Origin of the sequence: Phytopseudomonas argentinensis (assembly GCF_900113905.1) — a bacterium.
Taxonomy (GTDB): Bacteria; Pseudomonadota; Gammaproteobacteria; order Pseudomonadales; family Pseudomonadaceae; genus Aquipseudomonas; species Aquipseudomonas argentinensis.
In genome coordinates this window covers 1,298,042-1,355,712 of sequence record NZ_FORC01000001.1, presented here as the reverse complement: position 1 = coordinate 1,355,712, position 57,671 = coordinate 1,298,042, and the positions used below count along the sequence as shown (strand labels likewise).

Here is a 57,671-nt window from a genome sequence, read left to right as displayed (position 1 = left end):
GGCGTTGGCCGGGCGATGGTAGATCTCCGCCGGGGCGCCGATCTGCTGGATATGGCCGCCATTGAGCACGACGATACGGTCGCTCATAGTCAGCGCTTCTTCCTGGTCGTGGGTGACGAAGACGAAGGCGATACCCAGCTCGTGCTGCAGGTTCTTCAATTCGCGCTGCATGGCCTGGCGCAACTGACGGTCGAGGGCCGACAGCGGCTCGTCGAGCAGCAGCAGTGCCGGGCGGTCGACGATGGCGCGGGCCAGCGCCACACGTTGCTGCTGGCCACCGGAGAGCTGGCCGGGCTTGCGCCGCTCCATGCCGGCCAGGCCGACCATTTCCAGTGCCTCGCCGACGCGCTGGCGTTTATCGGCCTTGCCGACACCGCGCACGTCCAGCGCATAGCCGACGTTGTCACCGATGCTCATGTGCGGGAACAGCGCGTAGCTCTGGAACACCGTGTGCACCGGCCGGCGGTGCGGCGGCACGTGGTTCATCGGCTGGCCCTGGATCAGCAGCTCGCCGCCATCGAGTTGCTCGAAGCCGCTGATGGTGCGCAGCAACGTGGTCTTGCCGCAGCCGGACGGCCCCAGCAGGGTGACGAATTCATTGCTGCCGACAGCCAGGTCGAGGCCGTCGAGGGCACGCACCAGGTGCCCTTCCGGCGCACGGTAGTGCTTCACCGCGCCCCGGATCTCGACCACCGGTGCGGTTTGGGTGAAAGCGGTCATGGAGGGCTCCACTGATATCGGAGTAATCGCGGCTGAAGCCGCTCTTACAGGCACCGTAGGGTGCGCTGCGCGCACCGTTGGCAACATCGGCTACGCAGGGCCCGAACAGCCCTGCGCAACCCACCTTCAGTTGGCGGTACGCACTCGCGTCCACACCCGGTCGTACTGCTTCAGGCCCTTGCCCAGATCCTGGAAGATCTGCAGCTTGTCCATGACATCGGCCGGCGGGTTGACCTGCGGGTTGTCACGCAGCTCGGCCGGCAGCAGTTTCAGCGCTTCCTTGTTCGGCGTGCCGTTCATCTGCTGAGCGGTGTTCAGCGCGGCGATCTCCGGCTGCAGGAAGAAGCTCATGAAGCGCTTGGCGTTGGCCTTGTTCGGCGCGCTCTTGAGCACGCACATGTCCTCCTGGTACATGGTCGCGCCTTCCTTGGGGATGACATAGGCGAGGTTCTGCGGATCCTGCTTCACGTACATCATGGCGCCGACAAAATAGTGCGCGGCGGCGGCGTCGCCGGATTGCACCATCGGCACGCTGTCGTAGGTGAAGGCGGCGATCAGCGGCTTGCGCTCGATCAGCCAGTCGGCAGCCTGCTTGAGCTCGGCCGGATCGGTGCTGTTGACCGACTTGCCGTCCTTGATCAAACCGACGCCGAGGGTCTCGCGCATATCGTCGAGCATGATCACTTTCTTGCCGGCCTTGGCCTCGGCGAAGAAGTCATCCCAGCTCTCGATCGGCTTGGAGACCTTGTTCTTGTTGTAGAAGATGCCCACCGTGCCCCAGGCGTAGGGCATGCAGTATTCGCCCGTGGGGTCGGACTTGGAACGCAGGAAGGCGGGATCGATATTGGCGAAGGCGACATCCTGGTTGATGTCGGTCTTCTCCAGCAGGCCGAGGGCGGCCATGGTGTCGTGCATGTGCACCGAGGGGAAGACGATGTCGTAGCCCTTGGCCCCGGCTTGCAGCTTGGCCAGCATCTCTTCGTTGCTGCCGTAGGTGTCGAGCGACACCTTGATGCCGGTCTCGGCGGTGAAGCGGGTCAGCACCTCGGGGTTGATGTAGTCGCCCCAGTTGTACAGGCGCAGTTCTTCGGCGGCCTGGGCGGCGCCGGTGACGAGGCCGCTGCCGAGCGCGACGCACAGGGCGATATGACGCAGTACGGGCATGTTCCTGTTCTCCACTGTTGTGACCGCGCCAGGGCGCGACATTTGCTTGTTGCGGCAGGAAGCGCGAGCGTCGACGACGAGGTGGAAAGACTTCTGCTGGCTCTCTCACCCAAACAGCGGCCAATCGACAGCTCTTTGCGTTACGGCTGCAGAGTAGAATATATTTATTCCAAAGATCAATACTCTGACATTTAAATGTCAGAACGATTTGGCATGGCAGGGGAATCGAACATGCTCGATGGCAAGATGCAACACCTGGAAGGCAAGCTGACGCCTGCCGAGCGCACCCTGTGGGTCTACATCCAGGCCAACCTGGAAACCCTCGCCTTTGAGAACGGCGCCAGCCTGGCGGCGAAGAGCGGGGTCAGCCCCAATACGGTCAGCCGCTTCCTGCGTCGGCTCGGCTACAAGGGCCTGAAAAGCCTGAAGGACGAACTGCGCGACGAAGTGCGCGTGCAATCACTGCTCAACCCGGCGCTGATCGAGCGGGTCGAGCAGCCGGAAGACCTGGTGGCCCACCTCAACGAGGAAATCGAAGCGCTGCGCGCCTTCGCCGAGCTGCTCGGCAGCCAGCACTGGCGCGACATCGTGGCGCGCGTGGGGGATGCCGAACGGGTATTCGTCTGCGGCTTCCAGACCATTCGCGGGCTGGCCGAAGACTTCGCCAACCGCCTGGCCCTGGTGCGCTCCGGGGTAGAATTTCTCGATCTCTACAGCGGCGTGCTCGGCCAGTGGCTGGACAGCCACAACCAGCGCTGCTGCGTGATCCTCATCGACATCGCGCCCTACGCCGATGCCGGCATCGCCTTCGCCAACAACTGCCTGAAGCAGAACACCGACCTGGTGGTATTCACCGACGAATACGGCATCGCCAGACATATCGACACGCCGCATATCGTCACCATGAAGACCAAGACCGGGCTGATCCTCGAATCCACCGGCGGCCTGACCAGCGCCCTGAACGTGCTGCTGCACTGCGTCGCCAGCGCGCACAAGGATCAGCTCAAGGAACGCCTGGGTGCCTACCGGGCGCGGGTCGAGAGTCTCAAGCTGTACCGCAGCTGAGGCGCACGGCTGTTCAGCCATTGGAGGTAGCCCGGGTCGAGCGTAGCGACACCCGGGAAAATGCCCTGGGTATCGCATTGCTCGCCTCGGGCTACGGCTGGATCCCGGGGCCGGTTGAGATAGCTCTGATATCAGCGCCTACACCTGTAGAAGCGGGCGGGGACGCCTAGGCCATGCCCGCGATCTTTCGCGCGCATGGCGCGCTCCCACAGGGAACGTAGCCGGGGGCGAGCGCAGCGACACCCGGGAAAATCCTGGGTATCGCGTTGCTCAACCCAGGCTACGGGTGGCGTTCAGCTTGGCTCGCAGAGGTAATCCGCTAACCGCTGGAGCAGCACATCACAGCCCTGTAACTGCTCGATGGCGACGAACTCGTCGGGCTTGTGGCCCTGGTCCATGCTGCCGGGGCCGCAGACCACGGTGGGTATGCCGGCGCCGTCGAACAGGCCGCCTTCGGTGCCGAAGGCCACGGTGCCGAAGTCATTCGACCCGCAAAGCCTGGCCAGCAACCGGGCCGCTTCGCTGTCGGGTGGCGTGGCCAGGCCCGGATAAGCGCTTAACGGTTGCAGGCGGATATCGCTGGCGGCGCTCACCGCCTGCATCTTCGGCAGCAATTGCTCGGCGGCGTAGCGCTGCAGCTCGTCCGGCACGCGCTGCGCATCGAAGCCCGGCAAGGCGCGCACCTCGAAATCGAATTCGCATTCAGCCGGCACGATATTCAGGGCGCGGCCGCCCTTGATCAGGCCGGTCTGCACGGTGGAGAAGGGCGGGTCGAAGCGTGGGTCGTGGTGCTCGGGTTGGGCCAGGCGCGCGCCGATATCACCGAGGTGGCCGATCAGCCGCGCCGCGTATTCGATGGCGTTCACGCCGTAGGGCGCGTAGGCCGAGTGACAGGCCGCGCCGTGTACTTCGCAGCGCATCGCCAGCTTGCCCTTGTGGCCGAGCACGGGCTTGAGCTCGGTGGGTTCGCCGATCAGGCACAGGGTCGGTTTGTGCGGGCGTTTTTCCAGTTCGGCGAGCATCGAGCGCACGCCCAGGCAGCCGACTTCTTCGTCATAGGAAAACGCCAGGTGCACCGGCACCTGCAGCGGGCGTTGCACCAGGCTCGGTACCGCGGCCAGCACGCAGGCGATAAAGCCTTTCATGTCCGCCGTGCCGCGGCCGTACAGGCGCCCGTCGCGCTCGCTGAGCTGGAAGGGTTCGACCGTCCAGGCCTGGCCGTCGACCGGCACCACGTCGGTATGGCCGGACAGCACCACGCCGCCGCGATCCGTCGGGCCGATGGTGGCGAACAGGTTGGCCTTGGTGCCCTCGGCGTTGTGGAACAGCTCGCTGGCGACGTCGAACCCGGCCAGGTACTCGCGGATGAATTCGATCAGCTCGAGATTGGAGTCACGGCTGACCGTGGCAAAGCCGATCAGCCGCTCGAGCAGGGCGCGGCTGGTGGGCTCATTCATCACCCGGCACTCCGTAGCGTGGCGCCGCCGTGGGGTCGAGGGCGCGGGTCAGGTAATCCTGCATCTGCGGGCGGTAGGCTTGCCACAGGCCATCGAGCTGGCCGATGGGGTCGCTATCTGCCCAGTCGACGCGCAGATCGATGATCGGCCAGACCAGATCGCCCACCACCTTGAGCGCCGCCGAGTGCACCGGGCCGGCTTCGCCGCCAGCGGCCATCGCCCCGTGCATGGCGGCGAGCAGGCGGTCGGCCAGTTGCCCGCTGGCGCTCTCGAAGGCCTCGACCATGGCCTGGATCACCGCCTCGCCTGCCAGCAGATTACCCGCCGCCACGCACTGCTCGCCGGCCACGGCGTTGTACAGCCCCAGCGCCTCATTGCCGCTGAACAGCGCGGTGCGGCCCTGGCTGTCGATCACCGTAACCTGGCGATACTGGCTCCAGCCATTGGCGCTCAAGGCATGCTGCAGGGCATCGCTTGGCGCCAGCGCCTGCTGTTCCAGCAAATCGAGAATCTGCGGGCCGAGGGCAGGCAGGGTGACGTTCTGGGTGGCCACCGCGCCGACGCCGGCGCGCAGCCAGGGGCAGCGGGCGCCGACGGCGATGCTTGACGAGCTGATGGCGATGCCCAGCTGGCCGGTGTCCGGGCAGCGCCCGACGATGGAAAAGGTCATGCACGCCTCCTTATTGGGCTGGCCAGTCGTCCGGGATCACCGCGATCACGTCGATCTCCATCAGCCACTGCGGCTGGCCGAGGGCCGAGACCACCAGCCCGGTGGAAATCGGAAACACGCCCTTGAGCCATTTGCCGACCTCCTTGTACACCGGCTCGCGGTAGCGCGGGTCGATGATGTAGGTGGTGGTCTTGACGATATGCGACAGGTCGCTGCCGGCTTCCTCCAGCAGTTGCTTGAGGTTCTTCATGGCCTGCTCGGTCTGCGCCTGCGGGTCGCCGAGGCCCACCAGGTTGCCGTCGAAGTCGGTGCCGACCTGGCCGCGTACGTACACCGTGTTGCCGGCGCGCACGGCCTGGCAGAGGTCGTTGTCCAGGGCCTGGTTGGGGTAGGTGTCCTTGGTGTTGAACATGCGGATACGGGTATGGGTGGGCATCACTTGACTCCCTGCAGGCGGGTGACGGGGGCTGCCTGGCGCTGCTCGGCATCGCGGTAGGCGGTGTACTTGCGCTGCGTGGCGATGTGGTCGGCGACGTGCTTGGCGTCGTGCCACACGCCCCAGATGAACGACGAACCGCGGCGCGACAGCCACGGCAGGCCGAGGAAGTAGATGCCCGGCTCGCGGGACACGCCGCGCTGGTGCTGGGGCTTGCCGTTGGCATCGAAGGTGTCGGCTTCCAGCCAGCTGAAGCCGGTGGCGAAGCCGGTGGCCCAGATGATCGACGTCACGCCGGCAGCGATCAGGTCCAGTTCGCGCAGCGGCTCGCTCATGCACGCCGGGTCGGCCGGGATACGCCGCGCCTCGGGTTCTTCCGGCAGATCGAGGCCATTGCGTTCGATATAGGCGTCGGCGGCATCGAGCAGCGCCAGGTAGTTCTCGTCGCCACGGCGGATATTGTCGGCCAGGTCGTTGGCGAACTGCACCACGCCGTTGTCGAACGAGCGGGTCAGCCCGACCAGGGTCATGCCCTGGTGGGCCAGGCGGCGGAAATCGATGGTCTTGCCGCCGTAGGCGCCGCTGACCGCGATGGTCACGTGCTCGCGGCCGGCCTTGGGGGTTTCCTGGTCCCACTCGCCGAGCACGCCCAGCCACCAGCAGAAGTCCCGGTTGCGGTAGCTGCGTGGCGGCCGATCATGGGCGCCGACGGAGAGGTACACCTGGCGGCCGGATTGCATCAGCTCATCGGCGATCTGCGTGCCGGAGGAGCCGGCGCCCACCACCAGCACGGCCCCGGCGGGCAGCTGCTGCGGGTTGCGGTAGTCGGCGGAATGGATCTGCAGCAGGCGCTCGTCCTGCGGCGCGATGGCGGGAATCACCGGGCGCTGGAAGGGGCCGGTAGCGGCGACCACGCGATTGGCTTCGATCAGCCCCTCGGAGGTTTCCACGGTGAAACCGGGGCGATTGGCATTGCGGCGTACCTTGTGCACCTCCACGCCGGTGCGGATCGGTGCGTCGAAGCTGCGCGCATAGGCTTCGAAATAGGCGGCCACCTGTTCCTTGCCCGGAAAGGCGTCGTCATCGATGTCGAATTCCAGGCCGGGGAAGCGGTCATGCCAGGCCGGGCCGTTGGCCACCAGCGAGTCCCAGCGCATGCTGCGCCAGCGCTCGGCGATGCGTTCGCGTTCCAGCACCAGGTGCGGCACGCCGAGTTTGGTCAGGTGCTCGCTCATCGCCACGCCGGCCTGGCCGGCGCCCACCACCAGGGTGTCTATTTGGGTTGTTTCGACAGCCATCGTTGCGTCCCTCTGAAGGAGGCCGGGCGCCCATGCCCAGGGACGGCCCAGGCCGGGGCGCACGAGCCGTTCGTGCGTTGTGGCCATTGTGTTCAGAGGTGGGGGATAGCGAAATTAGCCTTTTTGTAGTCGTTACCCAGCAAAAAGCTGGGCACCGCCACGGCAGGGGTCAGCCGGGCTGTTCGCTCAGTATCACGCGGTTGCGGCCTTCGCTCTTGGCGGCGTACAGGGCAACATCCGCGGCGGCGACCAGCTCGGCAGGCGTGTGCATGGTCTGCCCGGGCACGCACGAGGCGACGCCGATGCTCAGGGTCAGGTTGGCGTAGGGCGAGCCCGGGTTGGCGATCGCCAGGGCTTCGACATCGGCGCGGATGCGCTCGGCCACAGCCATGGCCGCCGTACTTTCCGCGCTCGGTAGAATCAGCGCCAGCTCTTCGCCGCCGTAGCGTGCGGTGGTGTCTGCGCTGCGCCGGGCATGGCGTTTGAGTATCTCGGCGACTTGCTTGAGCGCCTCGTCGCCGGCCGGGTGGCCGTACTGGTCGTTGAAACGCTTGAAATGGTCCACATCCAGCAGCACGAAGGATAGCGGCTGGCCCTGGGCCGCTGCGGACTGAAAGGCGGCGCGCAGCGTTTCATCCAGGCGCCTGCGGTTGGCCAGGCCGGTCAGGGCATCCTCGCCGGCGATGATCTGCAGCGCGTGGTTGGCCAGCGCCAGGTCGCGGTGCATGCCTTGCAGGCGCGCCTCCATGCGCTCCTGGCGGCCCAGGGCGCGCCAGATCAGCCAGCCCATGGAGAGCAGAATCACCAGCACGCCGCCGCTCAGCGACCCGCTGCGCAACGCGCGGCTGCGCCAGCCTGCCATGGCCTGCTCCTCGCCTAGCGAGGCGCCCACCAGGATCGGGTATTCGTCGCTGGTATCGAAGCCATAGATGCGTTTCACACCGTCGATCATCGCCGTAAGCACCATGTTGCCGCGCTTCACGCCGTCTTCGTTGACCGTGCGCAGCACCGGGCTCCTGGACATATCCAGGCCGGCGTTCTCGGCGGATTCTCGCGACCTGACCAGCAGGGTGCCATCGCGCTTGACCATGCCGATCACGCCCTGGCTACCCACATCGATGCTGCGGTAGAAATCCACGAAGTGCCGGACCAGCAAGGTGGCCAGCACCACGCCACGAAACTCCCCGTTGGCATCGCTCAGGCGCAGGGTCAGGGCAATCACCCAGTCGCCACTCAGGCGGCTCTGGATGGGTGCGCCAATGTACAGGCCGGTCACCTGATGGGCGCTGTGTACCCTGAAGTACTCGCGGTCTTGCGCCGTAAAACGGAGGGTGGCGTTGGGCACCGTGGTGAGCAGCGGGCGGCCGTCGGCGTCGAGTACGGTGAAGCCTTCCACATCGGCCAGGATCGCCGACTGGGCACGGGCTACCTCGAGCACTTCGTGCAGGTTCTCGGCGCCATAACCGGAGACCTGCAGCTTGCGCTGGATGCCGATTAGCACCGTGTGGGCATCACGAATGGTCGACTCCGCCTGCCGGGTTAGCGCCGCCGCCAGGTTCTCCATATCGGCCACATGCTGGCGCAGCGCCTCGCGCCTGTCCCACTCCACCTGCAGGTAAGTGAGCAGCAGCACGGCCACACCCACCACACTGGTCATGATCACGACCAGGCGTCTTAAGTGAGCAATCTTGGAGGTCTGACTCGTCAAGGTGCGGGCCCGGCTAGGCTGGTTGGGCTCGTATCGGCAGCGTGAGCGGCACGGCAGGATAGGAACGTCGTGCAAATTATGAACAAAGCGGCGGGGGGATTGCACGTGGTTTTGCGGGGGGCGGAACACGCAATCGTTTGCCACCCGATGAAACCTTCCGGGCGTTCGCACACGCTGCGGCGCATCGGATTGGCACTCGGGGGAGTGCATCGGTATACTCCGCCAGCCTTCTGGGGGCCTATAGCTCAGTTGGTTAGAGCAGAGGACTCATAATCCTTTGGTCCACGGTTCGAGTCCGTGTGGGCCCACCACCTTCAAAGCCGCGCATTGCGCGGCTTTCGTGTTTCTGCGCTGGTCAGTTTCTAACCAGGCGCAACGCCTGGCGCCCCTCTATTGCCGCGTATTGGTTGATTCGGCTCACCGAATGAGCCGAATAACGCGCCTAATCGGCTCGCGCAGCGATAGAGCAGGAGCCATCGACCCTAGAACTATGGTCGCAACCCTCTTGAGTCCTTGAAAGCAATTAGCCATTATCCGCGCCAGTGCCAGGCTTTTGGATTTCGGCACACCTGCACGCCCTGCAACCGGGCGCTCTGCAAGTCGCGCTGCTCAAGGAAGAAAATGGATTACAGCCCGATAGTCGGTCAGGTCTGGGGCATGCTGGCCTGGTTCATTCCCGCAGCCCTGCTGATCGGCCTACTCAAATCGCCGTGGGCCAAGGGCCATATCGGCGAACTGCTGGTGCGCTTTTTCGCGCACAGACAACTCGATAAGCGCACCTACCGCCGCCTGCACAACGTCACCCTGAATACGCCCGACGGCACTACGCAGATCGATCACGTCTTCCTCTCGCCCTACGGCATCTTCGTGCTGGAAACGAAGAACATGAGCGGCTGGATCTTCGGCAGCGAGAGGCAGGCGCAGTGGACGCAGAAGCTCTACAAAAGCAGCTTTAAATTCCAGAACCCGCTGCGACAGAACTACAAGCACCTCAAAGCACTGGAAGCGACCCTTGGCGTTAACCCCGAGCACCTGCACTCGGTCATCACCTTTGTCGGCGGCAGCACCTTCAAAACCGACGTGCCGGCCAACGTGACCCAGGGCATTGGCTTTATTCGCTATATCCAGTCATTCCAGCAGGCGGTCTTCAGCGAGGCTAAAGTCGACGCCATGCTGCACGCTTTACAAACCGGTCGCCGTGCGCCGACCTTTGCTACACACCGCGAGCACGTGCAGAACGTCAAGCGCCGTAGTGATCCGACAGCCGACCGCAATGCCCGAAATGCGGTAGTGCGCTGCTGATTCGCACCGTGAAAACAGGGGCGAGAGCGGGGCAGCAGTTTTGGGGCTGCTCGGCTTTTCCGAAGTGCAGACTAATGCAAGGGTTATGATCCTAGAAAAGCGCTAACACTTCCAATCAATGAGCATCAAGATTAAAAGAAGAAATCAATAATGATAGAAGAAACTATAGAAGATACCGAATACGATATCGCAGATGAGGCAGAGCTGGAACGAATTATATTTCACGTAGTAAGTCCTAACTTAAATGCACCGAGAATTCTTATGGAGGTAGAAACGCCTGAGGATTATTCTAAGTTCTTTTTGGATAGACTGAGGGAGACGATCAAAGGGACCAAATATCAATTCCAAGGTGACTCTTGGGTAAAAGACCAAGTGAAAATGGCATTGACGAGTCAGCACGCTTTTGTTGATACGTCTGAACGGCTTGCAGAGAAATTTCAGGAGCTTTTTCAGTCAGACAAAAGACTTATACCTGGCGCACTGATGCTTTTGAAAATAAAAAACAAATCTAAAACGTACGGGGCGATGATAAAGTATGACGACATGAGTGTTATTTCATACACAACAGAGACACTAGAGGATGGGAAGTCAAAGCCTATTCTCAATCAGTTCCTAAACAATTTTGTACAAGACAAAAAAGCAATTCAAAAATCAGTGCTTTTTGATATAGATTGCCCTCGATTTAGTATGGTTTGTACTGACAGAAGTGGGAGTAAGGGTGATATTACAGAGAAACTGAAAATCTACTTGCAAGCCGATCGTTTATTTACGGGTACTCTATTGACAGAGAGGCTCATAGCGGCGCTTGAAGAAACAGCAAGGTCTCAATCAGCACTAATCCCTTCAGAAATAAGAAGAAGGCTTAAGAGCAAAATACGACAAGCTGTGAAAGATACCGTGGAATTTGATCCGGAAAATCACGAGCAAATCCTCACAGCAGCCTTTGGTGAGGCGCACAAAGAAGAAAAGGTAAGAAAAGCTTTTGCCGCATCCTTGAAGAAGAAAAAAATATCAAACGAGAAGTTTGAAATATCTCAGGAGGCGATCAAACAGGGCTCTAAGAAAATAAAACAGACCTATGAGGGGGTAAGAGTTATTTATACGAGCAATGACATAAATAAAAACATATTTTTTGAAGATGACGGTGCGAAGAAGATAATCCGAATAGTTACCGACCAGTATGTCTTGGAAGACGAAGCGGATGATTGATATTTTTTCAAGGCTATCGTTTGAAGGGGAGTCTTTAGATGCAGCATTCTATCGCCCTCAAAACGCTGCAGACAGCCTATTGGCTTCTGAACTGAACAAACTGGCTGCCCAAGGGGATTTTGACTTTTCACTTCAAATAAGCGATGAGTTTAGCGAGAGAATAAATCTCCCTACCCTTGACGATCTATCAAGCTTCAAAATTGAACTAGTTGTTTTTAATAAGGCTCGAACCGAAGAGGATAACTATTTCTTCACGATTCAAGGGTTTTTGAAAAACCTGGAGTCAAGTGAAATAGTGAGGTCAAAGAATATTTTCATATATGAAGATATTGTGAGTTTCAATACTTTAACCTGCAATTTCACCAAGTGGGATTTGCTCAAAGGCAGCATTCAAGATAAGAAAAATATTACCTTGGTTGACCCTAGGAAAATAATAAAAGACTATACGGGCTCGCAAATCAGCCACCACCACTTGTTTTGGGTGACTCCTTGTACACCTGAAAATCCTGATTATTTATTTTCGAAATGGCTAGAGATTGCCACGCCTAAAGCGTCCATGCTCTTAGCATCTGAAATATCAGTTATCGATGGAAATAAATATTGCTCAATTAAAGGGGGGAAGACCTTAGATGTTCAGCATGACAACCATGTTATGGCAATCACGCGAGATGAGCACCCCCATATTCACGACGCTCTCAATTGGATTTTTGAAACATCGAGAGAAGTCGAGATAAGGCATACGCTGCTATGTCAAAGACTTTCCCACAATGACCTAAAAAAATCCGAGGCCTGGATCGGATATATCTCGAGAACCATTAAGTCGTCTCTCTCAAACTCTCGAGAAGACTACAAAAATCACCTATTAGTTAAAACAGGCGAGCTATTAAAGGCAATAACTGATATTCGAAAAACGGTTTCCGACGAGACAAATAAAATAATTGAAAAAACAAGCGCTCTTACATCCGCTCTTCTCCGCGATGCAAGTATAGCATTCGTAGTTGCAACGTTAAGACAAACGCTGGTTGCAAAGAGCATTATTTCCAAAGAAAGTGCGTCTTTTTTGCTGGTGGCAACGGCTGTCTGGTTAGCAACTAGTATTCTTCTTACTGGCTACCAGAACAAAATATTCATTCGCACTCAGATAAGATTTCGCAGAAACTGGAGTAAAGGTCTTAGCTCCCTAATTCCAGAAAGAGAGCTTAAAAAGATATCAAGGCGCCCTATCAGAGAGGCTGTTGAGAACTATGGTCGAATAAAGAATGTCATTGATTTTATATATGCAGTTTTAATATTGGTAATATTGAGCATGCTAGTATTCGGGGGATAGGCCTACCTTACAGCTCTAAGCCTTATTCCGAAACCACGATGAAAGTACATTAGCGGTACAGTAACTAGCCTCATACACCTCCACTTAACTGCGCTCAACGCCAGTCACCCGCTACTTTCAGCTAGCTGTACCTACCCCAGCCTATACGAGGCTTCACTAGGCTTTCGGCATTTTCCAGGCAACTCATAATCTTCGGTTCCACGGTTCGAGTCCGTGTAGGCCCGCCATTTTTAAAGCCGCGCCTTTCCTCAATTCTCATTGTGGCCAACTACTCAACGGTGCCACCCAGCCACTTTCCCTGAACCTTTCCAACCCCCATCCAGTCGGCTCTAGAACCGTCGCGTTTCGCGGCGCCGGCACAGGATGCGTGTTATGCGAGACCGCACCAGCAGGATCGCCACTTCCCCACTGCACGTCGAACAGCTATGGCAGAGCTACCAGCGCGTCCGCGCTGCCAGTGAGCGGCTTTGCGAGCCGCTGGAGGCCGAGGATTATGTGATCCAGAGCATGCCGGACGTGAGCCCGCCGAAGTGGCATCTGGCCCATGTCACCTGGTTCTTCGAAGCCTTCGTGTTGCAGCCGTTCCTGCCGGGTTATCGCCCGCTGGATGAGCGCTACGACCATCTCTTCAACTCCTACTACAAGACCCACGGCACGCCTTTCGAACGGGCGCGGCGGGGGTTGTTGTCGCGGCCGACGGTGAGCGAGGTGTACGCCTATCGCAGCCACGTCGATCTGGCCATGGAGCAGCTGTTCAGCCAGCGAGGTGCTGAGTTGCCCGACGAGGTGCTGCAGCGCATCGAGTTGGGGCTGGAGCACGAGCAGCAGCATCAGGAGCTGCTGCTGATGGATATCAAGCACATCCTGGCGCAGAACCCGCTTCGTCCGGTTTACCGTCATGACCTCAAGCCGGGCGGTACGGCGGCGAGCGAGCTGCGCTGGATCGAGTTTCCCGCCGGGCTGCGCCAGGTCGGTTTTAGCGGGGAGGGCTTTGCCTTCGATTGCGAACGGCCGCAGCATCGGGTGTTCGCCGAAGCCTTCCAGCTGGCCAATCGGCCAGTGAGCAATGGCGAATATCTTGAGTTCATCCGCGATGGTGGTTACCGCAGCACGGCGCTGTGGCTGGCGGACGGTTGGGACCATATCCAGCGTGCCGGCTGGCAGGCGCCGCTGTATTGGCAGCGCGAGGGCGACGACTGGCTGGAGCTGACCCTGGGCGGGCCTCGCGAGCTGGATCTGGATGCGCCGGTCTGCCACCTGAGCTATTTCGAGGCCGAGGCCTTCGCCACCTGGGCCCAGGCTCGGTTGCCCCGCGAGGAAGAGTGGGAAATCGCCGCCCAGGACGAGCCCGTGTGGGGCAACTTCGTCGAGAACGATCACCTGCAGCCCGTGGCGGCGGGGCAGGGCGATGGCCTGCAGCAGCTGTATGGCGATGTCTGGGAATGGACCGCCAGCGCCTACCGGCCTTACCCCGGGTTTCGACCGCTGGGCGGTAGCCTGGGCGAGTACAACGGTAAGTTCATGTCCGGGCAGATGGTGTTGCGCGGCGGCTGTTGCGCCACGCCGGAAGACCATGTGCGGCCCACCTATCGCAACTTCTTCTACCCCACCATGCGCTGGCAGTTCTCCGGTCTGCGCCTGGCCAAGGAGCTCTGAGCATGGCACTGGCAATCCGTACCCAAGCACGATCCCTGAGCCCGGAAAAGCAGGCACTGCGCGAGGAGGCCCTGCGCGGCTTCGCCGCCAGCCCGAAGGCGATGTCGCCGAAGTTCTTCTATGATCACCGCGGCTCCCAGCTGTTCGAGCTGATCTCCCAGCAGCCGGAGTACTACCCGACGCGCACCGAGGAAACCATCCTGCGCCTGTCGGCAGGCGCTATCGCCGAGCTGGCCGGGCGCAATGCCAGCCTGGTGGAGTTGGGCAGTGGCGCCAGCCGCAAGATTCGCCTGCTGCTCGAAGCCCTGCGCCCGGCGCGCTACCTGGGTATCGATATCTCCCGTGAATTCCTGGATATCTGCACGCGCCGCCTGGCCGCCGATTACCGCTGGCTGGACGTGCACGCGCTGTGCGCCGACTTCAGCCAACCGCTGAAGCTGCCCGCCGAGGCGCTGGGGCAACGGCCGCTGGCGTTCTTCCCCGGCTCGAGCATCGGCAATTTCGATCCGAGCGAGGCCCGTGCCTTTCTGCGCAATCTGCATCAGGCGCTGCCGGCCGGTAGCGGCTTGCTGATCGGCGTGGATCTCGTCAAGGATCGCCAGGTGCTGGAGCGTGCCTATAACGATGCGGCCGGGGTGACCGCGCTGTTCAATCTCAACCTGCTCGAGCGTATCCGCACCGGGCTGGACAGCGATATCGACCCGCGACGCTTCGAGCACCGGGCTTTCTACAACGAGCAGGCCTCGCGTATCGAGATGCACCTGGTCAGCCGGCAGGCGCAGCAGGTGCGCATCGAGGATCAGGTGTTCGACTTCGCCGCCGGCGAAACCCTGCACACCGAGAACTCCTACAAGTACACGCCCGGTGCCTTTGTCGGCCTGGCTGGCGAATGTGGCTTCGTCTCCGTGGCTATGTGGCGCGACCCGGCGCAGCTGTTCAGCGTGCATTTCTTGCGGCGCGAGTGAGGGCGCAGCCGCCATCACGCCAATTGCACTGCACGAATCTCGGCAACCACTGCGCGGCGATGGTGTCTGTAAGCATCGGCATGGCGGGCCTGATCATCTTCAGGCGCTGCGCCTACTGCACACACCCTCGAAAAGGATGACCACTTTGCAACGCTTGCTAACCCTCATCACTCTGTCCGCCCTGATCACCGCCTGTGGGCAAAGCGCGCCGTCCGAGTCGGAAATTTCCAAAACGCTGGCCGACAGTGTTTCCGGCAAAGGCTGCGCCACCTCGACGCTGTTCAAGCGTTTCCCGATTCCGTCCGACATGGCCAGCAAGAACGGCGCGATCACCCGGCCGTTCGAGGAAATGGGCTTTATCGCGCAGAGCGCCGATGGCTACCAGCTGACCGAGAAGGGCCAGGCCGAATACGACGCCGAACGCTCCGGCTTCTGCTACACGGACAGCTACCAGATCAGCGATATCAAGGTCATCGATGAAGAGGCTGAGAGCGACCTGCCGCCGGCCCTGTCCGGTGCCTGGACCGTGAGCTTCACCCTGGCGCCGGCCAGTGTCGATGAGTGGGTGAAGAACCCGGCGATCATCAAGGCGGCAAGCCGTGCATCGCTTGAGGAGATCGTCGAGCCGCAATCCTTCAACGTGCGCGTAGCCAGGGAGAAGGGTAAGGACGAGCTGATCGCCGCCGATCCGCGGTTCAGCTTCAGCCCGGGCATCCATTTCAATATGGGTTGGTAACGTCGCGATCCTGCGAACCAGGCGCTGTTGCTGCCGTGGTTCGCTCGCTTCTGCAGTGGGCGCCCCGGGGTATTGATTCGTGCCGTCGGGTTACGTCCGCTGCGAACTGTCGATCGCTTCATCGTTCCAGTCTGTGAATCAGTGCTGGCACGTGCCGGTAGATGACCTTAGTCTGAGCCCATGACCCATACGCCCCCCATCCTCGAACGGCCGCCACAAGAACGCATCATCGTGGCCGATGATCACCCGATTTTCCGCGAGGGGCTGAGCCGCATCGCGCAGCGGGTGTTTCCCCATGCCTGCATTTTCGAGGCCTGCGACATGGACGAGGTGCTGGCCCTGGCCGCTGCGGGGCCGCCGCCCAGCCTGTTCATGCTCGACCTGTTGTTTCCAGGGCAGTCGCCAGAGGCCATCGGTGGGTTGCGCCAGCGCTATACGCGTAGCTCCATCGTGATCGTGTCGATGGTCGATAACCGCGAGGTGATCGACCAGGTGATGGCCGTGGGGGCCGATGGCTATATCGGCAAGGCGACGCCCCCTGACGAGATCGCCGAGGCGTTGCAGGCGGTGCGTGACGGGGAATTCGTGCTGACCCTGGGGCCGGCCGGCGTGCCGGCTTTTGCCGAGTCTCGGCACCTGCTGGAGCAGCTGACGCCGCGGCAGCAGGACGTGCTGCGCCTGCTGGTGCGCGGCCTGGCCAACAAGGAAATCGCCCGCGAGCTGGATATCTCGCCCTTTACCGTGCGCATCCATGTGTCGGCGCTGATGCGCACGCTGGATGTCAGCAGCCGCGCCGCGGCAGCGGCCATGGCGGCCAAGGCGGGGCTGCGCTAGGCCGCCCGCGCCTTGAGTCTCAGCGCCACCAGCAGCGAGCGCAGTTCGGCCGGTTGCACGGGTTTGGAGAGGATCGGGATCTGGTCGTCGCCCACCGCTTCCTGCACGCGGCGCACGTCGTGGCCGGTCATGATGATGGCCGGCACCTGGCGGGCGGCTAGGGCGCGCACATGGGCGATGCAGTCGGCGCCGGAGGCTTCCAGGCCGAGGTCGAAGTCGGTCACCACCAGGTCGATATCCGCCGCCACGTCGGGCAGCGAGGTATGGGTGTCGACCATGCAGCCCCATTTCTTCAGCAGGGTGGCGGTGGCCAGCAGCACGTTGTGGTCATCCTCGATCAGGCATACGCGCAGGCCGTTGAGCATGCTCGGTGCCTGGGGCCGGGCGGGTTGCGCAGCGGCCTGCCGGGCCGGTGCGCTGGCCAGTTGCAGGCCATCGATGGCCGCCAGGGTGCCTTTGCCTTCCACCGAGCGGATGCGCACCTGCAGATCCATCAGCTTGCCCAGGCGACGCACGATGGTCAGCCCCAGGCCCATGCCTTCCACGTCACTGTCGCGTGTCTGGCGTACCCGGTAGAACTCCTCGAAGATGTTTTCCAGGTGCGCCTCAGCGATGCCGCGGCCCTTGTCGTAGAACTCGATGGAGAGATGCGCGCCGCGCCGCCGGCAACCGATCAGCATGGGCTGGCCGGGGGCGTACTTGAGGGCGTTGGTGAGCAGGTTCTGCAGCATGGTGGTCAGCAGGCCCTGGTCGGCGTGCACATGGACGTCCGGGCAGTGCAGGCGGATCTCCACGCCGGCCCAGCGCGCGGCCTCAAGGTTCTGCTGGATCAGCTGGCGCAGCAGGCCCTGCAGCGGCAGGGGCTCCATATGGGCGACCACCTTGCCGCTGTCCAGCGAGTACATGTCGAGGATGGTGCGGAACAGCCGGGCGACGCTGTTCAGGGACTTGTCGATGTTCTCCACTAGGCGGTGCTGCTCGCCGTCCAGGTTGCTGTCGCGCAGGCAGGCGGTGAACAGGCTGATGGAGTGGATGGGCTGGCGCAGGTCGTGGCTGGCCTGGGCGAGGAATTGCGACTTGGCCCGGTTGGCCGCCTGCTCGGCCTCGGCGGCCAGGCGCGAGCGCTTGAGCAGGGCGTGCATGTAGGCCGGCACCATCAGGGTGGTGAGCAGCAGGGTGACGATCAGGTAGGGCTGCGACTGCCAGTAGGCCGAGGTGCCGGCGATGATCAGCAGCGACAGGGTGGCGAGCACGGTCGCCAGCAGCAGGTAGTTGGAGCCGTAGCGCAGGCCGTAGCCCACGGTCACCCAGATCAGGATGGCGTAGACCGGCAGCATCGGCTCGCCGCCGAAGGCGATAGTTACGGTGATGCAGGTGTAGTCGCTGAGCATGGTCAGCACGCGGCGCGCCGGGTGGTTGCCGGGGCGCCGGCGGATGTCGATCCACAGGGCCAGGGAGGCGGCCAGGAAAAGGGATTCGAGCAACAGGATCCAGCCGGCCAGAGTGGGGTCGATGGCCGAGCGCAGGTGCATCAGCAGGGTGTAGCCGATGGCTATCGGCGCGATGACCAGGCGCACGACGGCCTGGGCGCGTTCGACGTCGTAGGTAGGAGAGGCGGTGGCCAGCATGACGGTTCCCTGTGCGGCTCAGACGGGCATCCGTTCACCATATGCCGCGGCCAGTTGACGGCGCAAGGTGGGCGTCGGTTGCAAAGTGCCGCTAGCACACCCGTACTATTTCGCCGCCCAGGCACGCTTCCTAGAATCCCCGGCATCGCTTCGGCACCGAGTCGGAGCCCAGTGATCGAGGGAATTCACATGCGAATCAAAGGAACGCTTGCGGCTCTGCTCGCCGCACCGATGCTGGTCACGCTTGCCGGGTGCCTGCCGCAGAACACGCAAAGCCAGGGGCTGCACAGCTCCCAGGTCGCCGCCAATGGCGCTGCACCCTGTACGCCGAGCACCACCGACAGCCTGATCTCTTCGGGGCGTAGCCTGCTGAGCATCGCCAACTCCATGCTGGAAACCCAGCAGAGCCTGCAAGGCAACTCCGCCACCTATGCCCAGCGTGTCGACGCTGCCGAAAAGGCCCAGCGCGTCAACCAGGGCAACAACGTGCTCAACAACGTCGAAAGCATGACCGCCGGCCTTGGCGCCGGTGCACCCTGCACGGCGGCTGTCGCCCCGGCCGCAGCATCGCGTTGATCAGGGCGGCCTGGCCGCGCGATCCCGCCTGAAAGACCCGCCGAACGAGCCGCGCCCAATGCGCGGCTTTTTCGTTGCGCGGTGCACTCCAGCTCATATCGGCGGTGCCCCATCGCCTGGGGCTGTTCCCCCGGCGCCGGCTTGCCAGCCCGTCATCTTCAGTACACAGCAGCGCTGCTGTAGCGGGCCTGCTCTTCCGGGTAGGTCGATCGAGGCCTGTTGGCCATAGGTGCGTCACTGCAGTACCGGCACTTGCTACAGCGAGAGATTATATAATTAGATATTTGCATATTGGCATTTGTAGATATGACGATTAGTATGCGCCCCCGATGATCGCGTGGAGTGTTGCAGCCTTGCGGCTGCGCCTCTGCGCCTTCTTTTGTCAGTACCTGTCTGGAATGCACTTTTACGCCATGAATCACGAAGCCCTGTTCACGCCTACCCAGCTGGGCCCCTTTACCTTGCGCAATCGCATCGTCCTGCCGCCGCTGACGCGTTCGCGCAGCACCCAGCCGGGCAACGTTGCCAACCCGCTGATGGCCACCTATTACCGGCAACGCGCCGGTGCCGGTTTCATGGTCACCGAAGGCACGCAGATCGAGCCCCGTGGCCAGGGCTATGCCTGGACCCCGGGCATACACAGCGCCGAGCAGGTCGAGGGCTGGCGGCAAGTCACGGATGCGGTACATGCCGAGGGCGGTGTGATCTTCGCGCAGCTCTGGCATGTCGGCAGGGTGTCTCACACCTCGCTGCAGCCTGGCGGTGGCGCGCCGGTCGCGCCGTCTGCCATTGCCGCGAGCAGCGTCAAGGTATTCATCGAGACGGGGCCCGGGAGCGGCATCCTGGCCGAGCCGTCGGTGCCCCGCGCCCTGGCCACCGATGAAGTCAAAGCGTTGGTGCAGCTCTATGTTCAGGCAGCACGCAACGCGATGGAGGCTGGCTTCGACGGTATCGAAATTCACTGCGCCAACGGTTACCTGGTCAACCAGTTCATTTCCGCACACAGCAACCTGAGAACCGACGAGTACGGTGGCTCGCTGCACAATCGTCTGCGCTTTTTGCGCGAGGTCACCCAGGCCATTGCCGAGGTCATCGGCGCGGATCGCATGGGCGTGCGCTTTTCGCCGCTGTTCGCCAGCACCACCGAGGAACGTGTTTACCTCGGCCTGGTCGAGGACGATCCCCATGAAACCTATGTCGAGGCAGTCAAGATCCTGCAAGAGATCGGCATTGCCTACCTGTCGCTGGCAGAAGCGGACTGGGACGCCGCCCCGCGCTTGCCAGACAGCTTCCGCAACGCCGTTCGCTCGGCATTTGGCGGCAAGATCCTCTACGCCGGCAAGTACACCGCCGAGCTTGCCGCCGAGGCGATTGAGGCGGGTTGGGCGGACCTGATCGCCTTTGGCCGGCCCTTCATCGCCAACCCGGATTTACCGGCGCGCATCGCCAATGGCTGGCCGCTCAACCCGCTGGATGCCGCCAGCATGTATGGCGGAACGCACCAAGGCTACAGCGACTACCCGGCCTACAAGGGCTGAGGCGCCGGTTTGCTTCACTGGCCGAAGGTACGCAGCGGTATGGCTGCAAGTAGCGTAAAATCGCCGAAACCACTCTGTGCCGCAGACCATGAATATCGATGTCAGTGAGGCGCTCAAGGCGCTGGATAACCCGACCCGCCTGGCCATTCTCAGCTTGCTGAAGAACCCCAGGCAGAACTTCCCGGAGCAGGAAGCCGATGCCGACCAGTTGGGGGTGTGCGTGAGCATCATCCAGGAGCGGGTCGGCCTGTCCCAGTCCACTGTGTCCAATTACCTGGCGGCGCTGCAGCGTGCTCAACTGGTCACCTCGCAGCGCATCGGCCCCTGGACCTATTACAAGCGCGACGAGAAAAAGATCGCGCAGCTGCTGGCCGCTCTGAAAGAAACGATCTGAGCGCCCCCGCGGCATTTGATGGCCCCCATAAAAAAGCCCGGCACTTGGCCGGGCTCTTTGTTGCTGCGTCGAGGCTTACTTGCCGTAGACCGGCAGCTTGGCGCAGATGGCCTTGACCTTCTCGCGAACGGCGTCGATCACCGCTTCGTTGTTCAGGTCGGCAAGGATGTCGCAGATCCAGCCGGCCAGTTCGCGGCACTCGGCTTCCTTGAAACCGCGGGTGGTGACGGCCGGGGTGCCGAAACGCAGGCCCGAGGTCACGAACGGCGAACGTGGGTCGTTGGGTACCGAGTTCTTGTTGACGGTGATGTAGGCCTTGCCCAGGGCGGCGTCGGCGTCCTTGCCGGAGATGTCCTGCTTAATCAGCGAGAGCAGGAACAGGTGGTTCTCGGTGCCGCCGGAGACCACGTCGAAGCCGCGCTCGATGAACACCTCGGCCATGGCCTTGGCGTTCTTCACGACCTGCTGCTGGTAGGTCTTGAACTCGGGCTGCAGGGCTTCCTTGAAGCAGATCGCCTTGGCGGCGATGACGTGCTCCAGCGGGCCGCCCTGGGCGCCCGGGAAGACCGCGGAGTTGAGCTTCTTCTCGATCTCGGCGTTGGCCTTGGCGAGGATCAGGCCGCCGCGCGGGCCACGCAGGGTCTTGTGGGTGGTGGTAGTCACCACGTCGGCGAACGGCACCGGGTTCGGGTACACGCCAGCGGCAACCAGGCCGGCCACGTGGGCCATGTCGACGAACAGGTAGGCACCGACCTTGTCGGCGATGGCGCGGAAGCGGGCGAAGTCCAGCACCTGGGAGTAGGCCGAGAAACCGGCGACGATCATCTTCGGCTTGTGCTCGACGGCCAGGCGCTCGACTTCGTCGTAGTCGATCAGGCCGTTGCCATCGATGCCGTACTGGATGGCGTTGTACAGCTTGCCCGAGGAGGAAACGCTGGCACCGTGGGTCAGGTGGCCGCCGTGGGCCAGGCTCATGCCCAGGATGGTGTCACCGGCGCTCAGCAGGGCCAGGTAGACAGCAGCGTTGGCTTGCGAGCCGGCGTGGGGCTGGACGTTGGCGTAATCGGCACCGAACAGTTCCTTGGCGCGATCGATGGCCAGCTGTTCGACCACGTCGACGTGCTCGCAACCACCGTAGTAACGCTTGCCCGGATAGCCTTCGGCGTACTTATTGGTCAGCACGCTACCCTGAGCTTCCATCACCGCGGGGCTGGTGTAGTTTTCCGAGGCGATCAGCTCGATGTGCTCTTCCTGGCGCAGAGCTTCTTGCTGCATGGCTTCGAAGAGCTCGGCGTCGTACTTGGCAATGGTCAAATCACGGCTGAACATGGCAATCCCCTGAAAGTCAGCTGGGCGGATGAAATAGGGTGCGGATTCTACCGCATCCGAGCTGACCAGGCATATGAAGCGTGATCATGACCGGGACAAGTGGCGCTCACGAAGCGCCCTGATCACTCGAGCATGAACAGGCTGCGCCCGCAGAACTGCGCCTCGAACTGGTGGGCGGGCATCGGCCGGCCCAGCAGGTAGCCCTGCACCTCGTCGCAGTCGTGGGTGCGCAGGAAGTCGAGCTGCTGCTGGGTCTCGACGCCTTCGGCGATCACCGACATGTTCAGGCTGTGGGCCATGGCGATGATGGCGCGGGCGATCTGCCCGTCTTGCTCGCCCTGGGGCAGGCCGTCGACGAAGCTGCGGTCGATCTTCAGCACGTCGATGGGGAACTGCTTGAGGTAGTTGAGCGACGAGTAGCCGGTGCCGAAGTCGTCGATGGCGATGCACAGGCCCAGGTTCTTCAGGTCGGTGAGGGTCTGCAGTGCGGCGCCGACGTCCTGCATGAGGATGCTTTCGGTCAGCTCCAGCTCCAGGCATGCCGCGGGGATACGGCTGTCGGCCAGGGTGCGCTCGATGCGCTGGCGCAGGTCGCCGTCACTGAACTGGCGGGCCGAGAGGTTCACCGACACCTTTGGCACGCGGATCTTGTTGTGGTGCCAGATGCTCAGCTGGCGACAGGCTTCGGCCAGCACCCAGTCGCCAACCTGCACCACCAGGCCGAGCTCCTCGAGCACCGGGATGAACGCATCGGGCGCCACCAGGCCACGCTTGGGATGCTGCCAGCGCAGCAGCGCCTCGACGCCGGTCAGGCGCTTGCCGTTGCCGGAGAACTGCGGCTGGTAGTGGAGCAGGAACTCGCCCTGCTCGAGCGCATGGCGCAGGTCGCCTTCGAGTTCCAGGCGCTCCAGGGCGCTGGCGTTCATGTCCGCCTGGTAGAACTGGAAGTTGTTCTTGCCGCGCTCCTTGGCGTGGTACATGGCGGTATCGGCGTTCTTCATCAACTGGCTCGGCTCGTTGCCGTCCTGCGGGCCGAGGGCGATGCCGATACTGGCGGTGACAAAGAACTCGCGGCCTTCGAGCACAAAGGCCTGGGCCAGGCTGGCGAGGATCTGTTCGGCCACATGGATGGCGCGGTGCAGGGCGGCGTCGCGGCTGGCGCTGGAGCGCAGCAGCAGGGTGAATTCGTCGCCGCCCATGCGCGCCACGGTGTCGTCGTCGCCCACGCAGGCGGCCAGGCGCACCGCCACGTCCTTGAGCATGCGGTCGCCGGCGGCGTGGCCGAGCGAGTCGTTGATCGGCTTGAAGCGGTCGAGGTCGAGGAACATCAGCACAACCCATTCGCGGTGCCGTTCGGCGTGCTGCAGGGCGGTGTGCAGGCGGTCCTGGAACAAGGTGCGGTTGGGCAGCTGGGTCAGGGCGTCGTAGTAGGCCAGGCGGTGGATGCGCTGCTCGCTGGCCTTGCGTTCGCTGATGTCGCTGAAGAAGCACACGTAGCTGACCAGGTCGCCTTCCTCGTCATGCACCGCAGTGATGCCGACCCAGGCCGGGAAGTTCTCGCCGTCGCGGCGCTTGAGCCATATCTCGCCTTCCCAGGTGCCGCGCTGGTGCAGCTGGTTGAGCACGTAATGCAGGTGGGTGCTCTGCTGGCTGTCGGCGGTGAGCATGCCGGGCAGCTGGTCGAGCACCTGCTCGGCACTGTAGCCGCTGACCCGGCTGAAGGCGTTATTGACCTGCACGATGTAGCCCGCCGGGTCGGTGACCAGGATCGCCGCCGTGGAGTGCTCGAATACCGTGGCGGCCATGCGCAGATCCTTCTCGGCGCGACGCTGCTGGGTCACGTCGCGGCCTACGCCGAGCAGGCCTTCGAACTTGCCATTGTCGTCCCACATCGGCACCAGGCGCAGCTCCACGGGAATCTTGCGGCCGTCGGCGCGCAGCAGGTCGAGGATGAACAGCTGTGGGGTGAGTGTCTGGCGCAGCTCATGCATCTGCTGCTGTATACCGAGGGTGCTGCGGATGCGTTCGAGCAGCGCATAAACCGCGGCGAGCTGCTGCGGGTTGGTCGCCAGGCTGCCGAACCCATTGGCCTGTACCCACTGCGCGGGATAGCCGAGCACGCTGTGCACCGAGGGGCTGACATAGTTGAGGTTGAGCAGGTTGTCGGTGGAGAAGATCACGTCGCTGATGCTTTCGGCGAGCATGCGGTAGCGGTGCTCGTTTTCACGCAGCGATTCATTGCGGGCGATCTGTTTGGTGATGTCCCTGGCCACGCTGATCAGGCGGCTGACCCAGCCATTGGCATCGCGCGCCAGGGCCTGCTCGGTGATGCTGAACCAGCGCCAGGAGCCGTCGCGGTGGCGCACGCGCAACTGTGATTCGAGCAGCACGCCTTTGCCCAGTACGCGCTGCAGGTTGAGAACGCGCTCATGCAGGTCGTGATCATCGGGATGGACGATGTGCTTCCACCAATTCTCGCCGTGGCTGGTCAGGGTGCCTGCTTCGTAGCCCAGGCGGCTGGCGAAATCGTGGTTGCTGAACAGCTGCGTGCGGCTGGGCAGCTCGGTGACGTACAGGGTGTCCGGCACGGCGCGCACCACTTCGGACCAGAAGCGCTCGCGCTCGACCAGCGACAGTTCCATGCGCTTGCGGCTGGTGATGTCGCTGATGCTCAGGGCGACCGCGTGCAGGTCCTGGGGACTTTCCGGCAGGCGCATCACCAGCCATAGGTGGCGAACGATGCCGTTGGCACCCTCGATGTGGCTTTCCAGCTCCAGGTGGCCGCCGCCATCGAGCAGGGCGGCGCTGAGTTGGGCGCGGAAGCCATCGGCCCGTACCGCACCACGGTTGATCAGCTGTTCCCAGGCCTGCTCGGTGGTGCTCACGCCTAGCAGGCGCAGGGCGATCTGATTGGTTTCGGTAAAGCGCATGTGCTGCAGCAGTTCGCCGTGGCGCTGCGGGTTGGCGTCCAGCCAGGCTTTTAGTTGGGCGCCGCTATCGAGGCCCTGCTCGCGCAGGAAATGGTAGAGGCCGGCGAGGTCGAGCACGCAGAGTGCGGTACCGGTGCCATCGAAGATGTCCTGGTAGCGTCGGCGGGTTTCCTGCAGTACGCGCGTGGCCTGCTGCTGCTCGGTGACGTCGCGCAGTACCCAGACGAAGCCCAGGTGGCGCTCGGCGTCGCCGAGGTCGCTGCGGCTGATGGTGAACAGGCGGCTCTGGCCGTGCTGGTGGATCTCCACCACGTCGGGGTCCTGGTCACTGCTGAACGCCGTGGCATGCAGCAGCAACGGATCGAGGCGCGGCAGCAGTTCGAGCAGGTGCCACTGGCGCGCGTGCTGGGTGCTCAGGCCGAACATCGCTTCGGCCTGGGGGTTGAGGTAGGTCAGCCGACCGGTCGCGTCGGTGACCAGCACCCGCTCTTCGATGGCACCCAGGGCGCTGGCGGCCTGGTACAGCGAGCGCCGCGAGGCGGCATTGAGCGCGTGCAGCAGGCTTTGCTCGCGTACCAGGCGATAGAGGGCGAACAGGGTGAGCAGGCTGCACAGGGTGAACAGCATGATCTTGCCGAGCATCTCCGGCAGCACCTGGGCCTGCACCTGGCCTTCATCGAGCATCGCACGCAACTGCCAGTCGGAGCCGGGTAGTTTGCGCAGCAGGATGGTTTGCGCCTGGTTGGCCGCCGTTACCGCCGGGTAGCGGCGCTCGCGCGCCGCACTGGGGTGCGAATCGGCGATCACCCGCCCGCTGGCGGTATCTTCCAGCAGCCAGGAGAAATCCTCATGGGGCGCCTTGAGCAGCCAGCTGTCGAGCGCTCCGGCATGCAGCTGCAGGACCCAGGTGCTGTTCTCGACCCGCACGAGCAGGTAGATAAGGCCCCTGTCACCTGGGTCGAAGGCATAGTAGTAATGCTGGCCGCCGGCCCGGGCCTGCAGCCCGTCGAGCAGTGCGCGCTCGTCAGGCGGCAGGGGATTTTCCGTGGCCGGCTGCCCGCTGGCGTCCAGGCGGATGAGACGCTGCAGGGTGGGAAAGACCAGGCGCAGGTTGCTCAGGTAGCGCTCGTGCCGCGCGTCCATGGGGGATTCGTCAGTGGCATAGAGAACCGCACACCCGGCGCTGGCCATGGCGGCCATGCTCAGGCTCAGTTGCTTGGCCATCTGTTCGCTGACGGCCAGGCTCAGCGTGCGCTGGTTGTCCTTCAACTGACGGAATTCGAACTGCAGTTGCCAGAGCAGCAGCACCAACAGGCCGAGCACCAGCACGATCAATGCGCCCTTGAAGGAACGGCGCATGGGGGTGATCGTGGTCTCGCGCTGGGGGCGAATGGTTTCTGGGGCTGACACGTGATGACGTCCTGCAACGGCGGGATCGAGTAGGCCGGTGCTGCGATAAAAGGGTAATCAGGGCGTCCGCTTCCCGGGGGCGCTAGCATGCCATAAATGTGGCGAAGTGCCAGCCCAGGTGACGAATGTCACCCGCTTGCTACTCTTCCTAGTCTGACGCAGATCGCCGAAAATGCCCGGTCATCGCCATGCAGGTCGTCTCCTTATGGAAGCCGACCTGCCCGTGCCCCGGCGCGGCATTTCTTCGTTTGCGTGCTGCAGCGTCTTGGCATAGGGTGCGCGCCATCGTCGCCATTTATTAGTGAGGTCTGAATTTTGGCTCAATACGTCTACACCATGCATCGGCTGAGCAAGGTCGTGCCGCCGAAGCGCGAGATCCTCAAGAACATCTCCCTGTCGTTCTTCCCGGGCGCCAAGATCGGTGTGCTGGGCCTCAACGGTGCCGGTAAATCGACCCTGCTGCGCATCATGGCCGGCGTGGACAAGGAGTTCGACGGCGAAGCCCGGCCGATGCCGGACATCAATGTCGGCTACCTGCCCCAGGAGCCGCAGCTCGACCCGAACAAGACCGTGCGCGAAGTGGTCGAGGAAGCGGTCAGCGGCATCAAGGACGCCCAGGCGCGCCTCGACGAGGTATACGCCGCCTACGCCGAGCCGGATGCCGACTTCGACAAGCTGGCCGCCGAGCAGGCCAAGCTGGAAGCCATCCTGCAGGCCAGCGACGGCCACAACCTGGAGCGCCAGCTGGAAGTCGCCGCCGACGCCCTGCGCCTGCCGGCCTGGGACGCCAAGGTCGAGCACCTGTCCGGTGGCGAGAAGCGCCGCGTGGCGCTGTGCCGCCTGCTGCTGTCGGCCCCCGACATGCTGCTGCTCGACGAGCCGACCAACCACCTGGATGCCGACTCGGTGGCCTGGCTGGAGCGCTTCCTGCACGACTTCCCTGGCACCGTGGTGGCCATTACCCACGACCGGTACTTCCTCGACAACGTCGCCGGCTGGATCCTCGAACTCGACCGCGGCGCGGGCATCCCCTACGAAGGCAACTACTCTGGCTGGCTGGAAGCCAAGTCGGCGCGCCTGGCCCAGGAGTCCAAGCAGCAGTCGGCCCACGAGAAGGCCATGAAGGAAGAACTGGAGTGGGTGCGCAAAGGCGCCAAGGCGCGCCAGTCGAAATCCAAGGCACGCCTGCAGCGCTTCGAGGAAATGCAGTCCCAGGAATTCCAGAAGCGCGCCGAGACCAACGAAATCTACATCCCGGCCGGCCCGCGTCTGGGCGACAAGGTTATCGAATTCAAGAACGTCACCAAGGGCTACGGCGATCGCGTACTGGTCGAAGACCTGTCGTTCAGCGTACCGAAGGGCGCCATCGTTGGCGTGATCGGCGGTAACGGGGCCGGTAAGTCGACCCTGTTCCGCATGCTGATGGGCAAGGAGCAACCGGACTCGGGCAGCATCGAGATCGGCGAGACCGTGCAACTGGCCTGTGTCGACCAGAGCCGCGACGACCTGGACGGCAGCAAGTCGGTTTGGGAAGCGGTCTCCGACGGCCTGGACATGATCAAGATCGGCAACTACGAGGTGCCGTCGCGTGGCTACGTGGGCCGCTTCAACTTCAAGGGCGCCGACCAGCAGAAGTTCGTCAAGGACCTTTCCGGTGGTGAGCGTGGCCGTCTGCACCTGGCCCTGACCCTGAAGGAGGGCGCCAACGTGCTGCTGCTCGACGAACCGTCCAACGACCTCGACGTGGAAACCCTGCGTTCGCTGGAAGACGCGCTGCTGGACTTCCCGGGCGCCGCCATCGTGATCTCTCACGATCGCTGGTTCCTGGACCGCGTGGCCACCCACATCCTCTCCTACGAGGACGACGGCGTGATCTTCTTCGAAGGCAACTACACCGAGTACGAAGCCGACCGCAAGAAACGCCTTGGCGACGCCGCCGCCCAGCCGCACCGGGTACGGCACAAGAAGCTGGCGCAGTAAGCGCTGCTGTAGAAAACGGAGCCTCAGGGCTCCGTTTTTTTATGGCTGCGTTTCCTTGGCGCGTTTCGACCTGCGTCCATTTCGATGACCGTAATGTGGCGGAAGCGGACGGTCTGCCGCTTTGCCCTTTTGGTGTTCCTCATGCCACAGAATTATCAGACGACACCAATCGCCCCTTCAGAAGGCCGAGCGGAATCGTTGTGGAGAGGGTTGAGCGACATGGATGTCGCGAGAGCCGCGATGGGCCAGGGACGGCCCTTCGCGGCGTGCCCTCGGAGCAATGATGGAGCGAGGGAACCCCAGCGCAGCTGGGGCCGGATGTCGGGGCTAGACCTTTTGGTTTCTTTTGGGGCGATGCCAAAAGAAACCCGCTCGACAGAGCGGAACCGAACGTAAGCGCAACGCGATAACGCTGGAAAACCACAACCCATGCATAGCCTGTGGGACCTAAAGAGCTCGCGGCTAAAGCCGCTCCCACATTTCGCTGGACGGCCGCTTCTGCCTTATTGCCGTCGACTCAAGGGACTACGCGTTCGCCGGTAGACAGCGATCGTGAACAGGTTCTAGTCGCGGCCACCGACCTCGACCCGCAACGCCTTGCCGGTCGGCGTGCAGCGCACGCTCACCGGGCAGAAGGCCTCGATCACCTGGATATTGCTCTGCAGGTGCTTGCTCAGGTGCGTGGTGGTGAAGCTGCCGCTGCCCGCCAGTGCCATCGGCAGCAGCAACTGGTCGGCCAGGTGCTCGGCCACTGCCGCGCCACTGGCCAGCCACCGTTGCAGCGACTCGATGGCTTGGTCGGCGACCGCTTCGGCCCGCACGCTGCTCTGCCCAAAGGCACAGAACTGTTCCGTCAGGTGCTCGCAGGCCACCGTCAGCATCAGGATATTGCCCGGGCCATGTTCCTGATTCAGCCAGGTGCAGTGCAACTGGTCGTCCGGCCACTGCAGGCGTTTGCCGACCCGCGCCAGCTCGCGTTCGCCCACGTGTCCGGGAATTCCAGCCAACAGCACGGCCGCGCGCTGTTCGATCACGGCGCCGCGCTCGCACAGGTGCAGGGGCGTCAGCGGCGAAGGTTGGATGAATGCCTCCAGCGCACCGCCACCGGCAGGCACGAAGCCGTGGCGGTGCAGTTGTGCCTCGACCTGCCCACCCATGCGCCGCACCAGCGGCAACCAGGCTCGGTCGAGAAAGTCGAAGGGTGGCGCGGCCGGGTTGTGGGTGCCGCCGCTGATCTGCACGCGGCTCGGTTCGGCGGCCTGCAGCAGGGCCGGCAGAATGGCTTGCAGCACCAGGGTGCAGCTACCCGCCGAACCAATGGCGAAGCGGTACTCGCCGCCACGGATCGTGCCGGGGCGAAACACCAGGGTGGTCGCATGCATCTCGGCGCCCTCGGTTTCTGCCCCGCTGATTTCGGCGGCGGCCAGCACCGCGGTCAGGTGTTGGCGCAGCAGGCCCGGCCGGCTGCGCCTGGCGCGAATGTTGATGATGCGAAACGGCGTGCCGGTGATCATCGACAGGCTCAGCGCCGTACGCAGCACCTGCCCGCCGCCGATGGCGCCGTCGAGTTCGAGCATGTCCTTGTTCATCTATAAATCCTTGGTGATCGTTCCCACGCTCTGCGTGGGAACGCCTATCGGGACGCTCCGCGTCCCTCCAGTGGTAGCCCGGACATCACTGCGCTCAACTCGGGCTACAGGCGTGGCTCAGGCATAGCGGCCAACCATCTCGCGCAGGTAGGCATCGAGCAGGCCGCTGTCCGCCTGGGTGCGCGGCAGCGCCGGCACCGGCCGCTCCAGCTGCGTCTCGATGAAAGCGTGCAGGGCAGGGCGGCGCGGGCCGTAGGCGGACTCGTCGGCGCTGCGCTTGAGGGCCAGCAGCTCGTCCACTTCGGCCAGCAGCGCTGAATCGTCCACCGTCTGCAGCAGGTCGGCGAAGGTCATCGGCGGCCGGCCACGGCCTTGGTCGATCCACAGCACGGCGAGCAGCGGGCGCAGCACGTAGAAGTACTTCTTCAAACGCACCGTCTCGTCCTGCAGGTAGCCGCGAAAGTTCTTCCTGGCCATCGACAGGTAGTGGTTGCGCGCCGCCGGCGGGCTGTAGAAGTGCTCGGCCAGCTCGCGCAGGCGCGCCGTGGCTTGATCTTCCTGGCGGTACACCAGGGGCGAGTCGAGCCACTCCAGCAGCGTCGGGTTGGATTTGCGCAGCAGGCCGAGGGTCTTGCGCAGCTCCCAGCCGCTGACGTCCAGCTCGTCGTCCAGCGGGCGCTCGATCACGTCGCGGCCCGCATCGACCTGGACGAACCAGTCCGGTTTTTCCACGTAGACGAAGCGCACGTCGTAGTCGCTGTCCGTCGAGGCGAAACCCCAGGCGCGGCTGCCCGATTCGCAGGCATACAGCACCTTGACGTTGCGCTCGCGCTCGACCCGTTCGAGCTCAGCCAATACCCGCGCGCGCATGGCGTCGCTGAGCGGGTGGCGTTGTTGCATATCCATGTCTTTCCATCCTTGTCTAGTCTGTCGCGCTGGCGGCCAGCGCGGACAATGTCCGACGTCGCGGGTTGTACAGGGTTAGGCACCAGATACCCCACCATTCCTTGCCGTCGTCGAAGTAGCTGCTCCAGGCGCTGCGCTGCGGTTCGGCATATCCGTCCCCGACCCAATCGAGCACCTGCATGCCTTCGTCTGGATACAGCCGCAGCACTTGCAGCCATTCGCGAAAATCCACCACCTGCAATGGCGAGCCGTAGGGCGGGTCGCGGAAATTACGGCACAGCAGGCCGTCCTCGCTGGCCAGACCCCGGATGGCATCGGCCGTGAGCGGTAGCGGGCGGGCCTGAGCCAGATCCGCCGTCAGCTCGGGCCAGCGGTGGTTCGCAAAACGGGCATCCTGGGCGATCAGTTTCTGTTGCCAGGTCCGCGCGCGCTCCTGGATGGCCTCGAACAGCATCCGCAACACCAGCCGATGCTCCGCCTCGCCGGGCGTGGCAGTCGGATCGAGCGTCGTCACCACGAAATCGAACACGCAACCCACCTCTTCCAGGCGGGTGCGCAGGTCATCGAGTCGCTGGCTTTGCATCGGTTGCAGCATGGGTTTACCTCATCCTTTCACGCACACCACCTGACGCAGGGTGTGCACCACTTCCACCAGCTCGCGCTGGGCGTCCATGACCTGGTCGATGTCCTTGTAGGCCATCGGAATTTCGTCGATCACGTCGGCGTCCTTGCGGCATTCGACGTGGGCCGTGGCCTTGATCTGGTCTTCCACGGTGAACAGCTTCTTGGCCTTGGTGCGGCTCATGGTGCGGCCAGCGCCGTGGCTGCAGGAGCAGAACGCCTCCTCGTTACCCAGGCCGCGCACGATAAAGCTCTTGGCACCCATCGATCCGGGAATAATCCCCAGTTCGCCCTTCTGGGCGGACACTGCGCCTTTACGGGTTACCAGCACCTCTTCACCGAAGTGACGTTCCTTCTGCACGTAGTTGTGGTGGCAGTTCACCGCTTCCAGCGCGACCTCGAACGGCTTGGCGATCACCCCGCGGGCTGCCGCGACCACCGCGTGCATCATCAATGCGCGGTTCTGCTTGGCGAAGTCCTGGGCCCAGCCCACCGCTTCCACGTAATCGTCGAAGTGCTGGCTGCCTTCCTCGAAATAGGCCAGGTCACGGTCCGGCAGGTTGGCGACGTGCTGGCGCATATCGGCCTGGGCCAGCTCGATGAACAGGTTACCAATGGCGTTACCCACGCCGCGTGACCCACTGTGCAACATGAACCAGACACGATTCGCCTCGTCCAGGCACACCTCGACGAAGTGGTTACCGGTTCCCAGGGTTCCCAGGTGTTTACGGTTGTTGGTCTTCTCCAGCCGCGGGTACTTGTCGGTGATCGCCTTGAAGCGCTGGCTCAGCGCCGACCAGGCGTGATCGGTCAGCTCCGGCACGTTTTCCCAGGCGCCTTTATCGCGGGCTCCACGACCAGCAGTGCGCCCATGGGGCACGGCCTTCTCGATGGCGGCGCGCAGGCCAGCCAGGTTGTCCGGCAGGTCGGAGGCCATCAGCGACGTACGCGCGGCGATCATGCCGCAACCGATATCCACCCCGACCGCCGCCGGGATGATCGCGCCGACCGTGGGAATCACGCTGCCGATGGTCGACCCCTTGCCCAGGTGCACGTCCGGCATCACGGCCAGGTGCTTGAAGATGAAGGGCATCTTCGCGGTGTTCATCAACTGCTGCCTGGCGTCTTCCTCGACCGGAACGCCTTGCGTCCACAGCTTGATCGGCTTGCCGTTGGCGACTTCCAGCAGGTTGTAGGTCTTGGTTTGCATCATCATTCACTCGTATTCGGGCTGGTCGTGCCAGCGTTTGCAGTACGGCGACAATCGTTGGTGAAACATGCGCGTTGGTCTATCCAATTGAGCTACCCGTCGCCGGGGCGGGAGTCGAACCCGCAACCTTCGCGTCCTGTAGTTCCACCGGCATTCGCCGGGTAATCAAAAAAGTAGAGGCAGGCCTTCGTGCAGCGACGAAATGATGGGCACATTCTTCGCTCTACCAACTGAGCTACAGCCGTAATGGTGAACGGGTTCAAGTTGGCCATCGTGGCGTCTCGCTGTGTTGTCCGTTGTTGCCAGAACTATTGCAGCGGGTATGCCAGGTTTTTATTCGAGCTTAAAAATATTTATAACTTATTGAATTTAATAGATTTTTAAATTTTATTCGGGGATCTCCCGGGCAGCCTGCGGTGAACGGCTTCAAGAAAATGTGTATTTTTTTATATCGTTGTTTATCTTTTTAGATAAGTCAGCCAGCGCTTCAAGGAGAAGCCATGCGTGTTGTGTCAGTTCTGCTCGCCATGCTGTGGGCCGCTTTTGCCCATGCCGAGCCGTCGCTGCGTGAAGGCGACCTGATCTTCCATCAATCGCGCTCCTCGCAAAGCCTGGCCGTGCAATTGGCCACCGGCTCGCGCTACAGCCATATGGGCATGCTGCTGCGCAAGGACGGCCAGTTACAGGTGTTCGAAGCCAGCGCCACGGTGCGCTACACGCCTTTGCCGCAATGGGTGGCGCGGGGCGAGGGTGGTCATTACGTGGTCAAACGCCTGCATGCGGATATCGATGATGCGGGGCTGATCAAGCTGCAGCATGAGGCCGAACGGTTCAGCGGGGCCCGTTATGATCTGACCTTCGAGTGGTCGGACAGCCGCCTGTATTGCTCCGAACTGGTCTGGAAGGCTTACCAGCGCGCCCTGGGCGTGGAGATCGGCGCCTTGCAGCGGGTGCGTGACTTCAACCTGGCGGCGCCGGCGGTGCGCGCCAAGATGCGTGAGCGTTACGGCGACAAGGTGCCACTGGATGAACCGGTGATCTCGCCGCTGGCGATGTTCGAATCACCGCTGCTGTTCACCGTACGGGAGCGCTGAACATGACCCGCAAGCGTACCGTCGCCATCGGCTTTATCGGCGCCACCCTGGATCGGGTCGGCAAGGGCGCCAATCGCTGGAACAAGTGGCGGCCGAGTATCGGGCTGTGCCAGCAGCCCGACCTGCTGATCGATCGCCTGGAGCTGATTCACGGCACCGAAGCGCGCGACATCAGTCTCGCCGAGCGGATTCGCGCCGATATCGAGCAGGTCTCCCCGGAGACCGAGGTGCGCCTGCAGCCGATGCACCTGCGCAACCCCTGGGATTTCGAGGAGGTGTACGGCGCGCTGCATGACTTCACCAGCGGCTATGCCTTCGATACCGAGCGTGAGGACTACCTGGTGCACATCACCACCGGGACCCACGTGGCGCAGATCTGCTGGTTCCTGCTCACCGAAGCGCGCTACCTGCCGGCGCGGCTGGTGCAGACCTCGCCGGCGCGCAAGCGTGACGAGCAGACCCAGGTCACCGGCACCCACGCGCTGATCGACCTCGACCTGTCTCGCTACGACCGCATCGCCACGCGCTTCCAGCACGAGCGGCTGGAGGGCCTTGCGTTTCTCAAGTCCGGTATCGCCACGCGCAACGCGGCATTCAACCGCTCCATCGAGCAGATCGAGCGGGTCGCCGTGCGCTCCTCTGCACCGATGCTGCTGATCGGCCCGACCGGGGCGGGCAAGTCGTTCCTGGCGCGGCGCGTCTACGAGCTCAAGCGCAGCCGGCACCTGGTGGATGGCCGCTTCGTCGAGGTCAACTGCGCGACCTTGCGTGGCGACGGCGCCATGTCGGCGTTGTTCGGTCATATCAAGGGCGCCTTCACCGGTGCGCAGAACGCCCGCGATGGTCTGCTGCGCGCCGCCGATGGCGGCATGCTGTTTCTCGACGAAATCGGCGAGTTGGGCCTGGACGAGCAGGCCATGCTGCTCAAGGCCGTCGAGGAAAAACGCTTCTTCCCCATGGGCGCGGACAAGGAGGTGAGCAGTGATTTCCTGCTGATCGCCGGCACCCATCGCGATCTGCGTGCGCGGGTCGCCGAAGGGCTGTTCCGTGAAGACCTCTATGCGCGCATCAACCTGTGGACCTTCGAGCTGCCGGGGCTGGCCGGGCGCCGCGAGGATATCGAGCCGAACATCGATTTCGAGCTGGAGCGCCATGCCCGCGAGCAGGGACGCATGGTGCGCTTCAACCTGGAGGCGCGGCGCCGCTACCTGGCTTTCGCCAGCTCCAGCGAGGCGGCCTGGCAGGGCAATTTTCGCGAGTTGTCGGCCTCGATCACCCGTATGGCGACCCTGGCCGATAGCGGTCGTATCGACGAGGCTCAGGTGCTGGAGGAGATCGAGCGGCTGCGTCGCGCCTGGGGTGTGCCGCAGGTCGATGATGGGCTGTCGGATCTGCTCGGTGAGGCGGTTGCCGACATCGACCTGTTCGACCGCCTGCAACTGCAGGCGGTGATCGACATCTGCCGTCAGGCGGGCAGCCTGTCCGAGGCGGGTCGGCGTTTATTCGATATCAGCCGCCAGGCCAAGGCGCAGCCCAACGATGCCGATCGCCTGCGCAAGTACCTGGCTCGCTTCGGCTTGAGCTGGCAAACCGTGCGGGGCGACTGATTATTTTGGTGCGCCGAGAGGCTGGATTGGTGCGCTATATGACTGGCTAAAGGTGCTGTTTTAGAGGGTATATTTATAGCAAAGCACCAGAAACTTTCATAAAGGCGTCATTTTGCTCTTTTTTAGGGCGCTCCGTTCTTGCTAGAGTCCCGGCACTTTTCATTGCGTGGCGCAGCAAGATGCCAGGGAGCCTGCATGAGCATGTCCGTCGACCATTTCCTTGAACGCCTGCAACAACGCGACCCTCACCAGCCGGAATTCCATCAGGCGGTGGAAGAGGTGTTGCGCAGTTTGTGGCCGTTTCTGGAGGCCAACCCGCGTTACCTGGAAGCGGGTATCGTCGAGCGTCTGGTCGAGCCGGAGCGTGCCGTGCTGTTCCGCGTGCCGTGGGTCGACGATGCCGGGCGCGTGCAGGTCAACCGTGGCTTCCGCATCCAGATGAACAGCGCCATCGGCCCCTACAAGGGCGGCCTGCGCTTTCACCCGTCGGTGAACCTCAGTGTGCTCAAGTTCCTGGCCTTCGAGCAGACCCTGAAGAACTCACTGACCTCGCTGCCCATGGGCGGCGGCAAGGGCGGTGCGGACTTCGACCCCAAGGGCAAGAGCGACGCCGAGGTGATGCGCTTCTGCCAGTCGTTCATGACCGAGCTGTACCGCCATATCGGTGCCAATCTCGACGTGCCGGCCGGTGATATCGGCGTCGGCGGTCGTGAGATCGGCTACCTGTTCGGCCAGTACAAACGCCTGGCCAACGAATTCTCCTCGGTGCTGACCGGCAAGGGTCTCTCCTACGGCGGCAGCCTGATTCGCCCGGAAGCCACCGGCTATGGCTGCGTGTACTTCGCCGAGGAAATGCTCAAGAGCCGCGGCCGCAACTTCGAGGGCCAGCGGGTGGCCATCTCCGGTTCCGGCAACGTGGCGCAGTACGCGGCGCGCAAGGTCATGGACCTGGGTGGCAAGGTGATTTCCCTGTCCGACTCCGAAGGCACGCTGTATGTGGAAGAAGGCTTCAGCGAGCAGCACTGGCAGGACGTGATGGCGCTGAAAAACCATAAGCGCGGCCGCCTGCGCGAACTGGACGGCGGCGCGTTGCGCTTCCAGGCCGGCCAGCGCCCCTGGGGGCTGGTGTGCGACATCGCACTGCCCTGTGCGACCCAGAATGAGCTGAATCTGGACGACGCCCGGGCGCTGCTCGGCAGTGGCTGTGTGTGCGTGGCCGAAGGCGCCAATATGCCGACCACTCTGGACGCGGTGGACCTGTTCATCGAGCAGGGCGCCCTGTTCGCTCCGGGCAAGGCCTCCAACGCCGGGGGCGTGGCGGTCAGTGGCCTGGAAATGTCGCAGAACGCCATGCGTCTGCACTGGAGCGAGGGCGAGGTGGACGAGAAGCTGCATGGCATCATGCAGTCCATCCACACTGCCTGCGTGCGCCATGGCGAGGAAGAGGGTGGCGTCAACTACGTCAAGGGCGCCAACATCGCCGGCTTCGTCAAGGTGGCCGACGCCATGCTGGCGCAAGGCGTGGTCTGACGGGGGCCCCCGCAGCCGGGCAATCCGGCTGCGCAGCCCTTGTTCGTTGCGTTTATCTTCAGTTCGCTCATTTCCCGGACGGCTGGTCATCAAAGAGCCTCAACCTTCCGCCACTGTCACGACTCTTACATATAACGGGCCGACAATGCCCACCCGTTATGGCGCAGGATGGCGCCGTTGTAAGAGAGTGATGTGATGCAACAGATCCCGGGAATGCTCGAAGGCGCCATGGCCGTACGTTTCTACCAGAGCGTGCAGGGCCCGTTTCCCATTGAAATCGGTGCGGCGGTGCCGGGCTCGAGCATGTCCGCCATCGTCAAGCCGGCTGCCAGCGCCGTCGCGCTGGATGCCAGCGGCGAGGAAGATCTCGGCCTGTCGCTGCTCGAGGCCGAAGCCACTGGCCAGGCCGCCGAGAAGGTCTGCGACCAGCTCAATGCCTTTTACGCCGGACGCCGGGTCAATTGCAACTGCGCGGCGGAGGTCGAGGCGGTCGTTCACCTGTTCCAGGCCAGTGGCGTGGAACTGGAATTCTCGCTGTCGACCCTCGATGCCGCTGCGCTGTATCTGCCCGACATGCCGGCAATCGACCAGTACCCGGAAAGCGTCGCCCGCGACCTTTTCATGCTGGCCAGACCCTTCGAATTCCGCCGCTTGCGTTGAGCGCAGCGCCACCGCGGCTGGTTCGCTTTCGCATAGTAATGTGGATAAAGATGCGAACTACTGGTACATGACAATCGTTATCGAATAGACTCCCGCGCCACCGGCTCGCTCTGCCGTGCCCGTTTCATCCTGCAAAGCCAGCCGTACTACGAGCGGCGCATGCCTGGCAGGGTCGAAGCACGCGCCACTGCGCAGTTGGTTCTCCCGTTCGCGGCAGGTAGTCCGAGAGTCGATTGCGGTGTTCAAGAAAGTTCTCTTCCAGCTGCACTGGTTCTTCGGCATCACCGCCGGGCTGGTGCTTGCCCTGATGGGCGTGACCGGTGCGCTGTACAGTTTTCAGGATGAGATCCTGCAGGTGATCAATCCCCATGCAGTGGTCAGCCAGCCGGGGCCGGTACTCGAGCCGGGTGAGCTGGTCGCGCGCGTGCAGGCGCAGGGCCTCAGCGTTTCCGGGCTGTATGTGGACACCGAGGGCGGCCAGCCGACGCGGGTGTTCCTGACCCCGCCGCCGGGTGAACGGCGTGGCGGCGTGCGTTTCGTCGACCCCTATACGGGCGAGTCCCTGGGCGAGCCGCGGGGCCTGCAGTTCTTCGGCCTGATGCTGCAGCTGCATCGATTCCTGGCCATGGGGCAGAGCGGCCGGCAGATCACCGGTGCCTGTACCATCGCCCTGGTGTTCTTCTGCCTGTCGGGGCTCTACCTGCGCTGGCCACGCAAGGTGTGGAGCTGGCGCGCCTGGCTGACCTTCGACTGGGCCAAGAAGGGCCGCGCGTTCAATTGGGATCTGCACGCGGTGGTCGGTACCTGGTGCCTGCCGCTGTATCTGTGTGCGGCGCTGACGGGCTTGTACTGGTCCTATGACTGGTACCGCAGCGGGCTGGAAAGCCTGCTCAGCGATGCGCCGCGTGCAGCCGGTGAAGAGCGCGGTCGGCGCGGCCCGCCTGTGGATGGCCAGCCCATGCCGCCGGTGGACTACGCCAACCTCTGGCAGGGCATCCAGCGCACGGCGGGCGACACGCTCAGCGCCTACAGCCTGCAGCTGCCCAACACGGCCGGCCAGCCGGCGCGGGTGTTTTTCATGCTGCGCGATGCCGAGCACTCGCGCGCCTTCAACCAGATGCTGCTCGACCCGCTTACGGGCGAAGCCAAGCAGGTTGAGCGTTACACCGACAAGTCGTTCAAGGCGCGATTGCTGGCCAGTGTCTATGCCCTGCATACCGGCGAGTATTTCGGCATGCCCGGGCGCATCCTGATGATGGTCGCCAGCTTGCTGATGCCGTTGTTCTTTATCACCGGCCTGCTGTTATACCTGGATCGTCGTCGCAAGAAACGTGCAGCGCTTGCGGCCCGCCAGGCGCTTGGCGGTGGCGAAGGCGGTGAGCCCTGGCTGGTCGGCTTTGCCAGCCAGAGTGGCTTCGCCGAACAGCTGGCCTGGCAGACCGCCGGACAGTTGCAGGCCGCCGGCATGGCGGTGGAGGTGCAGCCCCTGGCGCGCATCGATACCGCCAAACTCAGCGCCACGCCCCGTGCGCTGTTGGTACTCAGCACCTTTGGCGATGGCGACGCGCCGGACAGCGCCCGTGGTGTCGAGCGCCAGTGGCTGGCGGCAACGCTGGATTTGCCCGGCCTGCGTTACGCCGTGCTGGGCCTTGGGGATCGCCAGTACGCGCAGTTCTGCGGCTTCGCCCGGCGTGTCGACGATTGGCTGGCCGGCTGTGGCGCCCAGCGCCTGGGCGAGCGTATCGAGGTGGATGGCGATGACCAGCAGGCGTTGCAAAGTTGGCAACGGCAGGTGGCCGACCTGACCGGCGCGCAACCGCTTGCCGTGCAGCAGGTGCCGTTCGACGGCTGGGTGTTGCGCGAGCGTAGGTGCCTGAACCCTGGTAGCCAGGGCCAGAACACCTGGCTGGTCGGCCTGCAGCCGCCGGCCGGGGCGCACTGGCAGGCCGGCGATATTCTGGAAATCCTCCCGCGCAATGGTGCGGCGCAGGTGCAACGCTGGCTTGAGGAGCACGGTTTGCAGGCGCTGCAATCCGTGGTCATCGAGCCGCTCGGCCATACCCTCGGCGAGGCGCTGGCCGCTCGCCAGCTGCCGTACAGTGCCAGTCACCTGGTCGGCCTGCATGCCCAGGCGCTGCTCGAGGCGCTGGTGCCGTTGCCGAGTCGGGAATACTCGATTGCCTCGCTGCCCGAAGACGGCGTGCTGGAGCTGATCGTGCGCCAGCAGCACCTGGCCAATGGTGAGTTGGGCGCTGGTTCGGGCTGGCTGACCGCGTATCTGCCGGTCGGCGAGCAGCTGCTGGCGCGGGTGCGGCGCAACAGTGGTTTTCATGCCCCGGAGGATGATCGGCCGATGATCCTGATCGGCAATGGTACCGGGCTCGCCGGCCTGCGCAGCCTGATCAAGGCGCGCATCGCTGTCGGTCACTCGCGCAACTGGCTGCTGTTCGGCGAGCGCAATGCCGAGCACGATTTCTACTGCCAAGACGAGCTGCAGGCCTGGCTGCATGGCGGCCAGTTACAGCGACTGGATCTGGCCTTTTCCCGTGATCAGGCGCAGCGCCTCTACGTGCAGGACAGCTTGCGCGAGGCGGCGGATGAGCTGCGGGGGTGGATTGCCGAGGGGGCCGCGGTTTATGTGTGCGGTAGTCTTCAGGGCATGGCGGCGGGCGTGGATCAGGTGCTGCGAGAAGTGCTGGGTGACGCCGTTGTCGAGGGGCTGGTGGAGCAGGGGCGGTATCGGCGGGATGTGTACTGATATCCCTGCTCGCGATCTTTCCGGGCATGGGTACGGGCAACTTCGACGCAGAAGCGGACATTCACTTGTGGGAGAGGCTCTAGCCTCGATTGTGCCTGACCAGGTTCAAAGAGCTCGGGGCTAAAGCCCCTCCTACGAGATCGCGGTGGCTTGCGCCGCACTGCAGTTCGTAGGGGCGTAGCTGACGTTTCACCCGCGCGCCCCGACTGTCCACCACTCTCCTATCGCGATGGTGGATGAAAAAACGTCAGCTGCGCGCCCCGATCCACCCTGCGTCCTGATCCATCGTGGAAGCGGGCCATGCCCGCGAAAGATCACGGGCATGGACTAGGCGTCCCCGCCCGTTCCCACAGGATAGCGGTACGGCCGCTCCCGCCACGTCGCCGTCAAAATAGATAAAGCCTGGCAGGACGATCGTGAACAGGCTCTTGGTGCAACGGGCGCAGCGTGAAGCTGCGGCCGGTGGGCGGTCAGAGAAACTGCTCGGCGTGGTGGCAGGCCACTTCACGGCCATCGAGCGGGCGCAACAACGGCAGCTCGGTCTGGCAGCGCTCGGTGGCGTAGGGGCAGCGCTTGTGGAACGGGCAGCCAGATGGCGGGTTGAGCGGGTTGGGCAGCTCGCCGACGATCTTGATTTTCGGTTTGCTCGGATCCGGGTGGATGGTCGGCGTGGCCGACAGCAGCGCCTTGGTGTAGGGGTGCAACGGGCGCTCGTAGATACGTTCGCTGGGCCCTATCTCTGCCGGGCGGCCGAGGTACATCACCAGCACGTCATCGGCCACATGGCGCACCACCGACAGGTTGTGGGAGATGAACACGTAGCCGGTCCTGAACTCTTGCTGCAGGTCCATGAACAGATTGAGCACCTGGGCCTGGATCGACACGTCCAGCGCCGAGGTCGGCTCGTCGGCCACCAGCACCTTGGGGTTGAGCATCATGGCGCGGGCCAGGGCAATACGCTGGCGCTGGCCGCCGGAGAACATGTGCGGGTAGCGCTGGTAGTGCTCGGGGCGCAGGCCGACCTGGCTCATCATCGCCTGCACCTTCTCGCGGCGTTCGGCGCGCGACAGGCTGGTGTTGATGAGCAGCGGCTCGGCCAGTTGATCACCGATCTTCTGCCGCGGGTTGAGCGAGGCGTAGGGGTTCTGGAACACCATCTGCACGTCGCGGCGCAGTTGCTTGCGCGTCTGTGCGTTGGCGCCGTTCACTTCCTGGCCGGCGATCTGCAGCGAGCCCGAAGAAGGTTCTTCGATCAGCGTCAGCGCACGCGCCAGGGTGGATTTGCCGCAGCCGGATTCACCGACCACGGCCAGGGTCTTGCCGGCCTGCAGCTCAAAGGACACGCCATTGAGCGCCTGCACCGTGGCACTGGGCTTGAACAGCCCCTGAGACACGGAATAGTGACGCGTCAGCTCGCGTGCGGTCAGGACGGTCGTCATCACGCCACCTCGGCATTCAGATTGAGCGGGAAATAGCAGCGCACCGCGCCGCGCTCGTGGGGTTCCAGGGCCGGACGTTGCTCGCGGCACTTGGGCTGCACGTAGGGGCAGCGCGGCGAGAGCAGGCAGCCGTGGGGCCGGTCGTAGCGGCCGGGGACGATACCGGGCAGGGTCGACAGGCGTGTGGCGCCCAGGCTGTGCTCGGGAATCGCCTTGATCAGCGCCTCGGTGTACGGGTGAGTCGGTGCATCGAACAGCGCCGGTACCTGGCCCAGCTCCACCGCTTGCCCGGCGTACATCACGCACACCCGGTTGGCGGTCTCGGCGACCACGGCCAGGTCATGGGTGATCAGTACCAGGCCCATGTTCTGCTCGCGCTGCAGGTCGAGCAGCAGCTCCATGATCTGCGCCTGAATGGTCACGTCCAACGCGGTGGTCGGCTCGTCGGCGATCAGCAGCTTGGGCTCGGCGGCAATCGCCATGGCGATTGCCACGCGCTGGCTCATGCCCCCGGACAGCTGGTGCGGGAAGGCTTCGAGGCGGCTCGCTGCGCCAGGAATCTCCACCCGCTCGAGCAGTTGCAGGGCACGCTGGCGCGCCGCCTTGCCTTTGAGGCCCAGGTGCTGGCGCAGCACTTCCTCGATCTGGAAGCCCACGGTGAAGCTGGGGTTCAGGGCGGTCATCGGGTCCTGGAAGATCATCGACAGGTCCTTGCCGACGATATGGCGACGCTGGCGACCCTTGAGTTTCAGCATGTCGGTGCCATCGAAGACCAGACGGTCGGCACGGACGATACCGGGGGCATCGATCAGGCCCATCAGCGCCATCATGGTCACCGACTTGCCGGATCCGGATTCGCCGACGATGGCCAGTACTTCGCCCTTGTCGACTTTCAGGTCGAGGCCGTCGACCACGGGCACGGCGTTGGCGTCGCCGAAGCGCACGCTCAGGTTGTCTATTTCCAGCAGGCTCATCGGGTGGCCTCCATCGAATGGCAGGGGGCGGCCGGGGTGCAGAACAGGTTCATGGCGGCCTCCTCAGATCGCGTTCTTGAGTTTCGGGTCCAGCGCATCGCGCAGGCCGTCGCCCATCAGGTTGATCGCCAGCACGCTTAGCAGAATCGCCAGGCCCGGCAGGGTCACCACCCACCAGGCGCGTTCGATGTAGTCGCGCGCCGAGGCCAGCATGGTGCCCCACTCAGGCGTAGGCGGTTGCACGCCAAGGCCGAGGAAGCCCAGGGCGGCGGCGTCGAGAATCGCCGAGGAGAAGCTCAGGGTTGCCTGCACGATCAGCGGCGCCATGCAGTTGGGCAGCACGGTGATGAACATCAGGCGCGGCAGGCTGGCACCGGCCAGACGGGCGGCAGTCACGTAGTCGCGGTTCAGCTCGCCCATCACCGCAGCGCGGGTCAGGCGCACGTAGGAGGGCAGCGAGACGATGGCGATGGCGATCACCGTGTTGATCAGGCCTGGGCCGAGGATGGCGACGATGGCCACCGCCAGCAGCAGCGAGGGCAGGGCCAGCATGATGTCCATCAGGCGCATGATCGAGGGGCCCATCAGGCGCGGGAAGAACCCGGCGATCAGGCCCAGCAGCAGGCCGGGAATCAGCGAGATGACCACCGAGGCGAGGCCGATCAGCAGCGACAGGCGCGCGCCGTGGATCAAGCGCGAGAGCAGGTCGCGGCCGACTTCGTCGGTGCCGAGTATGAAGCGCCACTGGCCGCCGTCCAGCCAGACCGGCGGGGTCAGCAGGGCATCACGGAACTGCTCGCTGGGCGAGTAGGGCGCGATCCATGGTGCGAACAGCGCGCAGAACACCATCAGGATCATGAAGCCGAGGCCGGCGACGGCACCCTTGTTGTGGCTGAATGCGGCCCAGAATTCCTTCAGCGGCGAGGGGTAGACCAGGCTCTGGTCGATAGGCGTGGTGGTGGTCGAGGTCATGCTCGCACCTCATGGGTATTGGATGGGGACGTAGCTCGAGTCGAGCGGAGCGACATCCGGGAAAGAGCGACCTGGGTATCGCTGTGCTCAACCCAGGCTACGGAAGTAATTTGTAGGGTGGACGACGCTTCATCCGTCCACCGCGGCGCGGTCATGGTGGATGAGAAAAGTGTCATCCACCCTACGGAGGTATTGGTATCAGTTGCCATCATGACTCCGGAGAATCGGTTCATGGCCTCGCGAGCTAGCGCGAGGCAAGGAAAAATTCGTCGAGAGAGCGGAGTTGGCTGTAGCCAATGAGCATCTCGAGAGGGATTTTGACGCGGCATCGCCGACGCGCAGCAGGTCATGGCCGGTTCTCAGCGCTGGTGGCGAATACGTGGATTGACGAGTCCATAAAGGATGTCGACCACGAAGTTGACCAGGATCACCAGGCAGGCGATCAGCAGGATGCCGTTCTGCACCACCGGGTAGTCGCGGGCGCCGATCGACTCGATCAGCCACTTGCCGATGCCCGGCCAGGAGAAGATGGTTTCGGTCAGCACCGCACCGGCGAGCAGCGTGCCGACCTGCAGGCCGAACACGGTGAGCACCGGAATCAGGGCGTTGCGCAGACCATGCACGAACACCACGCGGCCCGGCGACAGGCCCTTGGCGCGGGCGGTGCGCACGTAATCTTCACGCAGCACTTCGAGCATCGCCGAACGGGTCATGCGGGCGATCACCGCCAGCGGAATGGTGCCCAGCACGATGGCCGGCAGGATCAGGTGGCGCAGGGCGTTGACGAACGCGCCTTCCTCGTCGGACAGCAGGGTGTCGATCAGCATGAAGCCGGTCACCGGCTGGATGTCATAGAGCAGATCGATACGCCCGGATACCGGCGTCCAGCCCAGCCATACCGAGAAGAACATGATCAGCAGCAGACCCCACCAGAAGATCGGCATCGAATAGCCGGTCAGGGAGATGCCCATCACGCCATGATCGAACAGCGAGCCACGCTTGAGGGCGGCGATCACCCCGGCGATCAGTCCCAGGGTGCCAGCGAACAGCAGCGCCGCCAGGGTCAGCTCCAGGGTGGCGGGGAACAGGGTGGTGAATTCGTCCCACACCGGCGTGCGGGTGCGCAACGATTCACCCAGGTCACCCTGGGCCAACTGGCCGATATAGTCGAAGTATTGGGCGTACAGGGGCTTGTTCAGGCCCAGGCGCTCCATGGCTTCGGCGTGCATCTGCGGGTCGACGCGCCGCTCGCCCATCATCACTTCCACGGGGTCGCCGGGGATCATGCGGATCAGCGCGAAGGTCAGCAGCGTGACCCCGAAGAACGTCGGAATCAGCAGGCCCAGGCGCCGGGCAATAAAACTCAACATCGTGGTAGGTACCTCATTGGCCGGTCAGGCAGCCCACCGGCGTGGGTATCGCCGGCGGTGTGTTTTTATCTACTTCACCCGGGTGGTGGCGAAGTTGTTATTGGTCAGCGGGCTGACGTGATAGCCCTCGACGTCCTTGCGCATGGCGGTAAACAGTTTCGGATGGGCAACGCTGATCCACGGAAGCTCCTCGGCGTAGATCGCCAGGGCCTGGCGATAGAGGCTGGCACGTTGATCGTTGTCGGTCACGGCGCGGGCCTGGGTGATCAGCTCCTGGAACTTAGGGTTGCACCAGCGCGCATAGTTCTCGCCGTTTTTCGCCGCCTCGCAGCTCAGCAGCGAGCTCAGGAAGTTGTCCGGGTCGCCGTTGTCGCCGGCCCAGCCCGAGGCGACCAGATCGGCTTCGCCATTCTTGGCGCGACGCAGCATTTCGCCCCACTCCATCATTCGGATGTCGACCTTGAGGCCTATCTCGGCGAGGTCGGCCTGCAGCATTTCCGCCGACAGACGCGGGTTGGGGTTGGTCTGCCCGCCGCCACTGCGGGTGAAGAGGGTGATCGCGGTGCCCTCGGGCACGCCGGCTTCCTTGAGCAGGGCACGGGCTTTGTCCAGGTCGCGGGGCGGGTTGCGGTTTTCGTCGTTGTAGCCGATCAGGGTTGGCGGGTACGGATTGACCGCCACCAGCGCGTTGCCCTTGCCAAACAGCTGCTCGACATGGCGCTGACGGTCGAAGGCCAGATGGATCGCCTGGCGCACGCGCAGGTCGCTCAGGTATTTGTGCTCGGTGTTGATGGCGATGTAGCCGGTGACGATGGCCTCGATCTCGTCCACCTTGAGCCTGGGGTCGGCCTTGATCGAAGGCACGTCATCAGGCTTGGGATATACCGCCACCTGGCATTCGTTGGCGCGCAGTTTCTGCAGGCGCACGTTGTTGTCGGTGGTGATGGCGAAGATCAGCGGGTCGCTGGGCGGCTTGCCACGGAAGTAATCGGGGTTGGCCTTGTAGCGAATCTGGGCGTCCTTGTTGTAGCGCTGGAAGACGAATGGCCCGGTGCCGATCGGCTTGCTGTTGAGGTCGCCGGTCTTGCCCGACTTGAGCAACTGATCGCCGTATTCGGCCGAGTAGATCGAGGTGAAGGCCATGGCCAGGTCACGCAGGAAGGGCGCCTCCGGGCGGTTCAGGGTGATGACCACGGTGTGGTCGTCGGTCTTGGTCACCGACTTGAGCAATTGCCGGAAGGCCATGCTCTCGAAGTAGGGGTAGCCGACGCTGGTCTTGTCATGCCAGGGATGGTTGGGGTCGAGCTGGCGGTTCAGGCTCCACAACACGTCATCGGCATTGAAGTCGCGGGTGGGCGTGAAGTAATCGGTGGTGTGGAACTTCACGCCCTGGCGCAGGTGAAAGGTATAGGTCAGGCCGTCGGCGCTGACTTCCCAGCGCTCGGCGAGGGCCGGCTGGATGTCGGTGGTGCCGGGCTTGAAGTCGACCAGGCGGTTGAACAGTGCTTCGGCCGAGGCGTCGGCAGTGACCGCAGTGGTGTACTGGACGATGTCGAAGCCCTCGGGGCTCGCTTCGGTGCACACCACCAGCGGCTTGGCCGCGAGGTTGCCGGCGGCGCCGAGGATCATGGCAGCCAGGGCGGCGCGGAGCGGTAGCGGTTTCATAGAATGCCCCCTGCGAATCACGTCAGCATAGACGTCACGGCCTGCACTTGGCAGGCCGCGAGCCTCTGCTCGGAGAGTGTTGGTATCGGCTGCCCGGCTGGGTCGGCGCAGCAGCGGCGTCGGCCGCCTCGCGGAGTGCGCGAGGCGACCGGCACGCGGCTCAGTCGTTGCTTACACCACTGAAGCTGTTGCGGCCGAAGGGGCTGATCTGGAAGCCCTTCACGCTGGCGCGCATCGGCTGGTAGACGGTGGAGTGGGCGATCGGGGTGATCGGCACTTCACGCTTGAGTACCGCCTGGGCCTGCTTGTACAGCTCGCTGCGCTCACTCTGGTCGGTCACGCGCTTGGCGGCCACCACCAGCTTGTCGTATTCGGCATCGCACCACTTGGAGAAGTTGTTGCCGTCTACCGAGGCGCAACCGTACAGGGTGCCGAGCCAGTTGTCGGGGTCACCGTTGTCGCCGGTCCAGCCGATCAGCATGGCGTCGTGCTCGCCGGCGTGGGCACGCTTGATGTACTCGCCCCACTCGTAGCTGACGATGCGCGCCTTGACGCCGACCTTGGCCCAGTCGGCCTGCAGCATCTCGGCCATCAGACGGGCGTTGGGGTTGTAGGGGCGCTGTACGGGCATGGCCCACAGAGTGATCTCGGTGCCTTCCTTGACGCCGGCAGCCTTGAGCAGCTCCTTGGCCTTTTCCGGATTGTAGGGGGCGTCCTTGATCGATTCGTCGTAGGACCACTGGGTCGGCGGCATGCCGTTGACGGCCAGTTGGCCGGCGCCCTGGTACACGGCGTCGATGATCGCCTGCTTGTTCACGGCCATGTCCAGTGCCTGGCGCACTTCGAGCTTGTCGAACGGTGCGCGGGTCACGTTGTAGGCGATGTAGCCCAGGTTATAACCGGGCGCAGTCGGTACGTTGAGGTTCTTGTCGGCCTGCAGGCCCTTGAGGTCGGCCGGGCGCGGGTTCAGGGTGATCTGGCACTCGCCGGCACGCAGCTTCTGCGCACGTACCGAGGCGTCGGTGTTGATCGAGAAGATCAGGTTGTCGATCTTCACCTGGTCAGGTGCCCAGTAGTCCTTGTTGCCCTTGTAGCGAATCGCCGCGTCCTTCTGGTAGCGGCTGAACACGAACGGGCCGGTGCCAATCGGCTTCTGGTTGATTTCCGAGGCCTTGCCGGCCTTGAGCAACTGGTCGGCGTACTCGGCCGAGTGCACGGCGGCGAAGTTCATCGCCAGGTTCTGCACGAAGGCGGCATCCACGGCGTTGAGGGTGAAGACCACGGTGTGGTCGTCGGTCTTCTCGATCTTGGCGATGTTCTTGTCCAGGCCCATATCGGTGAAGTACGGGAACTCGCTGGGGTAGGCCTTGCGGAACGGGTGGTTGCGATCGAGCATGCGCTGGAAGGTGAACAGCACGTCGTCGGCATTGAATTCGCGGGTCGGCTTGAAGTAGTCGGTGGTGTGGAACTTGACCCCTTCGCGCAGGTGGAAGGTGTAGGTCAGGCCGTCTTCGCTGACGTCCCAGGAGGTGGCCAGGCCGGGCTGGGCCTTGGTACCGCCGCGCTCGAACTCTGCCAGGCGGTTGAAGATGGTTTCCGAGGCCGCATCGAAGTCGGTGCCGGTGGTGTACTGGCCCGGGTCGAAACCGCCGGGGCTGCCTTCGGAGCAATACACCAGATTGCTGGCCTGGGCGAGCGAAACACTGGAGAGCAGGCCTGCAGTGAGCAGAGCCTTGCACAGGAGAGACATGCGCATGCGAACCTCTTTTTTTCTTTTTGTTCGCGCCTGGGTTCAGCGCGAGCTCGGAATGCGGTGAAAGCGGATAGCTCACCGGGTCGGGCTCGAAATTAAGTCATGCTGAAATTTCGGTCAACAAAAATTAAGCAGCACTAACATTGCGCATATTTGCCCTGAAGTGGGGCATAAATTACTCGATGGCGGGTTGATCGCCAAACAAGGCCATGGTGGTCATGGTCAGCACCTCGGCCGGCTCGTCCGTGGCGTTGACCAGCCGGTGCAGCTTGCCGGCATCGAAATGCACCGAGTCGCCAGGCCCCAAGGGATAGTCGCGGCCCTCGATGGTGTAGACGATATGCCCGGCCAGCACGTAGGAAAATTCCACGCCCTCATGGGCGATCAGCTCCGACTCGTAGCCCACCGGGATGTTCATCTTCACGGCGTTGATGGAGTTGCCGGGGAACGAACTGGACAGCCGCTCGTAGGCCAGCAGCTGGCCCCCTACGGTATAGCGCACCCGCTGGTCGACGTGGGAGTCGGGCTGGGCCTGGGCGGGTTGATCGAACAGGGCGTTGAGCGGCACGTTCAGCGACTTGGCGATGCTTGCCAGGGACGAGATCGACACGCCGGTGAGGTTGCGCTCGGCCTGGGACAGGAAGCTGGCGGTCAGGCCGGCGTCGGCGGCCACCTGATTGAGGGTCTTGCCGGCGGCCCGCCGATAGCGGCGCAGGCGTTCGCCAATGCGATCTGCGGTCATGGGAAAGGTTCGCTATTCGAATCGACAGAGTATACCCAGGCGTTGCGGGGACTTCAGCTGCGATTGCAACGCTTTTTTAAGTCCCACTGAAAAAAGCTTTGACCGTAATTTAAGTTGCACTTAAATTTTGCCGCAAGTGAATGACCTGGCAGCGATGTCCGTTGCCGTCGCCAGACGAGGATGTGCAGATGACACTGGGAGTGGGCGGTAGCACGCCGGAGCAGGCCTTGGCGCGCCTGCAGGACATGACCGCCGGCGCGCAGCCGATCGGCGAGGCGGAGTATCAGGCACGTATCGAACGGGCCCAGGCACTGATGCGCGAACAGGGCATCGCGGCGCTGTTCATCGCAGCAGGCAGCAACCTGCAGTACTTCACCGGGGTGAAATGGAACCCCAGCGAGCGCATGGTCGGCGCCATCCTGCCGGCCAGTGGTCCCGTGGAATACCTGGCGCCGGCCTTCGAGGAAGGCACCGTGCGCGACTTCCAGGTGGTACCGGGCACCATCAATACCTGGGAAGAGCACGAGAGCCCCTATGCGCTGCTGCTGCGCTGCCTCCGTCGTCTTGATGTTACGCCCAATGATGGTGCGCCGCCCCAGGTAGGTCTTTGTTCTTCCTTGCCTTTTTTCATGTTCGAAGGCATTCGCAAGCTGACCAGCGGTTACCGCTTCGTCGATGCCGGGGTGATCACCACGGCCTGTCGCCAGCGTAAGTCGGCAGCCGAAATCGCCCTGATGCAACGCGCCAAGGACATGACCCTGGAAGTGCACAAGGCGGCGGCGAGCATTCTCCATGAAGGCATCACCACCACCCAGGTGGCCGAGTTCATCCGCCAGGCACACCGCAAGGTCGGCGCGCCGGGCTCGATCTTCTGCATCGTGCTGTTCGGCCCGGCCAGCGCCTTCCCCCATGGCGTCAAGCATGCGCAGACCCTGAAGGACGGCGACATGGTGCTGATCGATACCGGCTGCCAGGTACACAGCTACCTGTCGGACATCACCCGCAGCTACGTCTTCGGCACGCCGAGCGAGCGCCAGCGCGAGTACTGGAACAAGGAGAAGGCCGCCCAGCAGGCTGCGTTCGAGGCCGCGGTGCTCGGCGCCCCGTGCGCCAGCGTGGACGCCGCCGCGCGGCGCAGCCTGGAAGCTGCCGGGCTGGGCCCTGCCTACAGGTTGCCGGGCTTGCCCCACCGCACCGGCCATGGCATCGGCCTGGACATCCACGAGGGCCCGTACCTGGTCGGCGGTGACGACACGCCACTGGCCGAGGGCATGTGCTTCAGCAACGAGCCGATGATCTGCGTGCCGGGCGAGTTCGGCATCCGCCTGGAAGATCACTTCTACATGACGGCCGAAGGCCCGCGCTGGTTTACCCAGCCGAGCCACTCGGTGGACGACCCGTTCGGGCTGAATGCCTGAGCAATCTGTTTAGGCGATATGAAGAGCTGCTACAAGGCAGAAGCGGACATCGGCCGCTGCTGCTTTTGTAGGAGGGGCTTTAGCCCCGAGCTTTCTACGTCCCAGGCACTATGCGTGACCTTTGGTTTGCCAGCGTTATCGCGTTGTGGATACGTTCGGTTCCGCTCTGTCGAGCGGGTTTCTTTTGGCATCGCCCGGATGGCCGGCCCCGCCAAAAGAAACCAAAAGGTCTAGCCCCGGCATACGGCCCCAGCTTCGCTGGGGTTCCCTCGCTCCATCATTGTTCCGAGGGCCCGACCTAGGCGGCCCCCCACGAAGGGCCGTCCCTGGCCCATCGCGGCTCTCGCGACATCCATGTCGCTCAACCCTCTTCACAACGATTCCGCTCGGCCTCCTGAAGGGGCGATTGGTGTCGCCTGATAATTTTTTGACATGAGGAGCACCAAAAAGACAAAGCGGCCGAACGGCCGCTCCCGCCACTTTGCAGGCAACGCTGAAGTCGATCCGCAAGATCGTGAACAGGTTCCTGGAAACGAAAACGCCCGGCCAATTGGCCGGGCGTTTTCATTCAGGCAACTCCATTATTCGATGCTGACACCGTAGAAGGAGTTGATGCCGAACGGGCTGATCTTGAAGTCCTTCACGCGCGTGCTCATCGGCTGGTACACCGTGGAGTGGGCAATGGGCGTGTTCTGCACGTCGGCCTTGAGCAACTGCTGGGCCTGCTTGTAGAGCACGGTACGCTCTTCGCGGTCGTTGATCGCCTTGGCCTTCTTCAGCAGGGCGTCGAATTCCTTGTTGCACAGGCGGCTGTAGTTGTTGCCGCCGATGGCGTCGCAGCCGTACAGCACGCTCAGCCAGTTGTCGGGGTCACCGTTGTCGCCGGTCCAGCCGATCAGCAGGGCATCGTGCTCGCCAGCCTTGGCGCGTTTGTTGTACTCGCCCCACTCGTAGCTGACGATGCGCGCCTTGATGCCGATCTTCGCCCAGTCGGCCTGCAGCATCTCGGCCATCAGCTTGGCGTTGGGATTGTACGGGCGCTGCACCGGCATGGCCCACAGGGTGATCTCGGTACCTTCCTTCACGCCAGCGGCCTTGAGCAGTTCCTTGGCCTTTTCCGGGTTGTAGGGCGTGTCCTTGATGGTGTCGTCATAGGACCACTGGGTCGGCGGCATGCCGTTCACGGCCACCTGGCCGGCGCCCTGGTACACGGCGTTGATGATTGCCTGCTTGTTGACCGCCATGTCCATGGCCTGGCGCACTTCGAGCTTGTCGAACGGCTTGTGCTCGGTGTTGTAGGCCAGATAGCCGACGTTGAAACCAGCCTGCTCGGGCATCTGCAGCTTGGGATCTTTCTTCAGGGTTTCCAGGTCTGCCGGGCGTGGGAACACGCTGACGTGGCATTCGCCTGCGCGCAGCTTCTGCATGCGCACCGATGGGTCGGTGTTGATGGCGAAGATCAGGTTGTCGATCTTCACGTCATCCAGGTTCCAGTATTCCTTGTTGCCCTTGTAACGGATCTGCGCGTCTTTCTGGTAACGGCTGAACACGAATGGGCCGGTGCCGATGGGCTTCTGGTTGATGTCCGAGGCCTTGCCGGCCTTGAGCAGCTGGGCGGCGTACTCGGCCGAGTGGATCGAGGCGAAGCTCATGGCCATGTTCTGGATGAACGCGGCATCGACGGTGTTGAGGGTGAAGCGCACCGTGTGTTCGTCGACCTTCTCGATCTTGGCGATGTTCTTGTCCATGCCCATATCGGTGAAGTACGGGAACTCGGTGGGGTACGCCTTGCGGAACGGGTCGTCCTTGTTGAGCATGCGGTTGAAGGTGAACAGCACGTCGTCGGCGTTGAATTCGCGGCTCGGCTTGAAGTAGTCGGTGGTGTGGAACTTCACGCCTTCGCGCAGGTGGAAGGTGTAGGTCAGGCCGTCGTCACTGATGTCCCATTTTTCGGCCAGGCCGGGGATCACCGAGGTGCCGCCACGCTCGAATTGCGAGAGGCGGTTGAAGACTGTTTCGGCGCCGGCATCGAAGTCGGTACCTGTGGTGTAGAGCCCGGGGTCGAAACCCGCCGGGCTGCCTTCCGAGCAGTACACCAGGTTGCCGGCGGCCTGTGCGAAGGGGGCGCTGGCAATCAGGCCGGCGACGACAAAAGCCTGGATAAAGGCGTTCTTGTGCATGGTTACCTCATGTCTATTGTGATTTTTGCGAGGGGTCTGCAACTGGAAAACGTGGCCTGTCAGATGCTGACGAGCCTGCGTTAACCCTAGACCTTGTTTTACGCTATGCACGGGATGTGCCGAAATGCGCAGAAAAATTCAGGCGATGTGCGCAGGGCGTTGCGGCAGTGCTCGCAACGCCCGTTGAACCTCGGCCTGCTGCGCCGGCAGGTAGTGCTTACAGCTGCACTTCGATCACGCCGTCGGCATTCATGGTCACCTGGCTGGTGCCGGCTTCGACTTCCGGGGTGGCGCTGTCGCTGGAGAACGCCGAGGCCTTCATGGCTTCCATGCGCATCGGCGGGCGTACGAAACCGCCGCTGTTTAGGTTCAGGCTGACCAGCTTGTAGCTCTTGCCACCCAGTGCTTCGGTGGTCAGTTGGGCGCGTTCCTTGAAGGCGGCGACGGCGTCCTTGATCAGCGCGTCTTCTTCTTTCTTGCGGGTGGCGTCGGCAATGCTGAAGCTCATGCCGCCCATCTTCAGGGTCTTGAGCATCTCGCCAGTGAGCTTGGACAACGCAGCGAAATCGGCGCTTTCCAGGCGGATTTCGGCGCGCTCACGCCAGGCGCTGATTTGCTCACCTTTCTCGCTGTACACCGGGTAGCTGTTGCGGCTGCCCTGGGAAACGGTCACCCCCTGTACGCCGCGTGCCTGGGTCAGGCCGGCATTCAGGGTGCGGGTGATCTCGGCGGCGAGGGCGGCTGGATCGCTCTGCTGGGCCTCGGTGTACAGGGTGACCTGCATCAGGTCGTGGGCCACTTCGTGGCTGACCTGGGTGCTCAGGGAAATCTGGTTGTAGCGCGGCTCATCGGCGTGCGCAGCGATGCTGAGCAGGCTGGTGCTGAAAGCCAGTGCGGTGGCGAGGCGTGACAGTGGCAGCATGGCGATTCCTTATCGATAGCGGGCACGGATAGAGACCGTGTTCATGGGGTTAGACGAGGCAAACTGGAGATTCGGGTTAAGCGAATCAAAAAATATTCACCCCCACCTGAGACCACCCTGATCGGCAAGTGACTGCGCTGATCCGGTGCCAGGCGGGAATCATCGTACGACTGCGGCGCGTTGCCGCATCAGGCCGCCGGCGGGCTTGGTTATACTCGCCGGGCTCGCCAACGAGCATAGAGGAGTATCGATGCTCGCCCCCGTACAACTGCTTTCGGCCAGCCGCCAGAACCTCTGGCGGCTGACCCTTATCCGCTTTCTGGTGCTGGCCGCGCAGGCCGGTTCGGTTGGCCTGGCCTACAAGTCCGAGTTGTTGCCGCTGCCCTGGTTGCAGTTGAGCATCACCCTGGGCGCCTCCCTGGTGCTGTGCCTGCTGACCGCCCTGCGCCTGCGCGGGCCCTGGCCGGTCACCGAGGCCGAATACGGCATCCACCTGGGCTTCGACCTGATCATCCACAGCGTGCTGTTGTACTACTCGGGCGGCTCGACCAACCCCTTCGTGTCCTATTACCTGGTGCCGCTGACCATTGCCGCGGCGACCCTGCCGTGGCTGTTCACCATGATTCTCGGCGGCATGGCGCTGGCCTCCTACACCCTGTTGCTGGTCTGGTCGCACCCGCTGCAACTGCCGGTGGGCCCGCGCGAGAGCCTGCTGGTCTACGGTATGTGGCTGAGCTTCGCCCTGGCGGCGGGGCTGATCACCTTCTTCGTGGCCAAGATGGCCGAGGAGCTGCGCCAGCAGGAGAAACTGCGCGCCGAGCGACGTGAAGAGGGCATGCGTGATCAGCAACTGCTGGCCGTGGCCACCCAGGCCGCCGGTGCCGCCCACGAGCTGGGTACGCCGCTGGCGACCATGAGCGTGCTGATCAAGGAGCTGCGCCGCGAGCACCAGAATCCGTTGCTGCAGGAAGACCTGGCGCTGCTGCAGGAGCAGGTCAAGCTGTGCAAGGAGACCCTTCAGCACCTGGTGCGCGCCGCCGAAGCGGATCGTCGCCAGGCGGTGGTGGAAATGCCGGCGGTCAGCTGGCTGGAGACCACCCTCAATCGCTGGCACCTGATGCGCCCGGAAGCCAGCTATCGTTACGAATGCCTGGGCGTGGGCAAGTCGCCGCAACTGATGCCGCCAGCCGACCTGACCCAGGCGCTGCTCAATCTGCTCAACAATGCCGCCGATGCCTGCCCGGACAACCTGGAAATCAGCCTGGACTGGGACCACCAGTGGGTGCGCCTGAGCATTCGCGATTACGGCGCCGGTGTACCCTTGGCCATCGCCGAGCAACTGGGCCGGCCGTTCTTCACCACCAAGGGCAAAGGAAAGGGCTTCGGCCTCGGCCTGTTTCTCAGCCAGGCCAGCGTGACCCGTGCCGGCGGCACGGTGAAGCTGTATAACCATGAAGAAGGCGGCACGCTCACCGAGCTCAAGTTGCCGCGCGCCTACGCCAGGGTATGAGCCCGCAGGATTGTCGATGCAGCGCACTGCCGAGCCGGCAGGCCGCGAGCATGTTTGGAGGAGTGACCCATGAGTGACGAAACGCTGCTGGAAAGCGAAGAACAGCCCCATCTGCTACTGGTCGACGACGACCCCACCTTTACCCGCGTGATGGCCCGCGCCATGAGCAGCCGCGGGCTGCGCGTGTCCACCGCCGCTTCCGCCGAGGAAGGCCTGGCGTTGGCCACCCAGGACCTGCCGGACTACGCCGTGCTCGACCTGAAGATGGAAGGCGACTCCGGCCTGGTGCTGCTGCCCAAGCTGCTGGAGCTGGATGCCGAGATGCGCGTGGTGATTCTCACCGGTTACTCGAGCATCGCCACCGCCGTGGAAGCCATCAAGCGTGGCGCCTGCAATTACCTGTGCAAGCCGGCCGACGCCGACGATGTGCTCGCCGCACTGCTGACCCAGCATGCCGACCTCGACACCCTGGTGCCGGAAAACCCGATGTCGGTGGATCGCCTGCAGTGGGAGCACATCCAGCGCGTGCTGGCCGAGCACGAAGGCAACATCTCGGCGACCGCCCGTGCCCTGGGCATGCACCGCCGTACCCTGCAGCGCAAACTGCAGAAGCGTCCGGTTCGGCGCTAAGACGAGGCGCCACCCACGCGGGAGGGCAAAGGCTTGCTATCATTAGCAGGCTATCGACGTGCCTGATTGCCGGGCACGTCGGCACGTTCGACGGCCTTTCCACCTTCCGGTGTTTCCATGCTCGCTGTAATCCAGCAAACCCTCGCGATCACCGCGCCGGTTTTCGCCATGCTGTTTCTCGGCGTGCTGCTCAAGCGGCTGCGCTGGATCGATGACGGGTTCATCGATACCGCTTCTTCGCTGGTATTTCGTGGCACCATGCCGACATTGCTGTTCATCAGCATCGTCCAGGCCGACCTGAGCGCAGCCCTGCAGCCGGCACTGATTGGCTATTTCGTGCTGGCGACCCTGGTCAGCTTCGCCGTCGCCTGGGGCTGGGCGATCTGGCGCTGCCCGAGAGTCGACCGCGGCATCTACACCCAGGGCGCGTTTCGCGGCAACAACGGCATCGTCGGCCTGGCACTGGCCACCAGCATGTATGGCGACTACGGGCTGTCGGTGGGGGCGGTGCTCGGCGGCGTGGTGATCCTCTGCTACAACGTGCTGTCGTCCATCGTGCTGGCCATCTACGCGCCGGGCATGAAGGCCGACCCCTGGACGCTGTGCAAGAGCATCTTCAGCAACCCGCTGATCATCGGCGTGCTGTCGGCCATCCCTTTCGCCTACTGGCAGATCCCGCTGCCGCACTGGACCATGGTGTCGGCCGAATACTTCGCGCAGATGACCCTGCCGCTGGCGCTGATCTGCATCGGCGGCACCCTGTCGCTGGCCTCGTTGCGCGAGAGTAGCGGCGTGGCCATCAGCTCCAGCCTGATGAAGATGGTCTGGCTGCCGCTGCTCTCCACCCTTGGCGCCTGGGCCGTCGGCTTTCGCGGCGCGGACCTGGCGATCCTGTTCCTGTACTTCGTCAGCCCCACGGCAGCCTCGAGCTTCGTCATGGCCAAGGCGGTCAACGGCAACTACCGGCTCGCCGCGGCGATCATCGTTATCACCACCCTGGCAGCGGTGGTGAGCACCAATGTCGGTCTGCTGCTGCTGCAGTGGGCGGGTTGGGTGTAGCGGCCAATTGCCGGTTCGTTGCAAGGGTTTACGATGCGATCCGCTGCAGCAAAAGTGTCACAGGTGCTCCTTAAGGTGGCTGGAATCCTTTTTCAGCCGCCGAGGACACCACCATGCCGCGCGCCCTTTTCTGCCGACTGCTGCCCGCCCTGTTGCTGCCCCTGCTGGGCAGCGCCCATGCCGCGGACCTGTCCTCGCGTTACACCGATAGCGACGACGACATGGTCGCGGATGCGCCGGCCAAGCCAGGCGAGTGGCTGGACCCGGCCACGCTGATCTTCGCCTACACCCCGGTCGAAGATCCGGCCGTCTATGCCAAGGTGTGGGACGAGTTCCTCCAGCACATGGAGAAGGTGACCGGCAAGAAGGTCAGGTTCTTCCCGGTGCAGTCCAACGCCGCCCAGCTCGAAGCCATGCGCGCCGGGCGCCTGCACATCGCCGGCTTCAACACCGGTTCCGTGCCACTGGCCGTCAACTGCGCCGGTTTCGTGCCCTTCACCATGATGGCCGACGAGAACGGCGGTTTCGGCTACCAGATGGAGATCATCACCTATGCCGGCAGCGGTATCGATGATGTGCCAGGGCTGAAGGGGCGCACGCTCGCCTTCACCTCGCCCACCTCCAACTCCGGCTTCAAGGCGCCGTCGGCACTGCTCAAGTCCGAGTTCAACCTGGAAGCCGACAAGGACTTCAAGACCGCGTTTTCCGGCAAGCACGACAACTCGATCAT

At 63.3% G+C, this 57,671-nt stretch carries 44 protein-coding genes, 1 tRNA gene and 1 pseudogene (2 of these 46 running past the window's edge); 23 read left to right on the top strand and 23 right to left on the bottom strand.

Translation table 11 applies throughout. The annotated features are described in order from the left end of the window. A protein-coding gene (locus BM154_RS06155; protein ID WP_074881465.1) for an ABC transporter ATP-binding protein crosses the window boundary here: on the bottom strand, positions 1-720 show its 5' portion. 387 nt of this gene lie to the left of the window's left edge; only the first 720 of its 1,107 coding nucleotides appear in the window; it begins with the start codon at positions 718-720; its stop codon lies off the left edge, out of view. 126 nt (positions 721-846) lie between these two features. Beyond that, positions 847-1,884 carry a polyamine ABC transporter substrate-binding protein gene (locus BM154_RS06150; protein ID WP_074881464.1) on the bottom strand — a complete coding sequence of 346 codons (1,038 nt, stop codon included), beginning with the start codon at positions 1,882-1,884 and terminating at the stop codon, positions 847-849. A 213-nt stretch (positions 1,885-2,097) separates the two neighbouring features. Between BM154_RS06150 and BM154_RS06145 the strand changes: the two genes are divergently transcribed. Continuing rightward, positions 2,098-2,949 carry a MurR/RpiR family transcriptional regulator gene (locus tag BM154_RS06145; RefSeq protein WP_244157060.1) on the top strand — a complete coding sequence of 284 codons (852 nt, stop codon included), beginning with the start codon at positions 2,098-2,100 and terminating at the stop codon, positions 2,947-2,949. 293 nt (positions 2,950-3,242) lie between these two features. Here BM154_RS06145 and argE read toward each other — a convergent pair whose 3' ends face one another. The 5 genes from argE to BM154_RS06120 all read right to left on the bottom strand — a co-directional run bounded on the left by argE (position 3,243) and on the right by BM154_RS06120 (position 8,467). Next, positions 3,243-4,406, bottom strand: a complete 1,164-nt coding sequence (gene argE / locus BM154_RS06140; protein WP_074881463.1) for an acetylornithine deacetylase — start codon at positions 4,404-4,406, stop codon at positions 3,243-3,245. Beyond that, on the bottom strand, positions 4,399-5,076 hold the full coding sequence (locus BM154_RS06135; RefSeq protein ID WP_074881462.1) for a DUF1028 domain-containing protein: 678 nt from the start codon (positions 5,074-5,076) through the stop codon (positions 4,399-4,401). The genes argE and BM154_RS06135 overlap by 8 nt, the downstream gene beginning before the upstream one ends. A gap of 10 nt (positions 5,077-5,086) precedes the next feature. Then, the gene (locus tag BM154_RS06130; RefSeq protein ID WP_070884426.1) at positions 5,087-5,512 is read right to left on the bottom strand and encodes a RidA family protein; all 426 of its coding nucleotides are present in this window, start codon (positions 5,510-5,512) and stop codon (positions 5,087-5,089) included. Beyond that, positions 5,512-6,810: a flavin-containing monooxygenase gene (locus tag BM154_RS06125; RefSeq protein WP_074881461.1), complete on the bottom strand. Its 1,299-nt coding sequence runs from the start codon at positions 6,808-6,810 to the stop codon at positions 5,512-5,514. The genes BM154_RS06130 and BM154_RS06125 overlap by 1 nt, the downstream gene beginning before the upstream one ends. 169 nt (positions 6,811-6,979) lie before the next feature. After that, complete coding sequence (locus BM154_RS06120; protein ID WP_074881460.1) at positions 6,980-8,467, bottom strand: diguanylate cyclase; 1,488 nt, start codon at positions 8,465-8,467, stop codon at positions 6,980-6,982. A gap of 285 nt (positions 8,468-8,752) precedes the next feature. Here BM154_RS06120 and BM154_RS06115 point away from each other — a divergent pair. The 8 genes and pseudogenes from BM154_RS06115 to BM154_RS06085 all read left to right on the top strand — a co-directional run bounded on the left by BM154_RS06115 (position 8,753) and on the right by BM154_RS06085 (position 16,547). After that, positions 8,753-8,829: transfer RNA gene (locus BM154_RS06115), tRNA-Ile, on the top strand. Between the two features lie 310 nt (positions 8,830-9,139). Further along, positions 9,140-9,909: pseudogene (locus BM154_RS06110) on the top strand (nuclease-related domain-containing protein). Positions 9,910-9,970: 61 nt separating this feature from the next. Then, complete coding sequence (locus BM154_RS06105) at positions 9,971-11,029, top strand: nucleoid-associated protein (protein ID WP_074881459.1); 1,059 nt, start codon at positions 9,971-9,973, stop codon at positions 11,027-11,029. Continuing rightward, on the top strand, positions 11,022-12,356 hold the full coding sequence (locus BM154_RS23755; protein WP_139225391.1) for a hypothetical protein: 1,335 nt from the start codon (positions 11,022-11,024) through the stop codon (positions 12,354-12,356). The genes BM154_RS06105 and BM154_RS23755 overlap by 8 nt, the downstream gene beginning before the upstream one ends. Before the next feature lie 372 nt (positions 12,357-12,728). Then, positions 12,729-14,012, top strand: coding sequence for an ergothioneine biosynthesis protein EgtB (gene egtB / locus BM154_RS06100; RefSeq protein WP_074881458.1), 1,284 nt, complete (start codon positions 12,729-12,731; stop codon positions 14,010-14,012). Positions 14,013-14,014: 2 nt separating this feature from the next. Next, complete coding sequence (gene egtD / locus BM154_RS06095) at positions 14,015-14,977, top strand: L-histidine N(alpha)-methyltransferase (protein ID WP_074881457.1); 963 nt, start codon at positions 14,015-14,017, stop codon at positions 14,975-14,977. Between the two features lie 145 nt (positions 14,978-15,122). Then, on the top strand, positions 15,123-15,713 hold the full coding sequence (locus BM154_RS06090) for an acyltransferase (RefSeq protein ID WP_074881456.1): 591 nt from the start codon (positions 15,123-15,125) through the stop codon (positions 15,711-15,713). Between the two features lie 180 nt (positions 15,714-15,893). Continuing rightward, positions 15,894-16,547 carry a LuxR C-terminal-related transcriptional regulator gene (locus BM154_RS06085; RefSeq protein ID WP_074881455.1) on the top strand — a complete coding sequence of 218 codons (654 nt, stop codon included), beginning with the start codon at positions 15,894-15,896 and terminating at the stop codon, positions 16,545-16,547. Here BM154_RS06085 and BM154_RS06080 read toward each other — a convergent pair. Further along, a complete protein-coding gene (locus tag BM154_RS06080; RefSeq protein WP_074881454.1) occupies positions 16,544-18,175 on the bottom strand; it encodes a hybrid sensor histidine kinase/response regulator in 1,632 nt (543 codons plus the stop codon). The two genes, BM154_RS06085 and BM154_RS06080, sit on opposite strands and share 4 nt — an antisense overlap. 189 nt (positions 18,176-18,364) lie before the next feature. On the opposite strand from BM154_RS06080, the gene BM154_RS06075 reads away from it, so the two are divergent. The 3 genes from BM154_RS06075 to BM154_RS06065 all read left to right on the top strand — a co-directional run bounded on the left by BM154_RS06075 (position 18,365) and on the right by BM154_RS06065 (position 20,683). After that, positions 18,365-18,751 (top strand): hypothetical protein, encoded by a 387-nt coding sequence (locus BM154_RS06075; protein WP_074881453.1) that lies wholly within the window; start codon positions 18,365-18,367, stop codon positions 18,749-18,751. Between the two features lie 413 nt (positions 18,752-19,164). Then, positions 19,165-20,289 carry an alkene reductase gene (locus tag BM154_RS06070; protein ID WP_074881452.1) on the top strand — a complete coding sequence of 375 codons (1,125 nt, stop codon included), beginning with the start codon at positions 19,165-19,167 and terminating at the stop codon, positions 20,287-20,289. Positions 20,290-20,377: 88 nt separating this feature from the next. Continuing rightward, positions 20,378-20,683 carry an ArsR/SmtB family transcription factor gene (locus BM154_RS06065; protein WP_074882410.1) on the top strand — a complete coding sequence of 102 codons (306 nt, stop codon included), beginning with the start codon at positions 20,378-20,380 and terminating at the stop codon, positions 20,681-20,683. 75 nt (positions 20,684-20,758) lie between these two features. Here BM154_RS06065 and glyA read toward each other — a convergent pair whose 3' ends face one another. Continuing rightward, a complete protein-coding gene (glyA, locus tag BM154_RS06060; protein ID WP_074881451.1) occupies positions 20,759-22,012 on the bottom strand; it encodes a serine hydroxymethyltransferase in 1,254 nt (417 codons plus the stop codon). Positions 22,013-22,134: 122 nt separating this feature from the next. Beyond that, positions 22,135-26,301: a sensor domain-containing protein gene (locus BM154_RS06055; RefSeq protein WP_208609424.1), complete on the bottom strand. Its 4,167-nt coding sequence runs from the start codon at positions 26,299-26,301 to the stop codon at positions 22,135-22,137. 366 nt (positions 26,302-26,667) lie between these two features. Here BM154_RS06055 and ettA point away from each other — a divergent pair, with 366 nt between their 5' ends. After that, a complete protein-coding gene (gene ettA, locus BM154_RS06050) occupies positions 26,668-28,332 on the top strand; it encodes an energy-dependent translational throttle protein EttA (RefSeq protein WP_074881450.1) in 1,665 nt (554 codons plus the stop codon). Positions 28,333-28,895: 563 nt separating this feature from the next. On the opposite strand, the gene rtcA is transcribed toward ettA, so the two are convergent. The 4 genes from rtcA to BM154_RS06030 form a co-directional block, all read right to left on the bottom strand. After that, positions 28,896-29,921, bottom strand: coding sequence for an RNA 3'-terminal phosphate cyclase (gene rtcA, locus BM154_RS06045; RefSeq protein ID WP_074881449.1), 1,026 nt, complete (start codon positions 29,919-29,921; stop codon positions 28,896-28,898). Between the two features lie 117 nt (positions 29,922-30,038). Then, on the bottom strand, positions 30,039-30,827 hold the full coding sequence (locus tag BM154_RS06040) for a nucleotidyltransferase domain-containing protein (protein WP_074881448.1): 789 nt from the start codon (positions 30,825-30,827) through the stop codon (positions 30,039-30,041). Between the two features lie 16 nt (positions 30,828-30,843). After that, on the bottom strand, positions 30,844-31,422 hold the full coding sequence (locus BM154_RS06035; RefSeq protein WP_074881447.1) for a hypothetical protein: 579 nt from the start codon (positions 31,420-31,422) through the stop codon (positions 30,844-30,846). Positions 31,423-31,431: 9 nt separating this feature from the next. Continuing rightward, on the bottom strand, positions 31,432-32,658 hold the full coding sequence (locus BM154_RS06030; RefSeq protein ID WP_074882406.1) for an RtcB family protein: 1,227 nt from the start codon (positions 32,656-32,658) through the stop codon (positions 31,432-31,434). Positions 32,659-33,158: 500 nt separating this feature from the next. Here BM154_RS06030 and BM154_RS06025 point away from each other — a divergent pair, with 500 nt between their 5' ends. From BM154_RS06025 to BM154_RS06005, 5 genes are all read left to right on the top strand, one after another. Further along, positions 33,159-33,752, top strand: coding sequence for a YiiX family permuted papain-like enzyme (locus tag BM154_RS06025; RefSeq protein WP_074881446.1), 594 nt, complete (start codon positions 33,159-33,161; stop codon positions 33,750-33,752). Positions 33,753-33,754: 2 nt separating this feature from the next. Then, entirely contained in the window at positions 33,755-35,359 is a 1,605-nt protein-coding gene (gene rtcR / locus BM154_RS06020; RefSeq protein WP_074881445.1) for an RNA repair transcriptional activator RtcR, read from the top strand. A 195-nt stretch (positions 35,360-35,554) separates the two neighbouring features. After that, entirely contained in the window at positions 35,555-36,889 is a 1,335-nt protein-coding gene (gene gdhA, locus BM154_RS06015) for an NADP-specific glutamate dehydrogenase (protein WP_074881444.1), read from the top strand. A gap of 195 nt (positions 36,890-37,084) precedes the next feature. Further along, a complete protein-coding gene (locus BM154_RS06010) occupies positions 37,085-37,549 on the top strand; it encodes a hypothetical protein (protein WP_139225390.1) in 465 nt (154 codons plus the stop codon). A gap of 238 nt (positions 37,550-37,787) precedes the next feature. Then, a complete protein-coding gene (locus BM154_RS06005) occupies positions 37,788-40,307 on the top strand; it encodes a PepSY domain-containing protein (protein WP_074881442.1) in 2,520 nt (839 codons plus the stop codon). Positions 40,308-40,777: 470 nt separating this feature from the next. On the opposite strand, the gene BM154_RS06000 is transcribed toward BM154_RS06005, so the two are convergent. The 7 genes from BM154_RS06000 to BM154_RS05970 form a co-directional block, all read right to left on the bottom strand. Further along, a complete protein-coding gene (locus BM154_RS06000; RefSeq protein ID WP_074881441.1) occupies positions 40,778-41,746 on the bottom strand; it encodes a peptide ABC transporter ATP-binding protein in 969 nt (322 codons plus the stop codon). Then, entirely contained in the window at positions 41,746-42,720 is a 975-nt protein-coding gene (locus BM154_RS05995; RefSeq protein WP_074881440.1) for an ABC transporter ATP-binding protein, read from the bottom strand. Before BM154_RS05995 ends, BM154_RS06000 begins: the two co-directional genes overlap by 1 nt. Positions 42,721-42,783: 63 nt before the next feature. After that, complete coding sequence (locus tag BM154_RS05990) at positions 42,784-43,692, bottom strand: ABC transporter permease subunit (RefSeq protein WP_074881439.1); 909 nt, start codon at positions 43,690-43,692, stop codon at positions 42,784-42,786. Between the two features lie 359 nt (positions 43,693-44,051). Further along, positions 44,052-45,062, bottom strand: a complete 1,011-nt coding sequence (locus tag BM154_RS05985; RefSeq protein WP_074881438.1) for an ABC transporter permease subunit — start codon at positions 45,060-45,062, stop codon at positions 44,052-44,054. Between the two features lie 69 nt (positions 45,063-45,131). Then, a complete protein-coding gene (locus BM154_RS05980; RefSeq protein WP_074881437.1) occupies positions 45,132-46,727 on the bottom strand; it encodes an ABC transporter substrate-binding protein in 1,596 nt (531 codons plus the stop codon). 160 nt (positions 46,728-46,887) lie between these two features. Further along, complete coding sequence (locus BM154_RS05975; RefSeq protein ID WP_074881436.1) at positions 46,888-48,483, bottom strand: ABC transporter substrate-binding protein; 1,596 nt, start codon at positions 48,481-48,483, stop codon at positions 46,888-46,890. A 172-nt stretch (positions 48,484-48,655) separates the two neighbouring features. Beyond that, entirely contained in the window at positions 48,656-49,222 is a 567-nt protein-coding gene (locus BM154_RS05970; protein WP_074881435.1) for a cupin domain-containing protein, read from the bottom strand. A 188-nt stretch (positions 49,223-49,410) separates the two neighbouring features. Between BM154_RS05970 and BM154_RS05965 the strand changes: the two genes are divergently transcribed. Beyond that, positions 49,411-50,640, top strand: coding sequence for a M24 family metallopeptidase (locus tag BM154_RS05965; protein WP_074881434.1), 1,230 nt, complete (start codon positions 49,411-49,413; stop codon positions 50,638-50,640). 581 nt (positions 50,641-51,221) lie between these two features. On the opposite strand, the gene BM154_RS05960 is transcribed toward BM154_RS05965, so the two are convergent. Both BM154_RS05960 and BM154_RS05955 read right to left on the bottom strand, forming a co-directional pair. Then, positions 51,222-52,820: an ABC transporter substrate-binding protein gene (locus BM154_RS05960; protein WP_074881433.1), complete on the bottom strand. Its 1,599-nt coding sequence runs from the start codon at positions 52,818-52,820 to the stop codon at positions 51,222-51,224. Positions 52,821-53,037: 217 nt separating this feature from the next. Further along, positions 53,038-53,742 carry an SIMPL domain-containing protein gene (locus BM154_RS05955; RefSeq protein ID WP_074881432.1) on the bottom strand — a complete coding sequence of 235 codons (705 nt, stop codon included), beginning with the start codon at positions 53,740-53,742 and terminating at the stop codon, positions 53,038-53,040. A 250-nt stretch (positions 53,743-53,992) separates the two neighbouring features. Between BM154_RS05955 and BM154_RS05950 the strand changes: the two genes are divergently transcribed. From BM154_RS05950 to phnD, 4 genes are all read left to right on the top strand, one after another. Further along, a complete protein-coding gene (locus BM154_RS05950) occupies positions 53,993-55,252 on the top strand; it encodes an ATP-binding protein (protein WP_074881431.1) in 1,260 nt (419 codons plus the stop codon). A gap of 69 nt (positions 55,253-55,321) precedes the next feature. Continuing rightward, positions 55,322-55,882: a response regulator transcription factor gene (locus BM154_RS05945; protein WP_070884366.1), complete on the top strand. Its 561-nt coding sequence runs from the start codon at positions 55,322-55,324 to the stop codon at positions 55,880-55,882. A 117-nt stretch (positions 55,883-55,999) separates the two neighbouring features. Continuing rightward, positions 56,000-56,941 carry an AEC family transporter gene (locus tag BM154_RS05940; RefSeq protein WP_074881430.1) on the top strand — a complete coding sequence of 314 codons (942 nt, stop codon included), beginning with the start codon at positions 56,000-56,002 and terminating at the stop codon, positions 56,939-56,941. Between the two features lie 113 nt (positions 56,942-57,054). Then, on the top strand, positions 57,055-57,671 hold the 5' portion of the coding sequence (gene phnD / locus BM154_RS05935) for a phosphate/phosphite/phosphonate ABC transporter substrate-binding protein (protein ID WP_074881429.1). The gene runs 340 nt beyond the window's last position; 617 of the gene's 957 nt are visible here — the first part of the coding sequence; it begins with the start codon at positions 57,055-57,057; its stop codon lies beyond the right edge, outside the window.

What these genes read in the sequence shown, in the direction of transcription:
- BM154_RS06105 (WP_074881459.1), top strand. Translation starts at nt 9,971, where the DNA reads ATGATAGAAGAAACTATAGAAGATACCGAATACGATATCGCAGATGAG.
- gdhA (WP_074881444.1), top strand. Translation starts at nt 35,555, where the DNA reads ATGAGCATGTCCGTCGACCATTTCCTTGAACGCCTGCAACAACGCGAC.
- rtcR (WP_074881445.1), top strand. Translation starts at nt 33,755, where the DNA reads ATGACCCGCAAGCGTACCGTCGCCATCGGCTTTATCGGCGCCACCCTG.
- rtcA (WP_074881449.1), bottom strand. Translation starts at nt 29,921, where the DNA reads ATGAACAAGGACATGCTCGAACTCGACGGCGCCATCGGCGGCGGGCAG.
- BM154_RS06150 (WP_074881464.1), bottom strand. Translation starts at nt 1,884, where the DNA reads ATGCCCGTACTGCGTCATATCGCCCTGTGCGTCGCGCTCGGCAGCGGC.
- BM154_RS06035 (WP_074881447.1), bottom strand. Translation starts at nt 31,422, where the DNA reads ATGCTGCAACCGATGCAAAGCCAGCGACTCGATGACCTGCGCACCCGC.
- BM154_RS23755 (WP_139225391.1), top strand. Translation starts at nt 11,022, where the DNA reads ATGATTGATATTTTTTCAAGGCTATCGTTTGAAGGGGAGTCTTTAGAT.
- BM154_RS06125 (WP_074881461.1), bottom strand. Translation starts at nt 6,810, where the DNA reads ATGGCTGTCGAAACAACCCAAATAGACACCCTGGTGGTGGGCGCCGGC.
- BM154_RS06075 (WP_074881453.1), top strand. Translation starts at nt 18,365, where the DNA reads ATGCGAATCAAAGGAACGCTTGCGGCTCTGCTCGCCGCACCGATGCTG.
- BM154_RS05970 (WP_074881435.1), bottom strand. Translation starts at nt 49,222, where the DNA reads ATGACCGCAGATCGCATTGGCGAACGCCTGCGCCGCTATCGGCGGGCC.
- BM154_RS06000 (WP_074881441.1), bottom strand. Translation starts at nt 41,746, where the DNA reads ATGACGACCGTCCTGACCGCACGCGAGCTGACGCGTCACTATTCCGTG.
- egtB (WP_074881458.1), top strand. Translation starts at nt 12,729, where the DNA reads ATGCGAGACCGCACCAGCAGGATCGCCACTTCCCCACTGCACGTCGAA.
- glyA (WP_074881451.1), bottom strand. Translation starts at nt 22,012, where the DNA reads ATGTTCAGCCGTGATTTGACCATTGCCAAGTACGACGCCGAGCTCTTC.
- BM154_RS06010 (WP_139225390.1), top strand. Translation starts at nt 37,085, where the DNA reads ATGCAACAGATCCCGGGAATGCTCGAAGGCGCCATGGCCGTACGTTTC.
- BM154_RS06080 (WP_074881454.1), bottom strand. Translation starts at nt 18,175, where the DNA reads ATGCTGGCCACCGCCTCTCCTACCTACGACGTCGAACGCGCCCAGGCC.
- BM154_RS05960 (WP_074881433.1), bottom strand. Translation starts at nt 52,820, where the DNA reads ATGCACAAGAACGCCTTTATCCAGGCTTTTGTCGTCGCCGGCCTGATT.
- BM154_RS06055 (WP_208609424.1), bottom strand. Translation starts at nt 26,301, where the DNA reads ATGCGCCGTTCCTTCAAGGGCGCATTGATCGTGCTGGTGCTCGGCCTG.
- BM154_RS06085 (WP_074881455.1), top strand. Translation starts at nt 15,894, where the DNA reads ATGACCCATACGCCCCCCATCCTCGAACGGCCGCCACAAGAACGCATC.
- BM154_RS05990 (WP_074881439.1), bottom strand. Translation starts at nt 43,692, where the DNA reads ATGACCTCGACCACCACCACGCCTATCGACCAGAGCCTGGTCTACCCC.
- BM154_RS06070 (WP_074881452.1), top strand. Translation starts at nt 19,165, where the DNA reads ATGAATCACGAAGCCCTGTTCACGCCTACCCAGCTGGGCCCCTTTACC.
- BM154_RS06120 (WP_074881460.1), bottom strand. Translation starts at nt 8,467, where the DNA reads ATGACCAGTGTGGTGGGTGTGGCCGTGCTGCTGCTCACTTACCTGCAG.
- BM154_RS05950 (WP_074881431.1), top strand. Translation starts at nt 53,993, where the DNA reads ATGCTCGCCCCCGTACAACTGCTTTCGGCCAGCCGCCAGAACCTCTGG.
- BM154_RS06040 (WP_074881448.1), bottom strand. Translation starts at nt 30,827, where the DNA reads ATGGATATGCAACAACGCCACCCGCTCAGCGACGCCATGCGCGCGCGG.
- BM154_RS06145 (WP_244157060.1), top strand. Translation starts at nt 2,098, where the DNA reads ATGGCAGGGGAATCGAACATGCTCGATGGCAAGATGCAACACCTGGAA.
- BM154_RS05955 (WP_074881432.1), bottom strand. Translation starts at nt 53,742, where the DNA reads ATGCTGCCACTGTCACGCCTCGCCACCGCACTGGCTTTCAGCACCAGC.
- BM154_RS05980 (WP_074881437.1), bottom strand. Translation starts at nt 46,727, where the DNA reads ATGAAACCGCTACCGCTCCGCGCCGCCCTGGCTGCCATGATCCTCGGC.
- BM154_RS06030 (WP_074882406.1), bottom strand. Translation starts at nt 32,658, where the DNA reads ATGCAAACCAAGACCTACAACCTGCTGGAAGTCGCCAACGGCAAGCCG.
- BM154_RS05975 (WP_074881436.1), bottom strand. Translation starts at nt 48,483, where the DNA reads ATGCGCATGTCTCTCCTGTGCAAGGCTCTGCTCACTGCAGGCCTGCTC.
- BM154_RS05965 (WP_074881434.1), top strand. Translation starts at nt 49,411, where the DNA reads ATGACACTGGGAGTGGGCGGTAGCACGCCGGAGCAGGCCTTGGCGCGC.
- BM154_RS05995 (WP_074881440.1), bottom strand. Translation starts at nt 42,720, where the DNA reads ATGAGCCTGCTGGAAATAGACAACCTGAGCGTGCGCTTCGGCGACGCC.
- BM154_RS05940 (WP_074881430.1), top strand. Translation starts at nt 56,000, where the DNA reads ATGCTCGCTGTAATCCAGCAAACCCTCGCGATCACCGCGCCGGTTTTC.
- BM154_RS06135 (WP_074881462.1), bottom strand. Translation starts at nt 5,076, where the DNA reads ATGACCTTTTCCATCGTCGGGCGCTGCCCGGACACCGGCCAGCTGGGC.
- BM154_RS06025 (WP_074881446.1), top strand. Translation starts at nt 33,159, where the DNA reads ATGCGTGTTGTGTCAGTTCTGCTCGCCATGCTGTGGGCCGCTTTTGCC.
- BM154_RS06130 (WP_070884426.1), bottom strand. Translation starts at nt 5,512, where the DNA reads ATGCCCACCCATACCCGTATCCGCATGTTCAACACCAAGGACACCTAC.
- argE (WP_074881463.1), bottom strand. Translation starts at nt 4,406, where the DNA reads ATGAATGAGCCCACCAGCCGCGCCCTGCTCGAGCGGCTGATCGGCTTT.
- BM154_RS05945 (WP_070884366.1), top strand. Translation starts at nt 55,322, where the DNA reads ATGAGTGACGAAACGCTGCTGGAAAGCGAAGAACAGCCCCATCTGCTA.
- egtD (WP_074881457.1), top strand. Translation starts at nt 14,015, where the DNA reads ATGGCACTGGCAATCCGTACCCAAGCACGATCCCTGAGCCCGGAAAAG.
- BM154_RS06065 (WP_074882410.1), top strand. Translation starts at nt 20,378, where the DNA reads ATGAATATCGATGTCAGTGAGGCGCTCAAGGCGCTGGATAACCCGACC.
- BM154_RS05985 (WP_074881438.1), bottom strand. Translation starts at nt 45,062, where the DNA reads ATGTTGAGTTTTATTGCCCGGCGCCTGGGCCTGCTGATTCCGACGTTC.